The 55,791-nt window shown below is 69.1% G+C and carries 56 protein-coding genes, 1 tRNA gene and 4 pseudogenes; 26 read left to right on the top strand and 35 right to left on the bottom strand.

All coding sequences use genetic code 11. The features are described from left to right. Positions 1 to 7 precede the first annotated feature (7 nt). Together Dsi01nite_RS52305 and Dsi01nite_RS52300 are read right to left on the bottom strand one after the other, a co-directional pair. Positions 8 to 565 carry a hypothetical protein gene (locus Dsi01nite_RS52305; protein ID WP_203853995.1) on the bottom strand — a complete coding sequence of 186 codons (558 nt, stop codon included), beginning with the start codon at positions 563 to 565 and terminating at the stop codon, positions 8 to 10. A 16-nt stretch (positions 566 to 581) separates the two neighbouring features. Then, positions 582 to 725: a hypothetical protein gene (locus tag Dsi01nite_RS52300; RefSeq protein ID WP_203853994.1), complete on the bottom strand. Its 144-nt coding sequence runs from the start codon at positions 723 to 725 to the stop codon at positions 582 to 584. A 40-nt stretch (positions 726 to 765) separates the two neighbouring features. Between Dsi01nite_RS52300 and Dsi01nite_RS52295 the strand changes: the two genes are divergently transcribed. Beyond that, positions 766 to 951, top strand: a complete 186-nt coding sequence (locus Dsi01nite_RS52295; protein ID WP_203853993.1) for a hypothetical protein — start codon at positions 766 to 768, stop codon at positions 949 to 951. A 303-nt stretch (positions 952 to 1,254) separates the two neighbouring features. Here Dsi01nite_RS52295 and Dsi01nite_RS52290 read toward each other — a convergent pair whose 3' ends face one another. The 4 genes from Dsi01nite_RS52290 to Dsi01nite_RS52275 all read right to left on the bottom strand — a co-directional run bounded on the left by Dsi01nite_RS52290 (position 1,255) and on the right by Dsi01nite_RS52275 (position 4,248). Beyond that, entirely contained in the window at positions 1,255 to 2,175 is a 921-nt protein-coding gene (locus tag Dsi01nite_RS52290; protein WP_203853992.1) for a hypothetical protein, read from the bottom strand. Between the two features lie 294 nt (positions 2,176 to 2,469). Further along, the gene (locus Dsi01nite_RS52285) at positions 2,470 to 3,069 is read right to left on the bottom strand and encodes a GTP-binding protein (protein WP_239137085.1); all 600 of its coding nucleotides are present in this window, start codon (positions 3,067 to 3,069) and stop codon (positions 2,470 to 2,472) included. A 251-nt stretch (positions 3,070 to 3,320) separates the two neighbouring features. Continuing rightward, complete coding sequence (locus Dsi01nite_RS52280) at positions 3,321 to 3,902, bottom strand: RNA polymerase sigma factor (protein ID WP_203853991.1); 582 nt, start codon at positions 3,900 to 3,902, stop codon at positions 3,321 to 3,323. After that, positions 3,892 to 4,248 (bottom strand): hypothetical protein, encoded by a 357-nt coding sequence (locus Dsi01nite_RS52275; protein WP_203853990.1) that lies wholly within the window; start codon positions 4,246 to 4,248, stop codon positions 3,892 to 3,894. The genes Dsi01nite_RS52280 and Dsi01nite_RS52275 overlap by 11 nt, the downstream gene beginning before the upstream one ends. 519 nt (positions 4,249 to 4,767) lie before the next feature. On the opposite strand from Dsi01nite_RS52275, the gene Dsi01nite_RS52270 reads away from it, so the two are divergent. The 5 genes and pseudogenes from Dsi01nite_RS52270 to Dsi01nite_RS52255 all read left to right on the top strand — a co-directional run bounded on the left by Dsi01nite_RS52270 (position 4,768) and on the right by Dsi01nite_RS52255 (position 7,433). Then, positions 4,768 to 5,991, top strand: a complete 1,224-nt coding sequence (locus tag Dsi01nite_RS52270; RefSeq protein ID WP_373318959.1) for an MFS transporter — start codon at positions 4,768 to 4,770, stop codon at positions 5,989 to 5,991. After that, positions 5,969 to 6,091, top strand: a pseudogene (locus Dsi01nite_RS59095) (IS6 family transposase); the annotation flags it as partial. The gene Dsi01nite_RS52270 and the pseudogene Dsi01nite_RS59095, both read left to right, overlap by 23 nt. Continuing rightward, positions 6,031 to 6,174, top strand: a complete 144-nt coding sequence (locus Dsi01nite_RS52265) for a hypothetical protein (protein WP_203853988.1) — start codon at positions 6,031 to 6,033, stop codon at positions 6,172 to 6,174. The pseudogene Dsi01nite_RS59095 and the gene Dsi01nite_RS52265, both read left to right, overlap by 61 nt. Before the next feature lie 444 nt (positions 6,175 to 6,618). After that, positions 6,619 to 6,981, top strand: a complete 363-nt coding sequence (locus Dsi01nite_RS52260) for a PrsW family glutamic-type intramembrane protease (RefSeq protein WP_203853987.1) — start codon at positions 6,619 to 6,621, stop codon at positions 6,979 to 6,981. Continuing rightward, complete coding sequence (locus tag Dsi01nite_RS52255) at positions 6,981 to 7,433, top strand: SitI3 family protein (protein WP_203853986.1); 453 nt, start codon at positions 6,981 to 6,983, stop codon at positions 7,431 to 7,433. Before Dsi01nite_RS52260 ends, Dsi01nite_RS52255 begins: the two co-directional genes overlap by 1 nt. 338 nt (positions 7,434 to 7,771) lie before the next feature. Here the strand turns inward: Dsi01nite_RS52255 and Dsi01nite_RS52250 are convergent, their stop codons facing one another. Genes Dsi01nite_RS52250 through Dsi01nite_RS52240 form a run of 3 tightly spaced genes read right to left on the bottom strand, consistent with a single transcriptional unit; the run spans position 7,772 to position 8,871 of the window. After that, positions 7,772 to 8,161 carry an RHS repeat-associated core domain-containing protein gene (locus tag Dsi01nite_RS52250; RefSeq protein ID WP_239137073.1) on the bottom strand — a complete coding sequence of 130 codons (390 nt, stop codon included), beginning with the start codon at positions 8,159 to 8,161 and terminating at the stop codon, positions 7,772 to 7,774. Positions 8,162 to 8,204: 43 nt separating this feature from the next. Next, on the bottom strand, positions 8,205 to 8,528 hold the full coding sequence (locus tag Dsi01nite_RS52245) for a hypothetical protein (protein WP_203853985.1): 324 nt from the start codon (positions 8,526 to 8,528) through the stop codon (positions 8,205 to 8,207). Positions 8,529 to 8,553: 25 nt separating this feature from the next. Then, entirely contained in the window at positions 8,554 to 8,871 is a 318-nt protein-coding gene (locus Dsi01nite_RS52240) for a hypothetical protein (RefSeq protein WP_203853984.1), read from the bottom strand. A 115-nt stretch (positions 8,872 to 8,986) separates the two neighbouring features. On the opposite strand from Dsi01nite_RS52240, the pseudogene Dsi01nite_RS52235 reads away from it, so the two are divergent. The 3 genes and pseudogenes from Dsi01nite_RS52235 to Dsi01nite_RS52225 form a co-directional block, all read left to right on the top strand. Beyond that, a pseudogene (locus Dsi01nite_RS52235) lies at positions 8,987 to 9,559 on the top strand (IS6 family transposase); the annotation flags it as partial. A gap of 76 nt (positions 9,560 to 9,635) precedes the next feature. Further along, complete coding sequence (locus tag Dsi01nite_RS52230) at positions 9,636 to 10,238, top strand: RNA polymerase sigma factor (protein WP_203853982.1); 603 nt, start codon at positions 9,636 to 9,638, stop codon at positions 10,236 to 10,238. 2 nt (positions 10,239 to 10,240) lie between these two features. Then, on the top strand, positions 10,241 to 11,182 hold the full coding sequence (locus tag Dsi01nite_RS52225; protein WP_203853981.1) for a hypothetical protein: 942 nt from the start codon (positions 10,241 to 10,243) through the stop codon (positions 11,180 to 11,182). 468 nt (positions 11,183 to 11,650) lie between these two features. Here Dsi01nite_RS52225 and Dsi01nite_RS52220 read toward each other — a convergent pair whose 3' ends face one another. The 4 genes from Dsi01nite_RS52220 to Dsi01nite_RS52205 all read right to left on the bottom strand — a co-directional run bounded on the left by Dsi01nite_RS52220 (position 11,651) and on the right by Dsi01nite_RS52205 (position 14,359). Then, on the bottom strand, positions 11,651 to 12,466 hold the full coding sequence (locus Dsi01nite_RS52220) for a carbon-nitrogen hydrolase family protein (protein ID WP_203853980.1): 816 nt from the start codon (positions 12,464 to 12,466) through the stop codon (positions 11,651 to 11,653). 53 nt (positions 12,467 to 12,519) lie between these two features. Then, positions 12,520 to 12,993 (bottom strand): hypothetical protein, encoded by a 474-nt coding sequence (locus tag Dsi01nite_RS52215; RefSeq protein WP_203853979.1) that lies wholly within the window; start codon positions 12,991 to 12,993, stop codon positions 12,520 to 12,522. Between the two features lie 392 nt (positions 12,994 to 13,385). Next, entirely contained in the window at positions 13,386 to 13,691 is a 306-nt protein-coding gene (locus Dsi01nite_RS52210) for a hypothetical protein (protein WP_203853978.1), read from the bottom strand. A 266-nt stretch (positions 13,692 to 13,957) separates the two neighbouring features. Further along, positions 13,958 to 14,359: a hypothetical protein gene (locus Dsi01nite_RS52205; protein ID WP_203853977.1), complete on the bottom strand. Its 402-nt coding sequence runs from the start codon at positions 14,357 to 14,359 to the stop codon at positions 13,958 to 13,960. Between Dsi01nite_RS52205 and Dsi01nite_RS52200 the strand changes: the two genes are divergently transcribed. Continuing rightward, positions 14,359 to 15,462, top strand: coding sequence for a hypothetical protein (locus Dsi01nite_RS52200; protein ID WP_203853976.1), 1,104 nt, complete (start codon positions 14,359 to 14,361; stop codon positions 15,460 to 15,462). The two genes, Dsi01nite_RS52205 and Dsi01nite_RS52200, sit on opposite strands and share 1 nt — an antisense overlap. Before the next feature lie 555 nt (positions 15,463 to 16,017). Here the strand turns inward: Dsi01nite_RS52200 and Dsi01nite_RS52195 are convergent. Then, positions 16,018 to 16,155 (bottom strand): hypothetical protein, encoded by a 138-nt coding sequence (locus Dsi01nite_RS52195; protein WP_203853975.1) that lies wholly within the window; start codon positions 16,153 to 16,155, stop codon positions 16,018 to 16,020. Between the two features lie 118 nt (positions 16,156 to 16,273). Here Dsi01nite_RS52195 and Dsi01nite_RS52190 point away from each other — a divergent pair, with 118 nt between their 5' ends. Then, positions 16,274 to 16,516: a hypothetical protein gene (locus Dsi01nite_RS52190; RefSeq protein WP_203853974.1), complete on the top strand. Its 243-nt coding sequence runs from the start codon at positions 16,274 to 16,276 to the stop codon at positions 16,514 to 16,516. On the opposite strand, the gene Dsi01nite_RS58615 is transcribed toward Dsi01nite_RS52190, so the two are convergent. Next, positions 16,509 to 17,915 carry an IS6 family transposase gene (locus Dsi01nite_RS58615; RefSeq protein WP_275423504.1) on the bottom strand — a complete coding sequence of 469 codons (1,407 nt, stop codon included), beginning with the start codon at positions 17,913 to 17,915 and terminating at the stop codon, positions 16,509 to 16,511. The two genes, Dsi01nite_RS52190 and Dsi01nite_RS58615, sit on opposite strands and share 8 nt — an antisense overlap. Before the next feature lie 26 nt (positions 17,916 to 17,941). Next, entirely contained in the window at positions 17,942 to 18,214 is a 273-nt protein-coding gene (locus tag Dsi01nite_RS52180) for a hypothetical protein (RefSeq protein ID WP_203853973.1), read from the bottom strand. A 62-nt stretch (positions 18,215 to 18,276) separates the two neighbouring features. Here Dsi01nite_RS52180 and Dsi01nite_RS52175 point away from each other — a divergent pair. Then, positions 18,277 to 18,477 (top strand): annotated as a pseudogene (locus Dsi01nite_RS52175) (DDE-type integrase/transposase/recombinase); the annotation flags it as partial. A gap of 229 nt (positions 18,478 to 18,706) precedes the next feature. Here the strand turns inward: Dsi01nite_RS52175 and Dsi01nite_RS52170 are convergent. Together Dsi01nite_RS52170 and Dsi01nite_RS52165 are read right to left on the bottom strand one after the other, a co-directional pair. Next, positions 18,707 to 19,591: a WD40 repeat domain-containing protein gene (locus Dsi01nite_RS52170; protein ID WP_203853971.1), complete on the bottom strand. Its 885-nt coding sequence runs from the start codon at positions 19,589 to 19,591 to the stop codon at positions 18,707 to 18,709. Positions 19,592 to 19,712: 121 nt separating this feature from the next. After that, positions 19,713 to 27,485 (bottom strand): ricin-type beta-trefoil lectin domain protein, encoded by a 7,773-nt coding sequence (locus tag Dsi01nite_RS52165; RefSeq protein ID WP_203853970.1) that lies wholly within the window; start codon positions 27,483 to 27,485, stop codon positions 19,713 to 19,715. Positions 27,486 to 28,038: 553 nt separating this feature from the next. Here Dsi01nite_RS52165 and Dsi01nite_RS52160 point away from each other — a divergent pair. Further along, positions 28,039 to 28,335: a hypothetical protein gene (locus Dsi01nite_RS52160; protein ID WP_203853969.1), complete on the top strand. Its 297-nt coding sequence runs from the start codon at positions 28,039 to 28,041 to the stop codon at positions 28,333 to 28,335. A 492-nt stretch (positions 28,336 to 28,827) separates the two neighbouring features. Then, positions 28,828 to 29,434 (top strand): annotated as a pseudogene (locus tag Dsi01nite_RS52155) (IS30 family transposase); the annotation flags it as partial. Here Dsi01nite_RS52155 and Dsi01nite_RS59090 read toward each other — a convergent pair. From Dsi01nite_RS59090 to Dsi01nite_RS52135, 4 genes are all read right to left on the bottom strand, one after another. Continuing rightward, positions 29,399 to 29,521, bottom strand: coding sequence for an IS3 family transposase (locus Dsi01nite_RS59090; protein WP_203853968.1), 123 nt, complete (start codon positions 29,519 to 29,521; stop codon positions 29,399 to 29,401). The pseudogene Dsi01nite_RS52155 and the gene Dsi01nite_RS59090 sit on opposite strands and share 36 nt — an antisense overlap. A 450-nt stretch (positions 29,522 to 29,971) precedes the next feature. Next, the gene (locus Dsi01nite_RS52145) at positions 29,972 to 30,334 is read right to left on the bottom strand and encodes a tyrosine-type recombinase/integrase (protein WP_275423503.1); all 363 of its coding nucleotides are present in this window, start codon (positions 30,332 to 30,334) and stop codon (positions 29,972 to 29,974) included. A gap of 9 nt (positions 30,335 to 30,343) precedes the next feature. After that, the gene (locus Dsi01nite_RS52140) at positions 30,344 to 30,565 is read right to left on the bottom strand and encodes a hypothetical protein (RefSeq protein ID WP_203853966.1); all 222 of its coding nucleotides are present in this window, start codon (positions 30,563 to 30,565) and stop codon (positions 30,344 to 30,346) included. A gap of 46 nt (positions 30,566 to 30,611) precedes the next feature. After that, the gene (locus Dsi01nite_RS52135; protein WP_203853965.1) at positions 30,612 to 31,400 is read right to left on the bottom strand and encodes a hypothetical protein; all 789 of its coding nucleotides are present in this window, start codon (positions 31,398 to 31,400) and stop codon (positions 30,612 to 30,614) included. A 104-nt stretch (positions 31,401 to 31,504) separates the two neighbouring features. Between Dsi01nite_RS52135 and Dsi01nite_RS52130 the strand changes: the two genes are divergently transcribed. From Dsi01nite_RS52130 to Dsi01nite_RS52120, 3 genes are all read left to right on the top strand, one after another. Further along, positions 31,505 to 33,208: a serine/threonine protein kinase gene (locus tag Dsi01nite_RS52130; protein ID WP_203853964.1), complete on the top strand. Its 1,704-nt coding sequence runs from the start codon at positions 31,505 to 31,507 to the stop codon at positions 33,206 to 33,208. Between the two features lie 171 nt (positions 33,209 to 33,379). Beyond that, positions 33,380 to 33,706, top strand: a complete 327-nt coding sequence (locus tag Dsi01nite_RS52125; protein WP_203853963.1) for a hypothetical protein — start codon at positions 33,380 to 33,382, stop codon at positions 33,704 to 33,706. A 189-nt stretch (positions 33,707 to 33,895) separates the two neighbouring features. After that, on the top strand, positions 33,896 to 34,531 hold the full coding sequence (locus Dsi01nite_RS52120; protein WP_239137071.1) for an integrase: 636 nt from the start codon (positions 33,896 to 33,898) through the stop codon (positions 34,529 to 34,531). Here Dsi01nite_RS52120 and Dsi01nite_RS52115 read toward each other — a convergent pair. Together Dsi01nite_RS52115 and Dsi01nite_RS52110 are read right to left on the bottom strand one after the other, a co-directional pair. Next, a complete protein-coding gene (locus Dsi01nite_RS52115) occupies positions 34,473 to 35,900 on the bottom strand; it encodes a hypothetical protein (protein WP_203853962.1) in 1,428 nt (475 codons plus the stop codon). The genes Dsi01nite_RS52120 and Dsi01nite_RS52115 overlap by 59 nt on opposite strands. A 953-nt stretch (positions 35,901 to 36,853) precedes the next feature. Then, positions 36,854 to 36,927 (bottom strand) — tRNA-Pro (locus Dsi01nite_RS52110). 106 nt (positions 36,928 to 37,033) lie between these two features. Between Dsi01nite_RS52110 and Dsi01nite_RS52105 the strand changes: the two genes are divergently transcribed. After that, entirely contained in the window at positions 37,034 to 37,447 is a 414-nt protein-coding gene (locus Dsi01nite_RS52105; RefSeq protein WP_203853961.1) for a VOC family protein, read from the top strand. Positions 37,448 to 37,541: 94 nt separating this feature from the next. Next, on the top strand, positions 37,542 to 38,006 hold the full coding sequence (locus Dsi01nite_RS52100) for a response regulator transcription factor (RefSeq protein WP_203853960.1): 465 nt from the start codon (positions 37,542 to 37,544) through the stop codon (positions 38,004 to 38,006). A 465-nt stretch (positions 38,007 to 38,471) separates the two neighbouring features. On the opposite strand, the gene der is transcribed toward Dsi01nite_RS52100, so the two are convergent. The 3 genes from der to Dsi01nite_RS52085 all read right to left on the bottom strand — a co-directional run bounded on the left by der (position 38,472) and on the right by Dsi01nite_RS52085 (position 41,195). Continuing rightward, entirely contained in the window at positions 38,472 to 39,884 is a 1,413-nt protein-coding gene (der, locus tag Dsi01nite_RS52095) for a ribosome biogenesis GTPase Der (RefSeq protein ID WP_203853959.1), read from the bottom strand. A gap of 39 nt (positions 39,885 to 39,923) precedes the next feature. After that, complete coding sequence (gene cmk, locus Dsi01nite_RS52090; RefSeq protein WP_239137069.1) at positions 39,924 to 40,595, bottom strand: (d)CMP kinase; 672 nt, start codon at positions 40,593 to 40,595, stop codon at positions 39,924 to 39,926. Between the two features lie 75 nt (positions 40,596 to 40,670). Then, positions 40,671 to 41,195 (bottom strand): MarR family winged helix-turn-helix transcriptional regulator, encoded by a 525-nt coding sequence (locus Dsi01nite_RS52085; RefSeq protein ID WP_203853958.1) that lies wholly within the window; start codon positions 41,193 to 41,195, stop codon positions 40,671 to 40,673. Positions 41,196 to 41,287: 92 nt separating this feature from the next. Between Dsi01nite_RS52085 and Dsi01nite_RS52080 the strand changes: the two genes are divergently transcribed. After that, the gene (locus Dsi01nite_RS52080; RefSeq protein WP_203853957.1) at positions 41,288 to 41,848 is read left to right on the top strand and encodes an NADPH-dependent FMN reductase; all 561 of its coding nucleotides are present in this window, start codon (positions 41,288 to 41,290) and stop codon (positions 41,846 to 41,848) included. Between the two features lie 2 nt (positions 41,849 to 41,850). Here Dsi01nite_RS52080 and Dsi01nite_RS52075 read toward each other — a convergent pair whose 3' ends face one another. Continuing rightward, positions 41,851 to 42,828, bottom strand: a complete 978-nt coding sequence (locus Dsi01nite_RS52075) for a helix-turn-helix transcriptional regulator (RefSeq protein ID WP_203853956.1) — start codon at positions 42,826 to 42,828, stop codon at positions 41,851 to 41,853. Between the two features lie 63 nt (positions 42,829 to 42,891). On the opposite strand from Dsi01nite_RS52075, the gene Dsi01nite_RS52070 reads away from it, so the two are divergent. Beyond that, on the top strand, positions 42,892 to 43,827 hold the full coding sequence (locus Dsi01nite_RS52070) for an ATP-binding cassette domain-containing protein (RefSeq protein ID WP_203853955.1): 936 nt from the start codon (positions 42,892 to 42,894) through the stop codon (positions 43,825 to 43,827). Then, on the top strand, positions 43,824 to 44,594 hold the full coding sequence (locus tag Dsi01nite_RS52065; protein WP_203853954.1) for an ABC transporter permease: 771 nt from the start codon (positions 43,824 to 43,826) through the stop codon (positions 44,592 to 44,594). The genes Dsi01nite_RS52070 and Dsi01nite_RS52065 overlap by 4 nt, the downstream gene beginning before the upstream one ends. A gap of 3 nt (positions 44,595 to 44,597) precedes the next feature. Here the strand turns inward: Dsi01nite_RS52065 and Dsi01nite_RS52060 are convergent, their stop codons facing one another. The 4 genes from Dsi01nite_RS52060 to Dsi01nite_RS52045 form a co-directional block, all read right to left on the bottom strand. Beyond that, complete coding sequence (locus Dsi01nite_RS52060; protein ID WP_203853953.1) at positions 44,598 to 45,413, bottom strand: pseudouridine synthase; 816 nt, start codon at positions 45,411 to 45,413, stop codon at positions 44,598 to 44,600. After that, positions 45,400 to 46,224, bottom strand: a complete 825-nt coding sequence (gene scpB / locus Dsi01nite_RS58040; RefSeq protein ID WP_373318961.1) for an SMC-Scp complex subunit ScpB — start codon at positions 46,222 to 46,224, stop codon at positions 45,400 to 45,402. The genes Dsi01nite_RS52060 and scpB overlap by 14 nt, the downstream gene beginning before the upstream one ends. A gap of 548 nt (positions 46,225 to 46,772) precedes the next feature. Continuing rightward, positions 46,773 to 47,807, bottom strand: coding sequence for a segregation and condensation protein A (locus Dsi01nite_RS52050; protein WP_203853952.1), 1,035 nt, complete (start codon positions 47,805 to 47,807; stop codon positions 46,773 to 46,775). 19 nt (positions 47,808 to 47,826) lie between these two features. Then, the gene (locus tag Dsi01nite_RS52045; RefSeq protein WP_203853951.1) at positions 47,827 to 48,762 is read right to left on the bottom strand and encodes a ParA family protein; all 936 of its coding nucleotides are present in this window, start codon (positions 48,760 to 48,762) and stop codon (positions 47,827 to 47,829) included. Between the two features lie 169 nt (positions 48,763 to 48,931). Between Dsi01nite_RS52045 and Dsi01nite_RS52040 the strand changes: the two genes are divergently transcribed. The 3 genes from Dsi01nite_RS52040 to Dsi01nite_RS52030 all read left to right on the top strand — a co-directional run bounded on the left by Dsi01nite_RS52040 (position 48,932) and on the right by Dsi01nite_RS52030 (position 52,164). Then, a complete protein-coding gene (locus tag Dsi01nite_RS52040) occupies positions 48,932 to 50,200 on the top strand; it encodes a serine/threonine-protein kinase (RefSeq protein ID WP_239137067.1) in 1,269 nt (422 codons plus the stop codon). 103 nt (positions 50,201 to 50,303) lie between these two features. Then, positions 50,304 to 50,993 carry a SigE family RNA polymerase sigma factor gene (locus Dsi01nite_RS52035; protein ID WP_203853950.1) on the top strand — a complete coding sequence of 230 codons (690 nt, stop codon included), beginning with the start codon at positions 50,304 to 50,306 and terminating at the stop codon, positions 50,991 to 50,993. Then, the gene (locus Dsi01nite_RS52030) at positions 50,923 to 52,164 is read left to right on the top strand and encodes a hypothetical protein (protein WP_203853949.1); all 1,242 of its coding nucleotides are present in this window, start codon (positions 50,923 to 50,925) and stop codon (positions 52,162 to 52,164) included. The genes Dsi01nite_RS52035 and Dsi01nite_RS52030 overlap by 71 nt, the downstream gene beginning before the upstream one ends. A 372-nt stretch (positions 52,165 to 52,536) precedes the next feature. Here Dsi01nite_RS52030 and Dsi01nite_RS52025 read toward each other — a convergent pair whose 3' ends face one another. Continuing rightward, entirely contained in the window at positions 52,537 to 52,755 is a 219-nt protein-coding gene (locus tag Dsi01nite_RS52025) for a hypothetical protein (protein ID WP_203853948.1), read from the bottom strand. Positions 52,756 to 52,950: 195 nt separating this feature from the next. After that, on the bottom strand, positions 52,951 to 53,544 hold the full coding sequence (locus Dsi01nite_RS52020) for a TetR/AcrR family transcriptional regulator (protein ID WP_203853947.1): 594 nt from the start codon (positions 53,542 to 53,544) through the stop codon (positions 52,951 to 52,953). 60 nt (positions 53,545 to 53,604) lie between these two features. Here Dsi01nite_RS52020 and Dsi01nite_RS52015 point away from each other — a divergent pair, with 60 nt between their 5' ends. Beyond that, positions 53,605 to 54,765, top strand: coding sequence for an NAD(P)/FAD-dependent oxidoreductase (locus Dsi01nite_RS52015; protein ID WP_203853946.1), 1,161 nt, complete (start codon positions 53,605 to 53,607; stop codon positions 54,763 to 54,765). Here Dsi01nite_RS52015 and Dsi01nite_RS52010 read toward each other — a convergent pair. Beyond that, positions 54,747 to 55,727: a site-specific tyrosine recombinase XerD gene (locus Dsi01nite_RS52010; protein WP_373318960.1), complete on the bottom strand. Its 981-nt coding sequence runs from the start codon at positions 55,725 to 55,727 to the stop codon at positions 54,747 to 54,749. The genes Dsi01nite_RS52015 and Dsi01nite_RS52010 overlap by 19 nt on opposite strands. Positions 55,728 to 55,791: the final 64 nt, after the last annotated feature.

Below are 55,791 nucleotides of genomic sequence, written 5' to 3'. Positions count from 1 at the left end.
CGGTTCTCTAGGGGAAGGCGCTCTCCGCCGCGGCCCGGGTGTCCTGCCGGGCGCGCTCGACCCTCGCCACATCCACCGGCCCCCGGTATTCGTACTCGACGGATACGACCATCAGGTCACGACGGACCGCATAGCTGTAGTGGCCATCGACATTGCTCGTGGCGTTCGGCTCATTCCACTCGCACCACTGCGCTGACCCCTCGCCCGGACCCTGCACCGGCGCGGTCAACGGTGGCAACCGGCAAGTGTTGCCCAACAGGCCGACCGCGTCCTCATGTGCCTCGGCGGCGTTCTTGTCGAAGGCCTTGTAGACCTCGAAGCGCAGCTCCGCGAAGTCGCCGTCGGCGGAACTCTCCGTACGGTTGCTGAACTCGCAGGTGCCGGCGTTGCCCAGGTCATTGTGCCGACTCAGCTCCGAGACCTTCACCTCGCCGCCCGGCACAGCCGCATCCAGCTTCCCGACATCAAACAGGCTGCAGACGTCCCGGGTCCCCAGCACCGGCTCCTTCGGCGAACGTCCCACGAAGGAGCACCCGCCGAGCGCCAACGCCACGACGACCGTCACGACCGACCGCGTGGCGCTAGACAAACGGGCCCCCGCGCTTCGAGAAGGTGCAACTCACGAAGTCTCGATACGTTCCCTTGCCGTTCTCGCCGTGCACCACGAACTCCCGTGCCTTTCCGTACTCGTGCAGCTCGGCGAGCCGGCCCAGGTAGTAGGTCATCTCGACGCTGCGTTCAGTCCTGAATCTGTGCCGGCTACCCGTGGATGGCCTGTGGCCACCGGGACCGGCCACACACAAGATCGCCGTCACGCTCCTGGAGGATCCTCGCCTGGCCACCGACGGGTGGGACGCGGCGTTCGCGCACGCGGCCCTGCAGATCGAGCGGGCACTGACCAAGACCAAGATAAAGCAGACCGCCGCGGAGGGCACCCCGCCGCTGCTGTAGAGGGACCGGGCGCGTCCTGCTGGACCAGGCGCCACACCCGGAACTGCACCCCAGGCCGGATCTTCGTCTCTGGCGACAATCGCGACCACCCGCAGGGCCGCGTCGGCGCGCTGCACCAACACCGGCGCCCCGGCCGAGGCGCTGGAGGCAGCCACGACCGGGCTGCGGCAGGGCCTGCGGATCAACATCACGCAGGACGGCCAGGCCGCCTGTTCAACATCCCGCGGAAGCCGGCCTCGCCGCAGGCGCTCGTCCCAGCCGACTCCACCGACCGGATGGCCCAGACCGCTGGCACTGCACTGGTCAGGGAGCCTCGTCGACGACCGGGCCGACCCCCGCCGCCGGCATCGGCCAGCCCGGCGGAAGCACTGACCGCAGAACGTCGAACGCCCGTCGAGCGGCGGCATGGTCATAGTCGGCCAGCCGCGCAGTCGCCTGGGCCCAGATACCACCCGCGGGTAGCGCCACGACCTCATGGAACGCGCCGCTGGCCCGCAACCCGGCGGCGCCGCCGAGCCGCGCCGCCACCTCGCCAGGGATGACGGTGATCCAGGAGTATCCCTTGAGTCGTTCCCGCGGCGAAGTCCGCCGTATCGTGTCACGCGTCGCACTGTCGAGGCCGACCAGGGACCGCTCCAGCAGCGACTCATCGGTCTGCTGCTCGCCGACCTGGAGCGATACGCCACCGAAGGCCGGATCACTCGCCGCCGCGACCTCCCGCAGGAACCCGCATAACGCACGCTCGGCATCCACGGTGCCGACCAGAAACTCGGCCGATGCCGACAGCCCAAGCCAGACCCCGCCATCAATCCACGTCCGCACATGCAGGTCGGGAAACCCCGGCCCGCGCCCTCCGGGCATACGCTCCGCGCGTTCGACGACACCGGCCTGCAGATAGGCGGTCGCGCCCGGGTGCTGATCCAGACCGTCCAGGAACACGCTCAAGCTGTGTGGATGCATCAGCAGGGCGGTAGCCACCTCGTCGTCGAACTCACCGTCGAAGCGGACGAGTTCGCACCAAGGCATGCCGACCGGCGGATAGGTCTCCCAGATCCGCCCGGCCATGAGCGTGCTGGTGACGTCTTCACCGGCGCGAGGGCCGGCGTCCAGCCCGTCGTGCAGCCCAGCCGCCAACCTCGACCACGCCAACTCGAACCACATCCGAGTGACACGTCCGACGTCGGCTCGGGCATCCAGACACAGCATCACATGGATCCGGGCCATCGAAACATCTTCCACTGGTCGTCCCTCCGCTCAAGTCCGACCATCAAGCACATCGCCGAGGTCCCTGTTGGCGGCGGAGTTCGCGGATGGATTGTGGTGCCTACCTCTGGCCCGCTTGGCCGCGATTGCTGGCCTGCGACTTCTTCACCGTCGACACCCGACCCACTGTCCAAACAGGACTGAAATCTGCGTTTCGCCCAATCGATACCTCGCTGCTGAAATCAGCTCGCTGACCTTGTCCGGCACCACTTGGACGAGACGCTTGCCGCGTGCTGCGTCACTTTGCCGGTCGCCTCAGCCGTGCAGGGTCCCGACCCCTCTCCCCACGCGGCTGACCGTCATCACGCGCTCGACCAATGCAATCAGCACGTCCTTGACCGACCGGCGGTCCCGGGCGTCACACAGAACGACCGGCACGTCCAGGTCGAGATCCAAGGCCCGCCTGACCGCGTTGGCGCTGTGCTTCTGCACGCCGTCGAAGCAGTTGACCGCGACCAGGAACGGAGTGCCGCGCTGCTCGAAGTAGTCGATCGACGGGAAACAGTCGGTCAGCCGCCGAGTGTCGGCCAGAACCACCGCACCGAGCGCACCCATGACCAGTTCGTCCCACAGGAACCAGAATCGGTCCTGGCCGGGAGTACCGAAGAGGTAAAGGACAATGTCCTGGTTGATACTGATCCGACCGAAGTCCATCGCGACCGTGGTAGTTGTCTTGCCCTCGACGCCGTGGACGTCGTCGATGCCGAGCCCTGCACTGGTGAGCACCTCCTCCGTCTGCAGCGGACCGATCTCGCTCACCGCGGTGATCAGCGTGGTCTTGCCCACGCCGAATCCACCCGCGATCAGAATCTTCACCGCGAGTGGCACGTGACCGGATGCCGGACCGGACGGGATTCCCGTCGCCGCCGGGCCTGGAATGGGCTGAACGGCCCCGACGGGATCGACGGTCAACGAATGTCTGCCCTGGTCAACCCACCGCGTGAATCGGTCGAGACCACGCTCAATGTCGTATTGCTCGCCGGCCTGGGCCAGCCGACCGGGCATCTGACCGTACAGATCCGGCAGCGACGCCTGCTCACCCCGTTCGGCCGCACCTTCCCGAGGGGCACCAGGCTGCCCGGAGTCGACGTACTGCGAATCGTCCATCATTCTGCCCCCTCCCCGAACTCGTCGGCTTCAAGATCGGCGACGATCTCCCGCCCGCACCCGAGGTGCTGATTCAGCTGTTGCAGCCCGATCCGGTAGTGATCTCGCACAGTCGACTGCGTGATCCGTAGGTGCTCGGCGATCTCCGCGGTCTTCCACTCGTGAGCCCGGAGCCAGAAGACGTGCTGGCGAACTGCCGGCATCTGTCTGATCACTGCCCAACTGAGGTCGAGCATCGCGCTGGACAGCACTGCGCGGGTAGGCCCCGGGCCCTGCTGCCCGGGCCGTTTGAGCAACTCGAGCTCGAGCGGCGCCATGACGGTCTCCCGCTGACCACGCCGAAAGACGTCGATGATCTTGTGCTTGAGGGTGGTGTACAGCCATGCCCGCTGCGACCCGAGATCCCGGCCGCAGACCTTGTCCCGTGCGAGCCAGGCAGCCTGGAACACCTCTTGGACGAGGTCCTCGGCGGTGTCGCGGTCACCGCCGAGGCCAGCCAGCGCGGTTGCGAACAGCCCGGCGGCTGCGGCCCGGAACAATCCTGACAACTCCCGCAGTGCCAGCTCATCGTCACCGGTCATGGGTCGTAGGCCGTCCGCCTTTGACCGGCATGCTCGGCCCGGAGACGATCACGGCCTTGCGCTCCGGGACGTGCGCCCCAGGCACGGTGCCGTGACCGACCCAGATCCGCATCGCCGAACCGGCGACGCCCTCCTTGCCCTGGACGACCACGCTGCCTCCGGGGGCGTTGGCGAAGATGCGATCAAAGGTCACCCGGCGCTGCCACTCCACAAGCACTCGGTAGCCCGCACGCGCTGCCACGAGCGTCAGCGTCAACGCCGCCAGACACCAGGGCGACGCCGCATCCGGCAACATTCCCACGACCTTGTGCCAAAGCCCTACCAGCAGCGGTCCCTCGACGGTCATGCATATACATCGCCTACGCCGGAAAAAGCGTCGAGTCTCCGCAGCGCGTCAACGAGCGCCCGGGTCAGCCTACGGCCTATCTGGTCGGAAGCAGGCCCGCGACGTGGTGTCCATCGGCACCGACGGCGCGGCGCTGCTCGTGCGCGTGGTCAACGAACGCCTCCGGCCACCACCGAATCGGAATCGCGTGACCAGCCGACGTAGCAACGTGCAGCGGACCGGCAGGACGCACGACCAAGATCGCGACTGGTAAGTGGATCTTCGGTCCCTTCTCGCTAGGGGCAGGTCTTCGGACACGCCCTGACCTTGTCCGGGTTTGAACCCTGAATGACCGCACCGCGCATTACTCAAGGCTGTTCGTGCGGCTACTGGGTGTTGCACTCAGGCTGGCGAGTCTGTTGAATATTTTCGATCGTCCGCTGCCGACATCGACCGGCACGCCGGCGAGGTCGAGGGGGCGGCACGGCATGACCGAGGACACGTTCGCGATCAACACATTGTCCCGGTAGCTCCGGGACCATGACGGCATCAGCGGCGGCGCCTACCGGGGACACCACCCGCCGAGTGACGCCGCTGCTCTATTCCACTGGGATCTCGGTCACCGGTGACGGGGCGTTCCTCGCCGCCGGCCCGCTCCTGGCTGCCTCGCTCACTCGCGACCCGGTCGCGATCGCCGCAGTGACGGCGGTGTTCTACGCGCCATGGCTGGTATTCGGCCTTCCGGCCGGCGCGCTGGTCGACCGATGGCCCCGCCACACGGTCATGATCACCGCAGACCTCTTCCGGGCCGCGCTGCTCGCGCTCCTCACCGTCCTCGTGGCCGTCGGCCACGCCAGCATCCCGGCGCTGATCGCGCTGATCACGCTGGTGGGGATCGCGCACATCTTCTTCGACTCGGCGTCGCAGGCGAGCATTCCCGCGATCGTCGGCCGTGACAAGGACACCCTCGCGCACGTCAACGGTCGCTTCTGGGCCATCGACACGGTCGGACGACTGCTGCTCGGCCCACCACTCGGATCGCTGACGTTCGCCGTCAACCGACTGATCCCATTCGCGTTGGACGCCGTGTCGTTCCTGCTGTCGGCGCTGTTCGTGCGAAATCTCCCGCCCGCCGAGCCGGCCACAGGTCCGCACGAGCCGATCGGCGCGGCCATCAGGGCAGGCGTCCGGCATCTGCTCCACACGCGGGACCTGCGGCTGCTCGCGATCAGTCTGGGCGCCCACAACTTCGGCTACAACATGGCGCTCGCCACCTTCGTGCTGTACGTCACCGACGTCCTCGACGTCCCCGACGCGCTGTACGGCGTCCTGCTCGCCGCGAGCGCCCTCGGCGGCATCGTGGCCGGCTGGCGGGCCCGCCGGCTGACCCGCAACCTCACGTACCGCCAGGTCGTGGCGACCGTCCATGTCATGCAGGCGCTCAGCTGGGCGGGGATCGCGCTCAGTGGCAACGTCTGGATCGCCGCACTGATGTTCGTCACGATCGGTGCGGGCGGCTCACTGTCGAGCGTCGCGGTCGGTTCGGCACGGCAGTCGCTCACCCCGGACGGTCTCATCGGTCGGGTCGTCTCGGCGTTCCGGCTCGTCGGTGTCGGCGCAGGCGGTGTCGGCGCCCTGGCCGGCGGGGTCATCGCCGACCGGTTCGGTCTCACCACTCCGCTGCTGTGCACCGTCGGGCTGCAGCTGACGGCGGCGATGCTGACCTGGCCGTTCCGGCAAAGAAGAGCTGAGAGCGGGCGATGAGCAGCGGGGCGTTGAGACCGACCACGTGACCGTCTTCCGGTGGGTCCAACGCTTCACACCTCTGCTGGCAGACGCGGCCCGGTGGTGCCGGCACGCACCCGGCGCCACTACGAACTTGCCGTCGACGCCCCGCCCGCACTGCGGGTCGCCACGGCGTTCACCGAACTCGCCCAAGCGATCTGACCGACGGGACCCGACACGGGGGTTCAACGCGTCTTCCGATCCCACAACGCAACTGTGCCGTCGCACGGCGACGGCAGCGTAGCCGTACCTGATTTCGGCTATGCCCCGGGACGGCTCGGTGGATGTATCGGAAGTCGCAACGCAGGTCTGCCGGTCCCGGTCTGCGAGCCATTCAGGGTCAACCGAAACTGATCGAAGCCGGTAGATTGTCGGCGGCGGCGACACGGGGGTGGCTTTGATCGCGCAGGCAATGCGGTGGGCAGGCATGATCGGCGCGCTCGTGTGCGGCTATTTCGTGGCACGGGTAGCGGCCGCCGACTGGCTCGCCGGTGGAGACGTGATCTGGTCGTCGCCCTCCGGCTTGAGCTCCTACACGGATGAGCTGCCTCCCGGCGCCGGTGACCTCGTGCGGTTCTTCATGGTCACCGCGCCACCCCTGGACGGGTGCCGGTGCGGCTGTACCTCGCCGTGTTCGCGTTCGGTGCCATCATCGCCGTCAGCATGTGCGGCGACATCAACGAGCTCTTCGCCCGCTGGTCCCTGTCGTGGTACGACGTCCTCTCCGACGACAACCACGTCGAGGCCACCCTTGCCGTCCGTCCGCTGCGCGGCATCAACGCCGGCATCGTCGAGGAGCTCGTCAAGGGCGCCGGCGTCGCCATCGCCTGCCTGCTCGCCCGCCGCCACGGCCCGGTCGAAGCGCTCCGCCAGCAGTTCGCCGACTGGCCGATCGAGGGGCTCAAACAGGTCCTCGCAATCAAGGACGGCCAGATCATCCCGATCTGGAACTTCTGGGGAGAACAGTAATGGGCATCGAGTATCGACTCACCTTGTCCGTCCCGTCCCCGGTGACCGAGGTCGCCCGGCGTGCCGTCGGCGACCCGGGTGTGCCGCTGACTCCGTACGAGCATCTGCTGACCGCGGACCTGAACACCTCCCACGGCTACTCACTCTCGGTCGGCCCGGTCCTCGACGCCTACTTCGAGGCCGTCGGCGACGCCGGCCTGCAGTCATGGGAGGTCGCCAAAGGCGTCAGCATCACGTATGCGGTGACCAGCGACGCCACCTGGCGAGCGCGGGCCCAGCAGAACATCCTCATCAGCGTGGCCGGCGTCCTCGCCACCGGCCCCGAGGACGTCACACTGATCCACAACCACGACTACCTGATACTGACCCGCGTCGGCGGCGTCGTGCACAAGTTCCGCCGGGACACCTGGTGGGCCGGCGTGCCCCAGGCCGACGCAATAATCCCGGGCTGAGGCGGCGGTCAATTCCTCATCGGGGCATGGGGCCAAGGTAGTAGGCCAATGCCATGAACGCGGCCGGCGTAGGCCGATGTCAGGCAGCATCGGAATCCCGGCTGGGGAGTTGAGGCGACGCTGCTCCAGCTCGTCCAGGGGCTGCTCAGGCTCAACGACGTCCGGCACTCCGCTCGCGCAGCGGATGCGCGTTCGATCGGTTCGCTCTCGCTGCCTGATGTCTTCGCGCATGGTCTCACCGAGCTGGCGAAGTTCCTCCCGCCTGGTCTCTTCCTTCTGCGTGATCCTCGTGCGGAGGTATGCGGAGGTACCAGAAGATGGCTCCGCTGAAGCCGCCGCTACCGACGACGACCGGCACGATGTCTGGGCCTGCCCCGTTTTGGCGGACATCTGAGATCAGGAGCCTGTGGGCCAGTCGGGTCGCTGTACGTGGCCGGGTTGTTCCGGCCGTACTGGTACGCGTTGAACCGGCTCGGGTCGGTGGCCACGAACACCGGGTCCGGAGAGATGAACCGGCCGAGCTGCGGGTCGCACTCGCGAGCGCCGAGGTGGGTCAGGCCGGTCGTGGTGTCCTGGGTGCCGCCGACGAAGCCCTTGTCCGCGATCCACGTCGGGGCCGCGCCCCGCGGGCCGCCGAACGGGGTCGTCCGGCGCCGGGTGATCGCACCGCTCGACGCGTCGATCATCGCCGTCTCGGTGCCCTGGTGGTCGGCGGCGATCAGCTTCACACCGGCCGGGTCCCGGACGGCGATGTGCCCCGGTCACCGGGGGTCAGCCGGCCGGCCGGACCACCGCGAACCGTTCCTTCAGCAGCGGCCCGAGTTCGGCCACGATGCCGTAGCCGGGCTGCTGCGGGCCCGGCAGGTAGGGCAGGAACGCGGTGTTGACGAGAAACCCGTCCTCGACGTGCTCGAGCGCGAGCCGGTCCTCGAGGAACGCAAGGGTAAGCCGCCAGTCCGGCTCGTCCTCGTCGCCGAGGTAGGACGCGATCGTCGCCGGCGCGACGTCCAACATGAAGAACATATAGGACAGCAGCTGTCCCTCGTTCTCGATGTGGACCTCGAGATGCTCCCGGAAACCGGGGACGGCCGTCACGAACGCCTCGACGAAGTCTGCGTCGCTAACGATCGCACACCTCCAGCCCAGGATAGTGGCTCGCGTCGATGTAGTTGCCCGCCTGCGCGTGGTCGATGGCGTCGATCAGGCTGGTGGCGACCTGGATGTCACGCTCGGTCCGGACGATCTCGATCGTCGGACCGCTCTTGCGCAGCCTGCGCGGCTCGTCCTTCGTCAGGAAGTTGTGCAGCCCGACTCGCAAGTTGTTCGTGCTGGTGAGGTGGTTCTGCCCGTACGTGAACTCACCGGTGCGGAACTGTTTGTTCATGGCAGCCATCGCGGTGCCGTCGCCCTCGAGGATGTTGTCCGGGAGGCCCTTCATGTTGGCATGGTAGAGGGGTTCGTTGCATTGATCGATGCCCTGGTCAGGCAGGCTGGAACGGTGAAGCACTCGAACCGCCGGTGTCCAGTCCAGCCACCGCGGTCAGCGTTCGCCCGGGTTCCGGTTCCCACCAGACGTGATCATGGTCGCCGTCCGGCTCTACCTGCGCTACGACCTGTCGTACCGCGACGTCGAGGAACTGCTACTCGAGCGTGGTGTCGAGGCCGACCATGTCACCGTCTTCCGGTGGGTGCGGCGCTTTACGCCGCTGCTGGCCGACGCGGCCAGATTCGGCCGGCACGCGCCGGGCGACAGGTGGTTCACCGATGAGACTTATGTCAAGGTCAACGGTGTCTGGCGGTACGTGTACCGCGCCGTCGATCAGGATGGGCAGATCATCGACGTGCTCGTCTCCGCCCGCCGCGACGCCGCTGCGGCACGACGGTTTTTCCGCCGGGCGATGGCCATGTTGAAGGTGCGACCCACCGAGGTGATCACCGACGCGGCGTCGGTGTACCTGGCGGTGCTCGATGAGCTGGTTCCGTCGGCGTGGCACCACGTCGAACGCCACGCCAATAACCGGGTGGAAGCCGACCATAACCAGTTCAAGCACCGGCTCAGACCGATGCGCGGACTGCGGACCGACCGGACCGCGCAGACGATCATCGCCGGACACGCGTTCATGCAGTAGAGCGCGGTAGTGAGCTCGACCGTGGCACGGGGGCGGCAGGCAACAGTTTCGACTTCGCCGGCCATAGAGAAGTGTGACGACCATCGTGCAGGCTACCGACGCAGAGCTTTGGGCCAAGGCGTTGAACGGTGACCAGGCCGCGTTTAGCGTGCTCTTCGACCGGCATGCAAAGGCGGTGTACAACCACTGCTTTCGCGCCGCCGCCTCTTGGGTGATGGCGGAGGACGCGACGCAGTCGACGTTCCTGATCGCGTGGCGCAAGCGTGACCAGGTCCGGCTTGTCGACGGCTCTGTGCTGCCCTGGCTGCTGTCGACGGCAACCAACGCGGTACGCGACGAGCGCCGGTCGGCCAGGCGCTGGCTCGCCGCGCTGCTGCGGATGCCGCCAGATCGCGATGCCGCAGTCGAGGTGGCCGACCAGGTGGCGGAGCGGGTCGACGACATTCGGCGGGTGCGTACGGTGTTGCGGGCGGTTCGTCACCTGCCCCGCGCCGAACGCGAGGCCTTGATGCTGTGCGTCTGGTCATCGGTTTCCTATGCGGACGCGGCGAGGGTTCTCGGCATTGCCGAGAGTTCGGTACGGGCGAGAGTCAGTAAGGCACGAAGCCGGCTGGACCGGCTTCTTCGGCATGGCACCGTCGAAAAAGTGTCGGCGACCAACAACCCAGAGGAGTGAGGATGAGCAGCATCGACCTGCTCCCACCAGAACGGGATATTCCCGCGGATCGACACGCACGCATGCGAAGCCGGCTGCTCAGCGCCATCACAGAGCCAGGTGACCGCCGCCGTCCCATCAGACGTAGGCGACCGGTACGGATAGCGGCGGCCGGGTTGGCGATGGTTGCCTGCGCCGCCATCGTGTGGGTGGGCACCAGTGGACCATCCAAATCCAGCCAACCGTCCGCGGTGTACGCAATCGGTGATGGAGTGCTGTCGCCCGGCACACGGGATGCCGCCAGACATTGCCTCACATTGGCCAGCCAAGATGATGGCTTGGGGGCACTCGCCACGTGGCCGGCGAACGCTCCGCCCACCGTGCTCAACTACATTGAACAGCCGGGCCGCGGCGCTATCGTCATCTACCAGGCACAATCGAGTCTCATCTATTGCATCGTCGGGCCGGCTGTGAAGGAGGGTCCAGAACCGCAAGAGTTCATCACCGACGACGGCTCGCTGGGCATCGCACTCGGAGTCCGGGACGGTTCGCAATGGCTACCGGGGCCGATCTTGTTGGAAATCGCCAGGTCAACGGATCGGAACGGGGGCTACATAGACGCGGCTGGTCGGGTTAGCGAGCGCGTCGCCCGAGTCGTCCTCGACGACGGCGCTGGCCACCAGAGCACCGCGCGGCTCGCCGGGGGCACCTTCGTAGTGTTCAGCGACGGCCGGACCAACCCTGGTGCGGGCGTGCTCATCAGCTACGACTCCAGCGGAGCGGAAATCGACCGGCGACCGGCCAACGATCAGCCAGAGGGCCACTGCTACACCGACCCTGCGGGCAAGCTTGTCAATCCCACGTCGAACTACAGGTTCGAATTGGCCTACAGGTCGAACCAGGGCCGGTGCGATCCCGCAGAGCCCTGGTCCCGCCGCAACAGCACCGCGCCAACACCGCAATAGGCAAGCTTCGAGCTGGCGCGCAGAGAGGGCCAGTTGTGGAACGGCGAACGCCCTGGTGACGTGGAAGACCGGCGCCAGGGCGCTCCTCCACTGGCGCACACAGCTCGCGCAGTCGCGGCCCGAACCTCCGCGCAGGATCACTCGGCCGGGCAGACCCGGCCGAGAGCGCGCTCATGCCGCCTGACAATGCGCGCCGGCCGTCGGTGCCCTTCATGCTCAAGCCCAAGATCACCGATAGGCTTGACCCCCGCGTACCCCGCTCGTCGTTGCCCATCTTCGACAGCGCCCACGACGCACCCGAACGGTAAGTCCGGACGCCGAACGATCATCCGAAAAGTAGGTCCGGAATCCGAAGGGTTCGAGCGGACAGGACAGCAACGATGGCGAGCGCCCCATCGGATGAACCGCCGCAGTGGGAGCAAGTTGTAGCACTGGGTGCAATGCGCCTTCGACGAGGCGTCCTCGGAATCAGCAGTCGGTCGTCGAGGCGAGCCCTGGTTCGGACAGACCTTCTTTGTGATACTCCAGGGACACCACGTCCTGGCGGCGTTGTCCGAGGTACCAGTTTGCGGTCTCGTTCATGTCGAGGGTGCGCCGTAACAGGTCGGAGCGACCGGCCGGAAGTTCGCCGAGCACTTCGCCGCGTGGGGACACCACCATGCTCGGGCAGTGCTGATTTGGATGCGCGATGTTGGCGGATGCCAGGAAGCGCTGGTTCTCGGCGGCCCGGCTGATGAGGTGACTTCGCCAGACGCCCTCGGCTTCGTGGGTGTTCGCGGCGTTGGTGAGGTAGACGAACAGCTGAGCCCCGGCCGTGGCCAGGTATTGCCATTGTTCCGGGAAGCGGATCTCGCGGCAGAGCTGCATGCCTGCGGTGATGTTCCCGTCGGCGTGTGGGATGTCGATGGTCGGCAGGCGGTCGCCGGGGGTCAGTTGGCCACGCTCGTTCATCGCGAGGTTGATCTTCCGGTAGATCTGGTAGCGGCCGGTTGCGGGGAAGAACAGGCCAGCGTTGCACCACCCGCCATCGTCAGGTAGGAGCGATCCGCAGAAGATGTGTACCTGCTTCTGTGCGGCGAACTGCGCCGTATGTGCGACGGCGTGGTTCACCGTTGCGGGGTCCATTGCGTGCAGGTGTGCCAGGTCCTCGCCGTAGCCGGAGAGCATGCCTTCGGGAAGAACGACCACGTCGCCGGGGTGCGTCTCGCTGAGAACTTCGCGCACTGTGATCAGGTTGGCATCGATGTTCCAGGTGACGGGGACCTGGGCGATCAAGATGGACATCTGCACTCGACAATCTTGAAGGACAGTCGAACGGCCGCCCCCGCCGGGTCCAGTCACTGAGCTCGTGGCGGACGTTGTCGGCTGCTCAGGTCGGCGGCGTAGCTGGCCCAGTCGCCGGCGGAGATCTGTTGCCAGCGGACGGCGGAGTTGACGCTGATCCCGAGGGTTCGAGCGAGGATCACGGCGGGAATCTCGGTGGCAAGTTGGAACAGCGCGGTGCTGCGGGCCGGGTTCGGCTGGATACCGAGCTGGTTCAGTCGCAGCTTGAGCCGTTCGGCGCTGGTGGGCCGGCCGGGTTGTCCTCCGGGGAACAGCCAGCGTGATGGGGCGGCTGCGCCGATGGTGGCGTGGCCTTTGCGGGTGGCGACGACCTCGCGGGCCAGGTCGTCGACGGGGTGAGGCAGACGGATGGGTGTGCGGCCGAAGCTGATGCTGACGTCGTCGCCGGTGTCGGTGATCTGGTCGGTGGTCAGCAGAGCGATGGTCGACGAACGTTGGGCGTAGAGAAGCAGCAGGAGACCGGCCAAGCGGTCGTCGGCGTCGCTGGTGGCGTCCTGCAGTAGCTGCCGGGCGGTCGTCCATCGTTGATCGCCGTCGAGGGCGCTGACCGGGCCTTGCCAGCGTCGAGCCTTGAGGTAAGCGCTGGTGAGCTTGTTGGCGTGCGCCCAGCGGATGAAGGTGGCGGTCTCGTAGTGGTAGCTTCCGGCGGGGTCGTTCTGCCAGCGTTCGAGGTCGGGCTGCCCGAAGGTGTCCAGGGTGAGGTGGTGGGCGTCGAGCCAGTCGAGGAAGGCCTCTGCGGCGCGTCGGTGCAGGCGGATGCGCAGGACTTGTTGGCGGGTCGTGCGGCGGCCGTTGTTGCGGCTGCGGAGGCGGCGGAGCAGGTTCCAGATCAGGTAGCGGTGCAGGATTCTGCGGCGGTTCAGATCTTTTGCCGGGCGAGGAAGTAGGTGAGTGCCTGTTCGAGGCGGACGAGTTCCTCGTCGCGTTCGGGCAGGGCGCCGACAGCGACCAGGGTGAGGCGCAGGTGCTCGAGCGCCGGGCGTTTCGGCAGTTGGTCGAATGCTTCGTGAGTCAGCGGCATCCGCCCGGCGGCGAGATCCGCCAGGACCGAGGCGGCGGGTTGCTTGGTCAGCCACCGGTTGGCGGTGATGGAGTGTTCGGCGGTGGCGATGTCGTGGCGCAGGGCCAGCAGGCCGGCGGGTAGGTCGGCTCCGGCCGGGCCCATGATCTCGTCCAGGCGCCGGTTGATCCGGCACCGTTCACACCGTCCGGGCTTCGGATGGTCGGGGTCGCTGCAGGCGGGGCAGTCGAGCCAGGCCGGTGCCGGTGCGCAGTCGGCGCAGATCGGCTGGGTCAGGGTTCCTGCGGCGATCGGGGCAAGACGTGTGCAGCGTGAGCAGTTCGCCGTTCGGCGTTGGCAGGCCGGGCACCAGGGGCGGCCGGTCGTGTGGGAGATTCCGCAGGGTGTGGTGTCGCCGCAGAGGAAGCAGGTCAGCGTCGCAGTGCGTGGCAGGTCGGGCAGAGCGGTCCGTCGGCGAGGCGGCGGTTCACCTTGCGGCGTCGACCGCAGCCGAGGCAGGTCTCCAGGTTCGCGGGGTCGGTGATGAAGCAGTTGGCGCAGATCGGGCTGCCGCCCGGATCGCGGGTCACGGGTTCGCGGCGGGCGCTGCAGCGGGAGCATTCCTCGATGCGGGAGTGCGCGATGCAGGTGCGGCAGACCCGGACTCCATCCAGCGGCTTGTCGATGCGGACAACGCGGTGGCAGCCGGGACACGCGGGTAGAACGATGCCGGCGACGCCGGCGGCGTGCAGACGTTCGACGAACCTCGGAATCACCCGCAACAGCGCTCGATGCCCTTCACCGATGTTGCCGAATAGGTCAGGGGCCGACAATGGCCGGTGACGGGTTCAATCTGGTCACCGAGTCGGATGTCGTCGCATTGGCCGGCGCTGGGGCCAGGGCATACAGGACGCTGTTCGCGACCTACGTGCTTGGCCCGGATGTGTTCATCGTAGTGGTCGAGCCCGGCGACCGGCCGCACGGCACCGCCGTGCAGGATCGCGAACTCCTCAAACTCACGGGTCCGTTTCCGGACGAAGTCAACACTCTTCTTTACCACGACCTCACCCACCGCGGACACCGCAGCCCGGCCACACAGAACGGGCTGCACGGATTCGTGCGCGTTCACGAGGGTTGCGTGCCGCTGGGTCCCATGACCTGCAGCGGCGGCGGCTGGGACCCCGACGAGGAGCAGCTCATCGAGTACCGGCTCAGCCTGAAGCACGCGCTGCCATTCGATGCGCTCGACCAGGTACGGCCGCCGCGGCCCGCGCCGCCCACTGCAGCAACGGCGTGGCTGGACCTCTTACCGGACGACCCGGTCGCCGCAACCCACGAGTTCATCACCGGCTGGTACGCCGACGTGCCGCCGGTCGACAACCACGCGGAGCCGTCACAGCAGCCGATTCCCGCACCACTCGCCGCGTTCCACGCCACAGCGGCCGGCCGCGACGAGATCCTCGGCCGGCAGGACGCGCTGTACCCGCTCAGCACGTTGCGCGTGCGCGAGGACGGCTGGCTTACGTTCGGCGGCGAGAACCAGGGCGGTTTCACGCTTGCTGTCGACCCAACCGCGCCCGATCCGGCGGTGGCATATTGGCTCTGTACAGGCGAGTCGATCATCGACCCTCATCCCCTGAGCACATTCCTGCTGCTCTTCGCGCTGCGCGAAGCGTCGTTCACCGGCCCTTACCTCGCTACCGCCGGCCTTACCGCCGACGAGGCACAACAACTCACCCGAGGACTCCGACGCATACCGCTGCGAAACGGATGGTTCCCCTCGACCGATGTCGAATTCCATGTCGGCGGCGGCCTCGTCGTGCAGCTCTCCCCGCGCGATGACGCCACCTGTTACGCGTTCATCAGCGCCCGACACCGCGCACACCTTGAGCCGCTCCGCCACCTCGGCATCCGATGGCAAACATTTCACGGATGATCGTCGACCCTCCGCCCAACCTTGACGGCGGTCAAGGTGCGCTACGCGAGCGACACTTGACCGATCTGGTCCCCAGGACGCCAAAATGGGCCGATCCGAAAGTGGATCAGCCCTCTGACCTGCGTCGGGACGGCGGGATTCGAACCCACGACCCCTTGACCCCCAGGCTTACAACGGCTCCACTGTGGAGTGTCGGCTTGTGTCGGCCGGTGTTCCCACATCCAAGTGACCTCCTCATATTAACACTGCTGCGTGTTGGCCGGTGTTGCGTCATACTTCCGCGTCCGGTTGAAGTTGATCTCCGCTGTGAGCGCATTGTTAGCGCGCTCCAATCAAGTGCCGCTCCTGATACTGCGTCCATACCAACCTTGCGCGCGCAGAAGAGGTGCCCGACGGCTCTGCTGGTTCAGGCTGCGGTCAGCGCCCGGCGACCACGTCGAGGTGCAGGACTTCCGTTGCTTGCACGCGGCGAGGGTCCGTCTGGCCTGCTCGCCGAACGCCTGGACCGCTGGTCCGCGGCGAACACTATCAACCCGTCAGTCTGCGCCACTGCACTCACACAAACTGCCGGTACGACAGCGTCTCGAACACGGTCGCGTCCGAGACACTGCCTGGCACGGCCGACCGGACCAGGTCCGCGCCGATCATGACAAGCCGTTGCCGGTAATGCTCGATCCACGGTGCCAGCGACACCGCTGACACCACGGCCACTCTGAGGCCGCAGCGAGCAACGATCGCCGCAGATCCGACGCGTCTAGGACCAGCCCGGCGACTGACGCAGGCGCATTCGAGCCGTCAATCTTGACGGCTGTTGACAGGCGACGTCGAGGCCGAAATCGAGACCCTGCTTGGCGACGACCCGACGTGTGGGTCCGCGCGGTCGCGGTCAGGGCCCGCCGCACCCGACCTGTACGGCGACGACGACGCCTACCTGGCGCGGGCCGAGAAGGTGGCGTCGGATACCGCACCGGCCGTCGGTACGTGCATGACGGAACACGCCGACGTGGTCCGCCGGATGCTGCACGCCCGCGGCCGCATCCCACGGCTCAGCTGACCCGCTCTTCCAGGAACCCGACGAAGGCCCGGACCACATCGTCGACCTCGGTCAGCTCGACGGTGCCGTCCTGCTGTTCGAGGGCAAATCTCCCGGCCTGTTCGCCCAAGCCGACCTTGACGTATCGACCATCGGCTCTGGTGAGCACCGCGTATCGGTTGCCTGAGGACAGGTGCACCAGAACTCTGCGGACCAGGTCGGCGTCCGGGTCCCGGAACGGACGCCTGTGCTCGGAGGCCAGCTCGAAGGTCCACGACTCGCGAAACGGCGTGCGCAGCTGGTTCCACTGCGGGTCGTAGCAGTTCAAGCCATGTTCTTCCGCCAGCCGGGCGGCGAACTCCGACGTCTCCTCGCAGCGGCTCCACACCATCGCGAAGTAGATCAGCGGTCCTCGGGCCTCGTTGATGAGCGGCCCTGCCGCCCAGGGACTGTCCCATCTATCGCCGGTGCCGAGATCCGGGTATCTGTCCAGCAACGCGTCCACATATGCGGCGACTCGGGTCACCGGTGCAACGGGAATGTCCGACCCCATGTAGAGGTCGTACAGGCGGTTGAACTCGTCGCGTGCCGTGAAGTCGTTGGAGGGCGGGTCCCCTCCCAGACGGCAAGATCGTATGACACGCGTCAATCCTATGCAGCCGGCCCGGCGGCATCCGCGCCGTACCCGAAGTGCGCCGCGAAGGCCGCCGAGATCGGCCCCGCCTGCCAGCAGGTCATCGCCGGGCTGCTCGAGGTCAACGCCCTGTTCCGGCTCCGCGCCGCCCAAGGTGTCCTCGGCCTGGCCGACAAAACCACCCCGACACGGCTGGAAGCCGCCTGCAGCAGAGCGATCGCGGTCGGGGACCCGTCCTACCGCACCGTCAAAGGCATCCTCGCCGCCGGCGCCGAAACCGACCCGCCGCCACCCGGCACCGGCGACGGCGGCGCCGCCGCGCACCTGCACGGCCCTTCGCAGCTCGTCGAGGACGCCGGGGTAGACCGAGGCGGCGTCGTTGACCACCTCGGTGGGCGTCACCTTCAACACCGACAGGGCCCGGCGGAAGAACCGACGGGCCGCGTCGGCGTCCCGACGGGCCGAGACCAGCACGTCGATGACCTGGCCGTACTGGTCGACCGCGCGGTACACGTACCGCCAGAATCCGTTGACCTTGACGTAGGTCTCGTCGACGTGCCACCTGTCGCCTGGCGAATGCCGGCAGAACCGGGCGACGTCGGCGAACAGCGGCGTGAACCGCTGCACCCAGCGGAACACGGTGACGTAGTCGACCTCCATGCCGCGCTCGAGCAGCAACTCCTCAACGTCCCGATACGACAGGTTGAAGCGTAGATACCAGCGCACCGCGACGGCGATGATCTCCGGCGGGAACCGGAACCCGGCGAACGCCGATTTCGGAGGCAGCCAGGGATCAGATCGGGTCGATGACTTCACCGCTCAAGTCTGCCTCGATCTTGCCAACGCTCAATGCAACGTGCCGTCCAGCGTGGTCTGGGCAGCAGCCGCGACAACGCCGCCAACACCACCCGATCCGCGGGCTGCAGGTCGGGTCGGTGCACCTGCCGGCGCAGCACCGCCACCTGATGCCGTAACCCCAGCAGCTCGACATCCTTCGCACCACCGTCCCGGGCCAGCTGCGTCAACATCTGCAGAATCTGACGCAGGAGCAGGTACACCAGCGACGCACTCATGGCCTGGATCATCGTCGACCTCGTCCGGTCGACCTCGCACAAAACCGCACGTCACAGCCTTCGAACCAGATTTACGAGCCCCACAGGATCACAGTCAGCTCAAACAGCGGTTGAGACCGATGCGCGGCCTACGAACGGACAAGACAGCACAGGTCATCATCGCCGGCCACGCCTTCATGCAGAACCTGCGCCGCGGACACTACGAACTCGCCGTCGACGACCTGCCGGGTACAAGAGTCGCCGCTGCGTTTACCGAACTCGCCCGGGCGATCTGACCGCGGACCCGACACGGGGGCAACGCGTCTTCCGATCCCACAACGCAACGGCGCCACTCCCCCTTGCCGACAACCGGGCACACACTGAGGTGGCCGGGTGGCCGGGTGGCCAGCCGTTCGGCGATTGCCCTACCGGTGTGGGCGCGCCGACCTGCTGCGGCGCCCGGTGCGGGACACCTCAACGACCCTGTCCGTCAAACGAGTCAACCCCAGTTTCAGCACCACAGAATCAGGACACGGCGGCGAACCGAATCGTTGTCTCGTCGCTGCAGTAGGCGATGGTCTTGCCGTCGGGTGAGAACGCCGGGTCGCTGACGCGGCCTTTGGTGGCCACCGCGCGGGCCTCGCCGTCGGGCAGCCCGAACACCTGCATCCCGTCGTCCTCACCGTTGCGGACCAGCGCCACCCGCGCTCCGTCCGGCGCCACGGCGAGGCGCAGCACGCCGCTGAGGGTCGGACCGACCAGGCGGACGGCATCGCCGTCCAGGATGCCGGCCTGCCAGTCGTATCGGTCGGCCATCGACGAGCTCTGAAAACCGCTGCCGTGGGGCGCCGTTGTGACGACCATGACAACCGTGCGCCCGTCGCTGGTCGAGGCCGGCGACACAGCCTTGCCCGCCGCGCCGCAGGTCAAGCCGTCGTGCTCGCGCGCGCTGGCGTCGTACCCCTCCAACAGCCGCCACTCGCCGGTGAGCGCCGGCACCCGCACGTCGAGCCCATGCAGCGCCCCGCCGCCGAAACGGGCCACGGAGGCACAGTTGCCGCGCTGCTGGGCCACATACCCACGGGCGCCGCTCGCGTCCAGCGCCACGTCGCGGATGTCGTCCCCGGTCAGCAGCGGCGTCATCACCCGCGTCCGCAGGTCCACCACGTACAGCCGATCCTGCGACGTCAGGCACTCGAAGCCCACCGCCAACGCGGTGTCGCCGACCGCGCGCACGACACTCACGTACGCCGGGCTGCCCTCGCAGGGGTCGGCGAGGGCCTTAGCGTCCAGGAACGCCTCGGCCCGCCCGCCGGGCCGCATCCGCCACACCTGGCCAGGGCCGTCGTCAACATCACGCTTGAAATACACGTACCCGTCCGGCGACCAGGCCAGTTCCGAGACGTACACCGGCTCGACCACCAGCCCGCAGCCAGACGGCAGGACCGCGGCCCCCACAAACGCCGCCGCCGTCAGCAGGGCCCGCAGGAGCCGGCCCGCAGGCCGGCCCTCTGATCCGCGTGGCGCAGCACTATTCATGGCCGGTGTAGTTGAAGTCATCCAGCCTCGTCTGAACCATCCATGCGACCGTCTCGTAGAAGGCGTAGCGGTTGTCCCTCGCCCACTGCTCGCCCATGGTCGCCCGCATGTCCGCACCGAGTTGCGCTCCGACCTGATTGTTGTGCATGTCGACGGCTGAATCGTAAGTCCCCCACTCCATGCCGTCGATGTCGGTGTCCAACTCGTGCGCCGCTCCCAGGTGCATCGCCTGGTCGACCGAGAACCCGAAGTACCCCGTCAGCAGGGCCATCCACAGGCCATGGCGGAAGGCGTTGAGTTGCCCGGCATCCCAGCCCCTGTCTTTGGCTATCTTGTAAGCCAGGGCCTTGATCTCAAAGGCAGACTGCATCCCGTCGATACAGTCGGGTGACGTGTTGAACGCGCACCAGGCCGCCTGGTACGGCCCGAGCGCCGTTCCGCTCGGCCCGTCAAACGAGCAGTCCTTCTTGCACGTCTTGAGCTCGGCCGACGACATCGGCCTGTGCGAGAGTCCCGCGGCGATCCCGACGGGCTTCTCGTAGACCAGGGCGGCCTTGATCTTGCCCACGACGCTCGGTGTGGCCTTCTTGGCCGCGTTGCAGATCTTGCACACGTTGTCGTGGAGGGACTTGCTGATCTTCTTGATGTCCTTCTTCGGCGCGTTCGAGGTCGCGTTGCGGACCGTGTCGCAGATCCTGCACAGGCCGGTGGGGTCGGAGAACGTGGTGGGGTTGCTGCCGGCGTAGGCGTAGCCGCCGAGTTCCTGCGGGTCGTCGTGGCTGGTGAGCGGGTCCCGGCTGATGAACCGGCCGGTGGTGGGCTCATACTCGCGGGCGCCGAGATGGGTCAGGCCGGTGGAGGCGTCGACGATGCCGTTGACGAAGCCGCGCGGGTTGGGCCAGGTCACCGCGGCACCCCGCGGGTTGCCGAACGGGTCCAGCCGCCGGTGGGTGACGGCGAGCGTGGTGGCGTTGACCGTGAGCTTCGCGGAGCCGTGGTGGTCGCCGGCCAGCCAGGTCAGCCCGGCCGGCGTGCGGCTGGCCACGTCGCTGTAATACCGGGTGGCGGTGACGGTCCCGCCCTGCAGGCGCAGGTCGAAGCCGGGCAGGTAGACCGTGCCGCCCTGCGGGTCGGTGGCACCCAGCCGGTTGCCGTCGGCGTCGTAGACGTAGCTCGTGGTGCCGGCCGAGTCAACCACCGAGGACAGGTGGCCCTCGTTGTCCCAGGACAGCACCTGCGACGGCTGGCCGGTGACGCTGCGGCCGGTGAGGTTGCCGCCGTTGTCGTAGCTGTAGCTGTCCGTGCCCGTCGCAGCGCCGGTGACGGCGACCTGGCTGATGGTGTGCGGCCGGACGCTGCTGGGACCCGACGTCGGATAGGTGTACGTGCGGATGGTGTTGCCGCCCGAGGCGTGCTTCGTCTCGCCGGTGCGGTTGCCGTTGTTCAGCTGGTAGGAGTAGCTGCTCCAGTAGGCGTCGGTGCCGGCGACGATTCCCTGGGTGGGGGTCGCCTGGCAGGCGGCGGCGGTGGTCGTCCAGGCCTCGGTCAGCTGACGCAGCCCGTCGTACTTGAAGCACTGGTTGGCCACCAGCGTACCGGCGGCGCCGGTCTCCTTGATCGAGGTGACGTTGCCAGCGTCGTCGAAGCCGTACGCGTCGTTGAGCTGCACGTCCCAGAGGTTGGTGTTGGTCTGGTTGCGCGTCTCGACCTGGCTGGCGGTCTGCCGGCCGGTCGCCTCCTCGATGGTCGAGGTGCGCCGGACCTGCTTGGTGCCGGCGCCGAGGACCTGCTGGTAGACCGCCCCGAACCCGTAGTAGCTGGTGTCCGCGACGTACGTGGTCAGGCCGGTCACGCTGAGCGCACGGCCAGTGGTGTCGTACGTGTACGTCACCACCTCCTGCGCCAGATTGCCGGCGTTCGGGAACGTCTGGGTGGCCAGCGAACCGTCAGCGTTGTACGTCTTCGACGTCGTGTAGGAGCCCGTCGGCAGCGTCGAGGACAACGGCAGCGAGTTCGTGACGCTCAGCGTCCGGCCCTGCGCGTCGTAGCTGTCGACCGTGGTGCTGAACGTCAGGCCGCCGCTGGTGTACCGCGAGTAGCTGGCCAGCGCGCCGGGGTAGACCGTGTCGTACGTCCAGGCCGCCCGCATGAAGCCGCTGGTGATGCCGTCGTACACCGCCGTGCGGCGGTTGAGGTCGTCGTAGGTGTAGGCGAGCGTGATGGTGCGCCCGTCGGTGCTGCTCGTCTGGTTGCCGACCAGGTCGTATCCGTAGGACGTGCTGCCGGCGTCCGGGTCCGTCGCGGCGGTCGTGCGGCCGAGCCGGTCGTACGTGGTCGTCCAGACGTTGCCGGCCGGGTCGGTGGTCTTCGTGCGCCGGCCGAGCCGGTCGTACTCGTAGGCCGTGTCCTGCGACGCCCCGCTCAGCGAGCCGGCGGTGTACTGCCGCAGCTGCGTGACCTGGCCGCTCGCGTCCAGTGTCTGCCGCGTCGGGATGCCGCCGGCCGGCGGGACGACCGTGACGCTGTTGCCGTCGTAGGTGGTCGTCGTCTGCCACTTGAGCACGTCCGCAGCGTACCGCGCGGACACCGTGACCCGCTCGAGCGCGTCGTAGGTCAGGCGGGTCTGCTGCTGCACGGCGGTGTTGCTGAAGGCGGCCAGCGCCGAGCCGGGTGTGGTGCCCGAGTTGTAGAACGTCGTCTCCTGCCGTTTGAGGCCGCGGGCGTCGTAGGCGATGTCGGCCACGATCCGGCCGCCGACGGCCGTCGCGGCCGGTGACTGGGTCTGCCGCTGGCGCAGCTGCCCGTCCAGCAGTGCCGTACTGATGATCTGGTTGCCGTTCGGGCCGAGCTTCTTCGTCGTGATGACGTTCGGCTGGGTGTTGCTCGTGCTGTAGGTGTACTCGTAGTCCGGCGTCAGGTTGGTCGCGCGGCCCGCCTGCCACACCTTCGTCAGCCGGCCGAGCGCGTCGGGCAGCGCGGTCGCGGTCTGGTTGTTGGCGTCGAGGACCGACGTCGGCACACCGTGCCCGGGCTCCACGGTCGTCACCGTCGACTGTGACAAGGCGTTCGTCACCGTCGTCGCGGTGACCGGACCGCCGCTGCTGGGCGTGTACCGGGCCATCATCTTGCGTTCCAGGGCGTCGAACGTGTCCTGGATGCGGCCGTACGGGTCATAGGTCGTCCGGCTCTGCTTCGTCCAGGTCTTCGTCGTGCCGGTCACCGACGTCAGGGCGTTGACCTGGCTCGGCAGGCCGAAGGTCGGCGCGGCGCCGAGCGTGCTGCTGCCGTCGTACAACGTCTGGGTTCCGGCCAGGAAGTGGGCGTCGGTCGGACTGGAGACGCAGTCGGTGGTGACCGTCTGCGACTGGTACGCGACCATGTACACGCTCGGTGTCACGTTGCGGGCGTAGTCGATCTGGGAGCACGTGTCGTCGGAGACCGTAGCGGTGTCGCCGTAGTCATGCCCGGTGACCGGCAGGCCGTAGTCGTTGTCGTACGTGGTTTCCTTCCGCGTCCAGCGCCACGACGAGGTCGCCGCGATGGAGATGCCCTCGTCGGTGCGGGTCTCCCGGGTCAGGAAGGACCGGATGAACGCTCCGCTGGTGGTGTACGCCTGGCGGGAGCCGGTCTGGGTGATCGTGTAGTTGTGCACGGTGTAGCCGGTGATGGTGCCGTTGTCCATGGTGAACTCGGTGCGGGCGTTGCCGTTGAGGGCGGCTTTGTCGGGGGTGCGGCCGACCCATTGCTGGCTGAGGTTGCCGTTGCAGTCCCAGATGGACACGATGCTGTTGGGTCCGGCGGCGCCGCCGGAGTCCAAGCACCGGTTGGTGGACGGGTTCTTCAGACTGCCGTCGGTCTGTGCCTGCCAGATCTGTTTCGGTGCGGCGGTGCAGTCCCACAGGTAGGTGCCGGTGCCGTTCGCGGTGCCGCTGGCGTTGATGGTGAGGCACCGGCCCGACGTCGGGTTGCGCACCGTGCCGTTGGCTTCCAGCTGCCATACCTGGCTGTCCACGTTGTCGTTGGCGGTGCAGCCTCGGTTCACGATCGCCGTGCCGTTCACGGAGCCGCCGCCGGCCAGGTCGGCGCAGCGGTTGCCTTGCACGTTCTGCAACGCACCGGTGTTCGTCGGCATCCACAACTGGTTCGAATACCCATGACAGTCGTAGATATCCACCGACCCGTTCGGCAGCGTCGAGTAGTTGTTGATGTTCAGGCAGCGACCCGATGCCGGGTTCTTCAAGCTGCCGTCGGGCTGACGCAGCCACGCCTGGTTCGCCGCACCGGTGCACTGCCACAACTGCACATGCGTACCATTCGCGGTACCAGCACCGGTGATGTCCAGGCACTTACCGGACTGCGGGTTCTTCAACGCGTTGCTGCCGTCGATCTGCCGCTGCCACACCTGATTCCAGGCACCATTACACGGATATGACTGGATCGGCGCGCCGTTGGCCGTACCCGCGTTCGCGATGTCCAGACACAGCGCGTTGGCGTTGCTGCCGCCGGCAAGCGCGACTGGGATCGCCGACGCCGGCTGCAACGGCTCCAGGATGAACGCAGACCGCTGGTCGTACAGGACCTGGGTGCCGTCACCGGAACTCTTCGCGTCCCCGGACAGGCCCCGGTGATACGTCGTCTTGGTCACCGTCTGCTGCCCGGCGACGGCGCCGTGGGTGGTGGTCACGGTCGGGTAGCCGCGCCAGTCCGCCCACGACGTCTCCGAGACCTTGGCGATGTCGACGTCGTCGTGCGCCCACAACGCGGTGTCGCTGGACCCGTCGGTGGAGTAGGCGTAGGAGGTGACCTCGTTCGGCGACTCGCCGGTCAGGTCATACTCGGTCACTGACTTCACCACGTACTTGTTGAAGTACCCGAAGCCTGGCTCGGACGCCGGTCCCTTGTAGAACATCGGGAAACAGCGTGACGGGTTGCTGTCCGCGTTCATCTTCGGCGCGCCGTTGACGCAGTCCGGGTCGTCGTAGTCGATGAGGGTCTGCCCACCGACACCGTTGTTGACCTGGTTGACCCGCCAGTGGTTGAACGGCGCCATACCGAGGCTGTTCCCCCAGTCGGTACGGTTGGCCAGTCGCTCACCGCCGAACGTCACCTGCGGCTCCGCCTGGGTCGTCACCCCGTCAGCGGCGTAACCGGTGTGGGTCAGCCCGGACAGCCACAGGTTCGGCGCCGTGTCATCCCCCGCCGGGGAGATGACGTCGCCGGAGGTGAGCAACGTCTGGGCAAGGTCCCACCGGTCCACGCTGCGGTATCCGGACCCGGTGGACACCTGGGTCGTCACCCCCGTCAGCCGGTACCGGGTGAAATGCATCGGCGTCGACACGTTCGGGCACGTACTCACACTCACAGCGCAGTACAGATCGGTCGGGGTATCGGCATACCCACCGTTGCTGCCCGCGACAGGAGGCCACACACAGGAATTGGGTGCCCAGCACCGCTCGCTGTAGCCGAACGTGACCCGCATCGGCGCCGTCCCGGCGGCCTCCGAACCAGCACGGGTGCCGTACTCCACCCGCCGCACCGTCGCCGACAGGTCATACGAAAGCCCGGCCGGCCCGTACTTGCCGGACAGCTTGTCGTAGAAGTAGGTCATCGAGTTGCCGCGCGGGTCCACGACATAGTCGAGGTTCCACCGCCACGCCTGCCCGAAGCTGTATCCGTTGTTGCCGAACCCGTACAGCGTTCCGGTCTCCTTGCTGACCAGGTCCGCGCGGTGGTCGCCGTTCAGATCCGCGTACTGCACCGCAGCGTCGGCAACCGCACCCCAGCCCCAGCTGATGGCCGCCCGGTCGCTCCAGCAGACGGTGCCGTCACCGTAGTAGCCGCAGTTGTGGTACCGGTACAGCGTGCCGTCCTCCTTGCTGAGCAGCTCCGCGCGGCCGTCACCGTCCAAATCCGCCACATTGAACGCCGCGTCCGGAACCAAATCCCAACCCCAGCCAATGGCTGTCCTGGCACCCCAGCAGACGGTGCCGTCACCGTAGTAGCCGCAGTTGTGGACCCCGTACAGCGTGCCGTCCTCCTTGCTGATCAGCTCCGCGCGGCCGTCACCGTCCAAATCCGCCAGCTTGAACGCCGCGTTCGGCACCGCCCCCCAACCCCAGCCGATCGCGGTCTTGGCACCCCAGCAGACGGTGCCGTCGCTGTTGTAGCCGCAGTTACGGACCCCGTACAGGGTGCCGTTCTCCTTGGTGACCAGGTCCGCGCGGTGGTCGCCGTCCAGATCCCCGAACTTGAACGCCGCGTCGGCAACCGCACCCATACCCGGGCGGATGGCTACCCTGGCCCCCCAGCAGACGGTGCCGTCACCGTAGTAGCCGCAGTTGCGGACCCCGTACAGCGTCCCGTCCTCCTTGCTGATCAGCTCCGCACGGCCGTCACCGTCCAGATCCGCCAACTTGAACGCCGCGTCCGGCACCAAATCCCAACCCCAGCCGATCGCCGTCTTAGCGCCCCAGTCGACGGTGCCCTCACTGTTCAACACCGGCTCGGTCAGCACCGACGCGGTCCCCACATTGCCGGTGTCACCCGGGATCACGTCCCCGGCGTAGCGGTGCACCTTGCCGAAGAAGTACTGCGTCCCGTCCTGGGTGGTGACCTTCCAGTGCTCCCCGTTCACCGCGTTGTTGCGCGTCGCGCTCGTATCGAACACCCGCTCGATGCGCAGCTTGTCATCGCTGCTGGCATGCCACCCGTTGCCGTCCTGGATCAGCTTCACCGACCGGCCACCGAACACCAACGTCACCGCAGCAGCATTGACCCAGCACAGATCCGGAGTCGACCCGCCAGCATCAGCGCACGAGCGGTACGACCGCTCCACATAGCCGCCGCCGGAAAGCTCCCACCCCTCCCCCACCACCGACGACTGGCCGGTCTTCGCCGCCGTCTTCGCATCCACACTCCCCGACGAATACGCCAACGACACCGCCGGCTGCGGCCCACCCAGCGACGCCGGCACCTTCAACGGATAGTTGAGCGTGAAGTCCCCACCCGCACTACCCGACGCCCACGAATAGGACGGGGACAGGTCCGTCGCGGTCCAGTCCGCCGCCGACGACGTCCCCGACGAGCTGCTCGTCAACGCCATCACCGTCGAGGATCCCGCCGCGCTGCCCACCGAAACCTGCTGCGCTGTGACGGTCTGCGCTACCGGGTCGTTGGCCGAGGCGATCGGCGTCTGCACCTGGCAGGCCGGCACCGACGGTGTGCTCAGCGCACACTCCGGCAGCGACACCAGCCGCAGCCGCGACCCGTAGTCCGCGCCGTAGCCGGCGGCGAACTTGCCGTAGCCCACCGACAGTCCCACGTCGGCGCGGCCGGTCCCGCCATCCGCCCGGGACACCCGCAACAACACACCCCGCACACCAGCCGCCGCCGACGCCCGCTGATCAGCCACCGTCACCCGCACCGGCACCGACGCGCGCGCCGCCGACGCCGACAACTCCGCCCGGGTCCGCGGCGCAGCGTCCGCCAGCCCACCAGCCAACACCCGCACCGGCAACCCACCCGGCGCCACACCCACACCCGAACCGTCAACATCCGCCGAACCCGCCGACGGCCACACCACCGGCGGCAACGCCTTCACCGCCGCACCCGCAGACTCCGACTTCACCGGCGCCTTCACCGCAACCTTCGACACCGGCGTCGACTTGCCCGGCGCCGCCGCAGCCTTACCACCGCCCGACTGCGGCGCCGCGTACGCCGGAACCGCCACCAGGATCGAGGCCACCAGCGCGACCACCGTGCCCACCGTGCCCACCGCGAAACGGCCAGAGCGGACAGGACGCAGCCATACGCGTGCAGCGGACATCGATACTCCCCGTGTACGTGAAATGCCGAAATGCAAGCGCACGGTATGACCCCGACCCAGCCCAGCAATAGATGACGATAAGATCGATCACCCTGCGTCAAATTGGGGCGAGATCGACAAGTGCAGGTCGGACACTCCAAGGATCGCCACACTTGTGGTGCAGATCACTGCAACAATTACGCTTCGTGGCGGGTGAATTGCCGTCCGGTAATCGGTTGCCGATAGGGCGTGGCGGGCGACCGGCGCAGTCGCGGTCGGCGTGCGCCTGGTCGTGGCGGGCCGGGTGGGCGCTCCGGGCGCGGCTGCACTGCGCTCGGGCCTGCTGCAGCCGACACATTCCGATAGTGTCCGGGACGTCGGCGGCGGGGCGGTGGTTTCGGCCGCGGGGCGGCGTTATGCCGGCCGGTGCGGCTGTCGGGTTGCGCGACGGGCCGTACGCGGACGAGGGCGGGCCGAGCAGTGCCCGGTGGGTAGGAGGCGGGGCCGGGCGGCGATGAGGTGGTGGAGTCGCCTGGCCCGTTCGGTACTCGCCGCAGTGCTGCTGCTCGGGGCGTTGGGGCTGCCGCCGGCCGGGCTGATCATGGCGCAGTCGATGGTGGTCTGGGACTGGCCAGCGATGGCGGCGCAGCCACTGTCGGTGCCGCGGGCGGCCGTGGCCGGGATCGGGCTGGGGTGGCTGCTGTGGCTGACCCCGGCCTGGACGGTGCTGGGCGATCTGGTCGTCGCGGTGCGGTGCAGGCCGGGCCGGACCCGGTGCGGCGACTGCCGGTGCCGCTGCACACCGCGGTGACCGCGGTGGCCGGCGGCGTCGCGCTGGCGCTGGACACCCCGCGCGGCGGCACCCCACCAACCTCCACCGGCGGTCGACTCCCCGCGCCGGGTGGCGAGTCGGGGCTGTCGGTGCCTGGCGTGTGGCTGCCCTGGCCGTCGCGGCTGCGGCCTCAACCGCCATCGCGGCGGCGTGGGCGCGGCGTCACCGCTACGTCCCTCGGTCGCCGGCGAGCCGGCTGCTGACGTTAACCTGCCGCATTGGTGGCCAGTGCGGGCGGTGAACATCTACCGCGAACGGAACGCTAAACGGATGGCACCACGACACTTACAGCACTTGATTTTGCGTCAAGTGCGACGCCCACAAAAGGGACCAACCTGGCACTGGCTAGAGCATTATGCCCAGTTTAGACTAAATTAATGTTAGCGACGCCGTTAGCGCGCGCTAACAAGAACTGTCCAATGTGTACATCATGAACTTGAATATTCCCAGCTCACACTGTCGGGACGGCGGGATTCGATCTACCAGGCCCTGTTCGTTCAAGGGCGTGGAGCGTTGCAGCGTGAGCTGGTCGCGTGCCTGCGCACCGGCCGTGCGCTGCGCGTGCCACGCGCGCGGGCGAGGCAACGCCGCGACGGCATGGTCACCCCCGAGGTGATGATCAGCGAACGACCGGCCGAGGCTCACGGAAGGCTACGGCGTCGAGTCACGCGTGAAGAACGGCCCAGCGCTGGCCGGCCACGGCGCCGCAGCCGTCCGCGACGCGATCGCCGCGATCATCACCACCCTGCCCAAACAACTGCGCCGGACATTGACCTGGGACCGAGGCAATGAACTCGCCCAGCACATCCAATTGCGCATCGACACCGGCGTCCAGGTCTACTTCGCCGACCCGCACAGCCCATGGCAGCGCGGCACCAACGAGAACACCAACGGCCTGCTGCGCCAGTACTTCCCAAAAGGCACCGACCTCGCCCGCTGGAACCGTGACGACCTCGACGCCGTCGCCGCCAGCCTCAACAACCGTCCACGTAAGACACTCGGCTGGAAGACGCCCGCCGAAGCCCTCAACGAACAGCTACTATCACTCCAGAACACCGGTGTTGCGACGACTGGTTGAATCCGCCTCGGGCACCTCATGCCAGACCTTGCGGGCGCCGTAGACACCGTCGTTCTCCTGGTGGATCTGCTCGATTAGCGCGGTCAACTCGTTGTCACGGATCGACCGGGCGCAGGCGGGTCGGGTCTTGACAGCGTAGGTGCGATCTGTGCCGGCGTGTCTTCAAGCGCCTGCAGGACCGGCTGGGCACCGTGGTGTTCCTTCTGGGAGTCGACGAACTCGACCTTCTTCGCGACGGACGGTCCAGCTCCGCCGCAAAGAAGGATGCTGCGGACCTCAGCATCTGGTTCGGCCCGCTCCCCACAGAGCGGGCCGGCTCGTTGATCGGGGTGTTGTCGAACCAGGCCGCACAGCAACACGTCAGGCCACCACGTCGACCCGCAACACGCATCGAATGCCTGTTCGACAAGCCATGCCCCACGCGGGACGATGGACAGCGCGGCCCACGGATGCAACAACCTGGTCCGGAGGTAACGACGGGGCACCGTCCGCGCTGCATTTGCGGTCGTCGATCGGACCCGCGCGGGACGATCGTGTTCATGCTGCGTTCAGCACGCCGACGGCCGCGTCGAGGTCCGGCGTGATGAGCCCAGCGATGTCGTCCGCTGCCTGACGCCGGCGCCCGGCATTGGCTCGCGAGTAGTAGCGCATCAATGTCGCCGGGTCATGACCGAGACGCTCAGCCACCTCGGCAATGCCGTACCCGAGATCCAACAGATTCGAGGCGACCACATGCCGGATCTGATGCGGGCCAAGCGGACGAACGCCCGCAGAGACCGCGAGCTGGTTAAACCTGTTCGTGACGTTGTCCCGCCGCAACGGCTGACCCTGCCGACCGGTGAACATGTAACCGGATACCAGCGCCCTCCTCGCCCGCGGCCTGACACCGATTGTCGACACCGAACGCCTCTAGCGTCGGCGCTTGACCGCGGCGAGCGCGACGCCGGTCGCCGCGGTGGTGACGGCGCCTACCACGCCGATCGCCAGCGCGGCGACCTCGCGCAATTCCGGGACCACGCTCAGCACAGTCAGGACGGCCACGGCGAGGACGCTACGGTTGGCCGTCGCATGGACGTACCGGACAATGATGGAGGTCCGCTCGCGGTCCCGGGGGTGCTTGGTCGCCGTCATAGCACCAGCACAGCAGGGTTCCCGGGGTCGCACGAGATGACAATTGTCAGGTTGCGCGTAGGGCGCCGGAGGGGTGCTCGTCGAGGTCGGCGGCTCCGGGCAGGATGTAGCCAGCGCGGGCAAGTACGTAGATGTACTCCGGGTCCGTCAGGGCCGGTTCCCGGCGCAGGCCCAGCCCGGCGGCTCGCTTGCGTACCTGGTCCAGCCGCTGGTTGACGGCGGTGCGGGACCGGCCGAGCCGGCGCGCCGCCGCATCGACGGTGTCCGGCCGGGCGTTGTGGATCGGCGGCCAGGCCAGGACCTCGTGGAAGACCGCGTGAACGGCCTCCTGCTGCGAGGGTGTGAGCGGCGCAGGGAGTTCGGTGGTCGCAGTGACGCCGGTCGTATGCGGGCCGAGCGCCGTGTAAGCCTCGGTGTCGTCGAGCAGGACCCAGTGCTCGTGCGCGGCGGAACCCTTGACGAACAGCGCGACGCGCGGCCAGAGCACGGTCTCCGTGCGGGCGATCACCCGCGGGGGCTGCGCCCAGAGATGCAGCACGACACCGTTACGGTTACGTGGCTCGATGCGCCAGCCGTCGGCGCTGGGCGTAACGGTCGCCGCGATCCGGGAGATTTTGCCGTCCAGCGGGTCGGTCGCGATCGTGACCTCGCAGCTGCGCCCGATGTGAATCTCCCGCCCTTGCAGAACCGGCCGACGCATTCCCTGCCGCCACTGTCCCTCGAGCGATTCGAGCGTCCGTACGTAGTAGGGCAAAGTGCCTCCGGGGGACTTCGTTTGCGGAATCGGGCGATCGATAGGCCAGGAGATGCCGCCCGGCCGGACGATGTCGTCCACTCGCCGGAATCATATGGTGACCCTCTGCCAAGTGCCGCCGATTGCAGTCGAGGAGATCTGTGGACGACGATCGTCACTGGGTGGGACCAGCCGAGCAGCCGGACATGTACCAACTGAACACCGTGCTGGGGCAGGGCGGTGAGGGCTCGGTCTGGAAGGCGTCGGTTCCCCTCTCCGGTGAGGGGGTTTCCTGGGTCGCCATCAAGATTCTCCGCCCGACACCGAACGACGACCCGGAGCGGTGGATGCGCCACAGCCACCTGCTGCCCGCGCTTGACCATCCGGGCATCGTCCGGGTGATCCGGGTGTTCGTCGGGTACGGCCCGCACCGCCGTGGGCTGCACAGAACCACGCAGATCGACGACACGGTGCAGGGTGGCGGAGAAACACACGTCACGCCCCCCGCCCGCCCCGCGACGGGGGAGACGTTCCGGTACGTCGTCATGAGCCTCATCGAGGGCGAGACCCTGGGAGACTGGCTCGCCGAGCAGGCGAACGCCACCGCTTCTCAGCGGATCAGGGCCCTACGGACGGTCGCAGCCGCGCTCGACTACATGCATTCCGGCGAAAGCACCAACGTTCCAGTGGCGCACGGCGACGTCAAGCCTGAGAACATCGTCCGCCGCGCCGACGGCTCAACGGTGCTAGTCGACCTGGGCCTCGTGCGCCTCGCAGACGACACCGGGCAAGCCGGACGGACGCGGGCGTACGCGGCCCCGGAACTATTCGAGCGGGGTGCCATGGCCACGCCCGAATCCGATCGGTTCGCCTTCGTGGCGACCGTGGTGCACGCGCTCCTCGGGCAGGCCCCGCCGACCGTCGACCGGTTCGGGCCGGACCTGGCGGCGATCGAAGGGCTGCTGACCCGGGCGTCGACCACCGCTGCGCGCCCACAGCTCGCCCATACCCTCATGACCGCGCTGCGCTGCCCGCCGGAGCAGCGACCCAGGCCCCTCTCCCAGTGGCTGAGCACCCTGACCGACACGCTGTCGTCGACGACATCGGCCGACGGGTTCGCGGCCCCGCCGTACGACCGCGGCATCACGGTGCCGTTCACGCCATCGGCTCTGCCAGCGCCGCCGCGCGCCCGCGACCGCCCCAGGCTCATTCTGATCGGGGTGCTGGCGGCCGTCCTCGCGATCGCGACGGTGCTGTTCGTGGCCAAGCCGTTCAGCGGACGGGCCAACGATGCGGGCGCCGCACCCACCGCGGGGGCGCAGGGGTCCTCGCCGTCGAGGGCGTCCTCACCGCCGCCGAGCCCGACGCCGAGCCCGACGCCGAGCGCCGACCCCTCCGCCTCGACGACCGCCACCCCGACGGCCACCGGCACGTCGACGCCCGGCCCAACGCCGAGCGGTGAGGTCGTCGGCATGCTGATCGCCGGACCCACCGCGAACGACTCGGGCGTCATCGTCACCCGCAGCGAGAACTCCGTCCTCGGCATGAGCATCAACGCGCAGGACTTCTCGATCAACGGCGTGCCGGTCACCTACGGCTGGGTGGCCAGCTGCAAGCTCGGATGCAGCTCGACCCAGGAGTCCTATGTGGAGCTCAACCTGGGCCGTTCTTACACGAGGCTCGAGGCCACGTTTGGCATCTCCGACAAGAGCAGCGGCACGGGTCCGCTGACGATCCAGATCGCGGCGTTGGACAATAACCAAACAAAGATCATCTTCAAGCAGCAGTTCACCATCGGCGACGGAGGCAAGAAGACGGTGAACGTCACCGGGATCCTGCGCCTGAAGATCTCGTTCATCGGGACGCTGCGCTCGACCCGAGGCGCTCTCGGCGATCCGACGCTGTACTAACGACCTTTCATCGCTGGGGTTATGGCGGGTTGAAGTCCAGGCCGGTACCTGTGGTGAAGCCGGTGAGGAGGTCGGGACGGTACTTGTGCGGCTCGTAAATTCGGTTCGGAGGCTGTGACGTGCGGATTCGTCCGTGGCTCAGCTACCGGGGTAGCTGGGATGATCTAGGGCGTGGCAGCCTCGCTGGTGTACCTGCTCCTACGGCAGATCCTGCAGATGCTGACCCAGTTCGCCCGGGACGGCGGCGCGAAGGACATCGAACTGCTGGTGCGGCATCAGGTGGCGGTGCTGCGTCGGCAGGTGTACCGCCCCGACCTGCAGCCTGCGGATCGGGTGGTGCTGGCGGCATTGTCGCGGCTACTGCCCCCGACCGCAATGGGCGGCGTTCTTCGTCGCTCCGGCCACGCTGTTGCGCTGGTACCGGCAGTTGATCGCCCGGCACTGGACGTATCCACATGCGAGTCCCGGCCGGCCACCAGTCGATCGGGAGCTCCGTGAGCTGGTGCTGCGTCTGGCCGTGGAGAACTCGACCTGGGGTCATCGCCGCGTGCAGGTGAGCGGGCGCGTCTGGGGTACCGGATCGCGGCCAGCACGGTCTGGAAGATCCTGCACCGGGCCGGCGTCGACCCGGCACCACGTCGGACGGGACCGACCTGGCAGCAGTTCCTGACCGCGCAGGCCCACACGATGATGGCCTGCGATTTCTTCACCGTCGACACCGTGCTGCTGAAACGGATCTATGTACTGTTCTTCATCGAGCTGGCCACCCGCCAAGTCCACATCGTGGGTGTCACCGCGCACCCGACCGGCGCCTGGGTCACACAACAGGCCCGGAACCTGGTCATGGACCTCCAAGACGCTGGCACCACGGTGACGTATCTGATTCGGGACCGCGACAGCAAGTACACGGCCACCTTCGGCGCGGTCCTCAAGGACGAAGGCATCGCGATCACGAAGACGGGTGTCCGAGTACCATGCATGAACGCGATCATGGAACGCTGGGTCCGCTCATGCAGAACCGAACTCCTCGACCGGATCCTGATCGTGCATCAGGCCCACCTGCTGCACGCACTCCACGAGTACGAGGCGTTCTACAACCGACACCGGACCCACCGCACGCCGCAGCGCCCCTACGCCCGCTCCCCAACCGATCACCGAACCGGACCACCTGGACATCCGACGACGCGATCGACTCGGCGGCATCCTCCATCAGCACGAACATGCTGCCTGAGCTGCACGGACGAGGTTTTCGGCACGTACACGGTCAACCGAGCCAGAGCCGCAGAAGAGCAAGTCCGACCACTGCGGCCAGTAACAGGATGAGCGTTGCTTGCCGACTGAGTGGACGGTGCTGCCACGGCACATATTCGACACCAGTCTCAGGGTCTTGAATCGGCTTACCGACCTTCTCTCGCGCTCGCCGCATAAACGGCTCGAAAGCCCAGTCGGCGAATTTTTCCGACATGACGTTGACTACGACGACAGCGAGGGCGGCAAGCAAGATCAACAGCACGACGAAGTTCCATGTGGACACCCAACGGAGCAGAGCGAGGGAGCACAGGGTGACCGCCACGAACACGGCCACCAGGACGCCGCCGCTTGGGCCCTTGCGCTGGCCGGTCACCGGCGCAGGGACGCGGACGTCGGGTCGGATGGCCGTCGGGGCGGCGCCACCGTGGGTCACTTCTTGGTGCCAGGTCGGCGGCTGCTGCGGTACCGCCGCCACTGCCGCCGCGATCCGCTCGGCCAAGCCGGCGTCGTCGCGCGCGGCGCCCTGCAGCATCCGGCGGACCAGGCTGCTGTTGACCGGGTTCGCCGCGAACTCCACGAAGGCGTCGCTCTCCCCCAAGCCGCGCAGCGCGTCGGCTGCCACGTCGTAGAGGGCTCGGGCGGGCGCGTCCCCATCCGCGTCGGCCAGCCCCGGCAGCCGTGGAGCCAGCAGCTCGATCGCCTTACCGGCCAGCTCGGCCGGGTCCGTGCTGGGGCAGGGCTGGATGGTCGTGACATCGCCCAAGGCGGAGTGCGGGTGCAGGAACAGTACGACGTACTCGCCCTCGTCGTCCTCGCGGTCGCCGCGCTCGACGGCCGCGAGCTGCACCGCTTCAAGCGCCCCCGCCGTAGGGCGGCGCGCCACCACAACCGGCGCGACCAACGCCTCGAGGATGCTGCGCTTCGTGCCCGGACGCGCCTCGTCGAGGTACAGCGTGACGACATGCTGAATGTTTGTAATGCTCAGCCGGCCCTCGCGCTCGCCGCCGAACGCGCCCAGGCGCTTCTCCACGCCGACGGACTCGATCCGCTCCAGTGGGAACACCAGGGCGAGCAACTGGCCGGTGTCGCCGCCTACTTTGCCGACGGCGGTCTGCCCCTCGGTGATCACGGCGAGCAGCCGACGGTCGGTCAACAGCAGCTCGACGTGGCCCTGGAACAACGGCAGGACATTACCGGTCGTGCGGGCCGCGGCGCCGTCGAGCGGCCGCCCGTCCTCGCCGACCACGAACGAGCAGCCGCCGAACCCGGACCAGCGGCCCAGCTCCCGCTCTCCGCCCGCCGCCTGAGGTGAGCGCCCGACCAACTCGAAGTGCAGCGGCGAGTACCCCTGCGACTGCCCCTCCGCGGGCGCGACCAGCCGGGCGAACGCGGGCAAGAACTGTTCGCTGTGCTCGTGGATCACTTGGGCAAGACGGGCCATGGCAGCCAGCGTGAACTAGACATTGCTGGAATCGATTAGCCCATTCGGCCGGTTGGTCAGACCGTCCCGACATGTTGATCGACGGTGATAGTCACTCGGCGTCGTCGTCGTCGATGGCGACGTCGGCGACGGTCAGATCCTGGCGGTGTCCGGGCGAGACCGGTGAGGTCCAGATCGGTAGGCCGTCGGGTCGCGTGACCGCTTGGACGTTGCCGCCGACGTTTCGGTGTTTCCCGCGGGGTACCAGGCGCCGATGGTGTTGCCTTGACGTTGGTGGTGGTGCCAGCAGGTCGATGCCCTGGTTCCGGTGCGAGTGCCGCGGGCGCGCTGGTCGGCGCGCAGCAGTCCGGCGACGCGGCGGAGGGGGTTCGCGTGGCACGTCGAGCAGGGCACGACTGGCAATCACGTGGAGTGGAGTCCTACTGTAGAACGGCGCTTGTGGTGAGACCTCTTCACCAAGGACTCCAAGCCCCCGACCCACTGTCCAAACAGGACTGAAATCTGCGTGTCGCCCCAATCGATACCTCGCTGCTGAAATCAGCTCGCTGACCTTGCGCGCGAAGGGGAGGAGTTCGCTGGGTCTGCTGGCGTTCAGACTGCGGTCGGCAACCAACGATCGTCGAGATGCGTGACAGCCTCGATTGGTGCGATTAGATCGGCGAGGTCGTTGGCGGCGGCGTCCTGCGTTGACGCGGACATTGTTCGGCCGCAGTGGTTGGCCGGTGCGATCGGTGAACATCTACCGCAAACGGAACGCTAACGGATGGCACCCCGCAACACTGACAGCACTTGATTGTGCGTCAAGTGCGATGTGCGCAAAAGGGACGAACCTGGCGTTGACTAGGGCATTCTGCCCGGTTTGGCCGAATTATTGTTAGCGCCACCGTTAGCGCGCGCTAACAAGAACTGTCCAATGTGTACATCATGAGCCTGAATATTCCCAGCTCACAGTGTCGGGACGGCGGGATTCGAACCCACGACCCCTTGACCCCCAGTCAAGTGCGCTACCAAGCTGCGCTACGTCCCGTGCATCCGGACACCGTCCGGAGCAGCCGCTACAGACTAGCGCATCCCCTCACCGCGTCGCGCGGGAGTATCCCCCGTCCCGGCGGGACACGCTCTAGGGTGCGGGGATGCGACTTGATCTCGTGACGATCGTGGTGGAGGAGTACGACCCGGCGATCGCGTTCTTCACCGAAGTGCTGGGGTTCGAGCTGGTCGAGGACGAGCCCTCGACCACCACCGACGGGCAGCCGAAGCGGTGGGTCGTGGTGCGGCCGCCCGGCGGGGGCACCGGGCTGCTCATCGCGCGGGCCGACGGCGAGCAGCAGCGCGAGGCGATCGGCGAGCAGGTGAAGGGCCGGGTCGGATTCTTCCTGCAGGTCGAGGACTTCACGGCCACCTACGCGCGGATGACCGCGGCCGGCGTCGAGTTCGTGCGGCCGCCGCGCTCCGAGGTGTACGGCCAGGTCGCCGTCTTCAAGGACGTCGCCGGTAACCGGTGGGATCTGCTGGGACCGGTCAGCGGGCCCGCAAGCGCGGGGTGACCCGGGGCACACAACCGTCAGGCAACCGCGTGGCCGCTGAAGCGCAGCCGGGGAGGGTGAGTCTGGGAGACCTCAACACACAGGAGGCGTCCCAATGAGCATCGCCGTCGCCGGAAGCATCGCGTCAGAGGCGCAGACCGCCCGGATTCTCGTCGTCGACGACGACCCGGATCTGCGGGGGATGGTGGCGTACAAGCTGGTGAAGGCCGGCTTCGAGGTGATCGAGACGGACAACGGGCTGGCCGCGGTCGACGCGGCGGTGGCGTGCCTGCCCAATCTGGTGATCCTCGACATCATGATGCCGGGGCAGGACGGGCTGAGCGCGTGCGAGCAGCTGCGGAGCGACCCCGAGACCGCGCAGATCCCGGTGATGCTGCTGTCGGCGTTGTCGCAGCCGGACGTCGTGCGCAGCGGGGTGATGGCGGGGGCCGTGCACCACATGGTGAAGCCGTTCAGCCCGGATGCGTTGCTGCGCAGTGTGCAGTCGCTGCTGCGGGTGCACCCGACGCCCGTCGACCCGAACACCGGACACGACCTGGGTCGCAGCTACCAGTGGTGAGCTCCAGCGGACGGTGGTGCCGGACGCGTCGCGGTTCGAGGCGGACGTGCTCAAGGGCGTGTCCGGCACGACGTTCGGGCGGGAGTCGGCGACGGCGTGCTGCGCGACCACCTGCGGATGCACTGCCGCACGGCGGAGGCCTACGGCGCGCGCAGCACCTGGGCCGGTCAGGTCGTCGCAGCCGTTCCGCGACGCGACGCTGCTCGCCGGGTTCGAGATCGGTGAGTCCCAGACCTGTGCCGCTCGGCGCAGCCTGAGATCGACCATGCCCGAACACAGGCCAGAACCACAGGCCGAAGCCGCAGGAAAGCGAACCGGCAGCAGCCCGGGTGCGGCGCCGGTGCGGGCCTCAGGTCCGGCGCGCACCGGTCGAACTCGCGGGCATGGGACTCACCGTTTTCGCCGTGCTGGTCGTCGTGGCCGTCGCCACGGAAGCATTGCTGCCCCGCAGGTCGTCCCCGGCGGCTACTTCTTCCCGCGAGGGCTGTTCTTCTTGCGGGGCTTCACGGTGATGTGGATCGGGGTGCCGAGGAAGTCGAACTCCTCGCGGAGCTTGCGCTCGACGAACCGGACGTAGCCGGGGTCGAGCACGCCCGTGGTGAAGAGCACGAACTTCGGCGGTGACACCCCGGCCTGCGTGGCGAACAGCACGCGTGGGGCGCGGCCGCCGCGAATCGGGTGCGGGGTCTGCTGCACGAGGGCGGTGAGCCACTGGTTGAGCTGGCCGGTCGGGACCCGACGCTCCCAGTTCTCCAGGGCCTTGTTCAGCGCGGGGGCGAGCTTGTCGACGGCCCGGCCGGTCAGGGCGGACACGTTGACCTTGATCGACCACGGGATGCGGCGCAGCTCGCGCTCGATCTCCTTGCCGAGCTGGTGGCGCCGGTCCTCGTCGACGAGGTCCCATTTGTTGAACGCGACGACGAGCGCGCGGCCGGACTCGATGACCATCGTGATGATCCGCTGGTCCTGCTCGGAGATGACCTCGCTCGCGTCGAGGAGCACGATCGCCACCTCGGCCGCCTCGATCGCCGCGTTGGTGCGCAGGGAGGCGTAGTACTCGGTGCCGCTGGCGTGGGAGACGCGCTTGCGCAGGCCGGCGGTGTCGACGAGGTGCCAGGTCTCGCCGCCGAAGTCGACGAGGCTGTCGACGGGGTCGACGGTGGTGCCGGCGACGGAGTCGACGACCGCCCGCTCCTCCTTGGCCAGCTTGTTGAGCAGGCTGGACTTGCCGACGTTGGGCCGGCCGACGAGTGCGATGCGGCGCGGGCCGGCCTCGCGCGGAACGGCGGGTTTCGCCTCGGGCAGCGCGGCGAGGATCTTGTCGAGCAGGTCGCCGGCGCCGCGGCCGTGCAGGGCCGAGATCGGGAACGGCTCGCCGAGGCCGAGTCCCCAGAGGCTGGAGATCTCGCCCTCGATGCGGGCGTTGTCGACCTTGTTGGCGACCAGGATCACCGGGCGGCCGCTGCGGCGCAGCATCTTGACGGCGGCCTCGTCGTCGGCCGTCGGCGGGATCGTGGCGTCGACCACGAACAGCACCACGTCGGCGGTCTGGGTGGCGATCTCGGCCTGGGTGGCGATGGCCTTGGCCCGTTCCTTGGCGTCGGGCAGCCAGCCGCCGGTGTCCACGACGGTGAAGTGCCGCCCGGTCCACTCGGCGTCGTAGGCGACGCGGTCCCGGGTGACGCCGGCGACGTCCTCGACGACCGCCTGACGGCGGCCCAGGATGCGGTTGACGAGGGTCGACTTGCCGACGTTGGGCCGGCCGACGACGGCGACGATCGGCACACTCAGCTCGACGTCGTCGACGCCGAGGTCGACGTCCTCGGTACGGTCGACGTCAGCGTCGACGCGGGCACCTGCGGATGCCTCAGGGCTCACGGGGGTCCTTTGTTCACGGCCGGGGGGCCGGCGCTCGCCTTATGCGGTGACCTTGTCCAGCATCCGCTGGAGGCGCTCGACCACCTCGTCGATGCCGAGCGTGGTGGTGTCGAGCACAACGGCGTCGTCGGCTTGGCGAAGCGGATCCGCGGCGCGCGTCGAGTCAAGTCTGTCACGCCGGGCCAGGTCGGCTGCGGTCGCGGCCTGGTTGGCGGCGTTCTCGGTGCTCCGGCGCCGGGCGCGCTCGTCCGCGGAGGCGGTGAGATACACCTTCAGGTCGGCGTCCGGAGCGACGACGGTGCCGATGTCGCGGCCCTCGACCACGATCCGGGGCGCCTCGGCGATGAGCTCGCGCTGGAGGGCGACGAGCAGCGCCCGCACCCCGGGGACGGCCGACACGGCGGACACGGCCTGGGTGACCTCGGCGCCGCGGATCTCCCGGTCGACGCCGACGCCGTCGACGCTGATGTGCGGCTCGGCCGGGTCGGTCCCGATGGTGAGGGTGACGTTCGCCGCGACGGCGTGGATCTTCTCGGCATCGGTGAGGTCGACGTTGTCGCGCAGCACGGCCCAGGTCACCGCCCGGTACATGGCGCCGGTGTCCAGGTAGCGGGCATCGACGGCCTGTGCCACCCGGCGGGAGATCGTGGACTTGCCGGAGCCTGAGGGCCCATCGACGGCAACCACCAACTGGCCGCTAGTCCCTGACACGCCGACTCCTTCACCCCGATGACACCCCGATGACCAGTGCTGTTCGACAGTACTTGACCCGCCGATGGCCCTACCTCACGGGAGGACGTCGTCGCAGGATGATGGCACATCGCACGGTGGACACGGCACGCCCATGGTGCGGTCGGCCTCGCGCAGGTGACCCAGGACGGTGTCGTTGAGGTCGAGCAGCGCCTCGACCTGCTCGGGCCGCAGCGCGTCGAAGAACCAGCGCCGCACGTGCGCGACGTGCAGCGGGGCGGCGCCGGTGATCGCGTCCCAGCCGGCCTCGGTGAGCACGACGAACGCGCCGCGGGGGTCGTCCACGCAGGGCTCCCGGGCTACCAGGCCGCGGCTGGTCATACGGGTGATCTGGTGGGTGAGCCGGGTCTTCTCCCAGTCGGCGGCGACCCGCAGCTGGAAGACCCTCAGCCGGCCGCCGGGTGCCTCGGACAGGCTGACCAGCACCGCGTAGTCCGCGCTGGACAGGCCCGTCTCCTGCTGGAGCTGCCGGGCGATGCGGCTCCGGACCGCGGCGTTGACGGCGAGGAACCCGCGCCAGGCGCGCTGCTCCCGCTCGTCGAGCCAGGCCGGATCCGTCACACCACAACTCTACCGTCATGGGTGACACGTCACCGTCGGACTGAGCTACTGTGTCGGTGACACGTCACCCATGACGACGAAAAGGTTGTGCAATGACCAAGATCGGAATCATCCTCGGCAGCACCCGTCCCGGCCGGAACGGCGAGGCGGTGGCCAAGTGGGTCTACGACATCGCGAGCCGCCGCTCGGACGCGGAGTTCGAGCTGGTCGACCTGCTCGACTACAACCTGCCGCACCTGGATGAGGCCATCCCGGCGTCGCAGGGGATGTACGCCAACGAGCACACGAAGCAGTGGGCCGCGAAGATCGCCGAGCTGGACGGCTTCGTGTTCGTGACGCCGGAGTACAACCACTCCACCAGCGGCGCGCTGAAGAACGCGATCGACTTCGTCTACGGCGAGTGGAACAACAAGGCGGCCGGCTTCGTCAGCTACGGCGCCGCGGGCGGCACCCGCGCGGTCGAGCACCTGCGGCTGATCGCGGGCGAGCTGCAGATCGCCGACGTGCGCGCGCAGGTGGCGCTGTCGCTGTTCACCGACTTCGAAAACTTCTCGAGCTTCAAGCCGGGCCCGCAGCACGAGGGCAACCTCAACGTCGTGCTCGACCAGACGGTCAGCTGGACGAAGGCCCTCGAAACGGTCCGCAAGGGCTGACGTCAGGACGAAGGCGCGGCCGCCCGGGCGAACCGGGCGGCCAGCGCCGCCGTCGCCTCCCGCAGCTGCGGCGGCCCGATCACCTCGACCTCCACGTCGAACATCCCGAACCACGCCGCGAGCCCCGTCCACGACCACGACCCGGTGCTCACCCGGCACCGGTCCGGCGCCACGACCTCAACGACGGCCTGTCCCCGGGCCCACTGGGTGATCGCCGCCGCCGGCGCGTGCATGATCGCCTGCCCGCGGCACGGCAGCGGGTCGTGCCCCTCGAACCGCTCCGCCACGAACGCCGCCACGTCCGCCGCCGGCAGCGGCCGGGGCGTGAAGCGGGGCCCGTTCGGGGTGCGCAGCGTCATCCGGTCGACCCGGAACGTGCGCCAGTCCGAGCGGTCCAGGTCGTAGCCGATGAGGTACCACCGGCCGCCCCACGTCACCACGTGGCACGGCTCGGCCCGCCGCCGTTCCCCCGCGGCCCCGGCCGCGAGCTCGCGCACCCCGGCGTAGTCGAAGCGCAGCACCTCCCGCGCCCGCACCGCCTGGCCGATCGCCAGGAGCACCGAGGTGTCGACCCGGGACGGCTGCCAGCCGGTCTTCGTCACCCTGGTCACCTGCAACGCGTCGACCCGCTGGCGCAGCCGGGCCGGCATCACCTGCCGCACCGTCGCGAGGGCCCGCAGGGCCGCCTCCTCCACCCCCTCGACCGACATGGTGGCGGTCTGCAGCGCCACGGCCACCGCGACCGCCTGGTCGTCGTCGAACAGCAGCGGCGGCAGCTCCGAGCCGGCGTCGAGCCGGTACCCACCGTCCGGGCCGCGGGTCGCCTGCACCGGATACCCGAGGTCACGGAGCCGGTCCACGTCGCGCCGGACCGTGCGCGGGCTGACCTCGAGGCGTTCGGCGAGGGTCTGGCCCGGCCAGTCGCGGCGTGCCTGGAGCAACGACAGCAGGGCGAGCAGGCGGGCCGAGGTCTCCAACATGCGTCCAGTATCGCCCGCCGTTCAGGACAGAAGCTGTCCGCATCTCCTGGCAATGTCGGCAGCATGATTCAGACGAGAGCACTGACGAAGGACTTCGTCGTCAACCGGAAGACCACGGTGCACGCCGTGCGGGGCATCAGCCTGGACATCGCCCCCGGCGAGCTCGTCGCGGTGCTCGGCCCGAACGGCGCGGGCAAGACCACCACCCTGCGGATGCTCACCACGCTCATCGCACCGACCAGCGGCACCGCCACGGTCGCCGGGCACGACGTCACCACCGCTGCGGCCGAGGTCCGCCGGCGGATCGGATACGTCGGCCAGGGCAACGGCGCCGGCCACATCCACCGCGCCGGCGACGAGCTGCGCACCCAGGGCCGCATCTACGGCCTCGACCGCAGGGCCGCCGCGCGGCGCACGGACGAGCTCCTGGAGGCCCTCGACCTGACCGAGCAGCGCGACCGCAAGGTGTCCGACCTGTCCGGTGGGCAGCGGCGCCGCCTGGACGTGGCGATCGGTCTGGTGCACGCGCCGCGGCTGCTGTTCCTCGACGAGCCCTCCACGGGCCTGGACCCGCAGAACCGGGCGAACCTCTGGCAGCACATCCTGCGCATGCGCGAGGAGCACCGGATGACGATCGTGCTCACCACGCACTACCTCGACGAGGCCGACACCATGGCCGAACGGGTCGTGGTCGTCGACCACGGCGAGGTGATCGCCGACGACACCGCGCGGGCGCTGAAGGCGAAACTCGCCGGCGACCGGCTGATCCTGACCGGCGACCTGCCGCTGCTGGCCAAGGCGGCGGCCGCGCTCCCCAGCGCGCGCGACCTCACCGAGACCGCGGACACCGTCGAGGTTCGCGTCAGCGACGGCCCGGCGGCACTGCCGGAGCTCATCGCTTCCGTCCCGGGCGCTGTGCGTACCGCGGAAATCCAACGACCGACCCTCGACGACGTCTTCCTGTCCCTGACCGGCCGCAACCTCCGGGAGCACGCATGAGCACCTTGGCACTTCGTGATGTCGGCATCGTCGCGGCCCGCGAGCTGCGGCCGCTGCTGCGCTCGCCGTTCTCGCTGATCTTCGGCATGATCCAGCCCCTGGTGTTCCTGGCGCTGTTCGGGCCGCTGCTCGTCGGCTCGCTGCGCGGCCAGGACAACGGGCTCGGCAGCAACGTGTGGCAGTGGTTCGTGCCGGCGATCCTGGTGATGACGACCCTGTTCGGCACGTCGACCGTCGGGGCGAACCTGCTCGGCGAGTTCATCACCGGCGCGCACGAGCGGATGCTCGTCACTCCCCTGGCCCGGCACGCGCTGCTGGTCGGGCGGGCGCTGAAGGAGATGGTCCCCCTCGCCGGCCAGGCGGTCATCGTGGTGCTGGTCATGCTGCCGTTCGGGTTCGACCTGTACCCCACCGGCGCGTTGCTCGGCCTGGCCCTGCTGGCCGTGTTCGGGGTCGGCCTCGGCTCGCTCAGCTACGCCCTGGCCGTCGCGGTGCGCCGCAACGACTGGATGTTCTGGGTCGTGCAGCAGACGCTGCTGTTCCCGCTGATGATCCTGTCCGGCATGCTGCTGCCCCTGGAGACCGGGCCGGAGTGGATGCGGGTCGCCTCACACTTCAACCCCCTGGCCCACATGGTGACCGCCGAGCGTCTCCTGTTCGCGGGTACGGTCGACGACCGCGCCGTGCTCTGGGGCGCGATCGCCGCGGCTGCCACGGCGATCATCGGGCTGGCCGTCGGCATCCGGGCGATGCGCCGCAGCACCTGACGGTTACTCGCCCACCGCTTTGAACAGTGCGCCGATCTCCGCCTGGGACAGGTGCCGGGTCCTGCCCGGGCGGAGATCGCCGAGCCGGATCGGGCCGATCTGGGTGCGGATCAGCCGCTGCACCGGGAACCCGACCGCGTCGAACATCCGCCGCACGATGTGGTTGCGCCCCTCGTGCAGGACGACCTCGACGAGCGCCACCTTCCCGTACGCGGTGACGACCTTGAACGAGTCGACCTTCGCCGGGCCGTCCTCGAGGGTGATGCCGGCCTTCAGCTCGCGGCCCATCGCCCGCGGCACCGGCCCGGCGATCTCGACCTGATACGTCTTCGCCACCTCGTACGAGGGATGCATCAGCTTGTGCGCCAGCCCACCGTCGTTCATGAGCAGCAGCAGGCCCTCGCTCTCCAGGTCGAGGCGCCCGACGTGGAAGACCCGGGTGCTGATGTTGGGCACGTAGTCGGCGAGCGCCTCGCGGCCCTTGTCGTCGTCCATCGTGGACACCACCCCGGCCGGCTTGTTCAGCGCGAGGTACACCATCCGGGTGTCGGTGACCAGGCGCGACCCGTTGACGTGGATGACGTCCTGGGCGGCGTCGGCCTTGTCGCCGAGGGTGGCCTCCTTGCCGTTGACGGTGACCTTCCCCTCGTCGATCATCCGCTCGCAGTTGCGCCGCGACCCGAGGCCGGCGGCGGCCAGGATCTTCTGCAGCCGCTCCTCGTTGCGTGGCCGCACCGCGTCCGGCGGCGCGTCGAACGCGGAGCCCTCGAACTCGGCCGGGCTGGTGGACGGGCTGGTGGACGGGTCAACGCTGGGCATCGGCGATCTCATCAATGTCGTCGGGAAGGAACGGGGCGAGCGGCGGCAACTGATCCACGCTGTCCAGGCCGAGTTTCTCCAGGAACAACGACGTCGTCCGGTACAGGAATGCCCCGCTTTCGGGCTCACTGCCGGTCTCCTCGATCAGACCCCGCGTCACCAGCGTACGGACCACCCCGTCGCAGTTGACACCGCGGATGGCCGAGATGCGCGATCTGGTGACCGGCTGCTTGTACGCGACCACAGCGAGTGTTTCCAGGGCCGCCTGGGTCAGCCGGATCTGCTGCCCGTCGAGCACGAACTTCTCCACGTACGGGGCGAACTCCGCCCTCGTGTACAACCGCCACCCACCGGCCACCCGGCGCAGGTCGAAGCCGAGGCCGAGCTCGGTGTACTGCCGGGCGACGTCCTCCAGGACCCCACGGATGCGGTCGACGGGCTGGTCGAGCACCTGCGCGAGGGTGACCTCGGTCGCCGGCTCGTCGACGATGAGCAGGATCGCCTCGACGGCGCCGCGCAGCTCGGTGTCGGACATCTCCACGACGACCGGCGCCGCCTCGACGGGCACGGGGGCGGGAGCGGGCAGGTCGAACAGCGCCTCGCCACCAGCCGCGGCCGCGACCTCCGGCTCGGCAACCAGCGCAGGCTCGGGCTCGGACTCGGGCTCGGCAACCAGCGCGGGCTCGGGCTCGGCAACCGGCGCAGCCTCGACGACCGGCTCCGGCTCGGCCTCAACCTCAGCAACCGGTTCAACCTCGGCGACCGGCTCGGCCTCAACCTCAGCAACCGGCTCGACCTCGGCGACCGGCACGGGCTCGGCCTCAACCTCAACAACCAGTTCGACCTCGGCGACCAGCGCGGGCTCGGGCTCGGCAACCGGCTCAGCCTCGACGACCGGCTCCGGCTCGGCCTCAACCTCAGCAACCGGTTCAACCTCAGCAACCGGCTCGACCTCGGCGACCGGTTCGACCTCGGCAACCGGCTCGGGCTCGACCACCAGTGCGGCCTCGACGTCAGGCCCGGCCGCAACGATGAGCTCGGCTTCCGCGTCCGGCTCGGGTGCCGCCTCAGCAACCGGCCCGGGTTCCGGCTCGACGTCCGTGACCGGCTCGCCCTCGACCGGCTCGACCGGGGGCGAGTTGACCTTGGAGACTTTGTCCGCCCCTGGCGAGTCAAACTCTCCAAGGTCAACTTCAGCGGGTTCCCCGACCGACTCCTCGACCGGTTCCTCCGCAGACTCCTCGTCCGGTTCCCCGGCCGGCCCGTCGACCGGATCCGGGGCGGCGGGCTCGACACGCGCCCAGGGCGGGACCCAGCTCGCCGCCTGGTCGGCGAGCGACCTCGACTGCTCGTCCTGGCTCACTGGTCCACCTCGCTGTCCCGACCGGCTTCCACACTCACGTCCGGCTCATCCGATACGTCCGGCTCGTCATCGCGTACCCCATCCTCGGCCTCCGCCACATCGGCGTCGGGATCGGGCGGGGCGGCCGCGGTGTCCGGTGGGGCGGGCGAGCCTTCGTACTCCTCGACCTCGATCACCGCCGCCGCCACGTCGTCCGGGCCCGTCCAGCGCACGATGAGCTCCCCGAGCGCCTGGACCTGTTCGAAGGAGACCAGGTCCTCCCGGTACAGCTCCAGCAGCGCCAGGAACCGGGCAACCACCTCGAGGGTCGACTCGCAGTCGATGCACAGGGCGCTGAACGTGGCCTCGCGCTGCTCGATGAGCCGGTCACGGACGATGTTGGCGTGCTCGCGGACGCTGACGCGGACCATGTGGATGTGGGCGATCGACACCAGCGGCGGGTCCGCCTTGGGGGTGAACGCCCGCAGCGCCAGCTTCAGCAGCCGGGCCGGGCCGACGCCGAGCACCAGGTCGGGCAGGGCCTCGGCGTACTGCGGCTCGAGCGACACGGAGCGCGGGTAGCGGCGGGAGCCGATGGATTCGAGGCCGGCGATGTGCGCGGCCGCCTCCTTGAAGGCCTTGTACTGCAGGAGCCGCGCGAACAGCAGGTCGCGGGCCTCGAGCAGAGCCAGGTCCTCCTCGTTCTCGACGGTGGCGGACGGCAGCAGCCGGGCGGCCTTCAGGTCGAGCAGGGTGGCGGCGACGACCAGGAACTCCGATGCCTCGTCGAGGTCCCAGTCGTCGCCCATGGCGCGGATGTATGCGATGAAGTCGTCGGTGACGGTGTGCAACGCGACCTCGGTCACGTCGAGCTTGTGCTTGCCGATGAGCTGCAGCAGCAGGTCGAACGGGCCGGTGAAGTTGGCCAGCCGCACCTGAAATCCCGCGGGCGCGGCCGCGGCATCCACGGCGGGCGCGGCCGTGGCATCCACGGCGGGCGCCGACGCGGCGTCCACGGCGGCAGGGTCGGTCACCGGAAGACCGTAGCGCAAAGGGTCCGGAAAACCGCTACTACAACCGCCGTTCGGCCTGCTGGGCGATGACCTCGCGGGCGAGCTGCCGGTAGTTGCGGGCACCGGAGGACGACGGGTCGAGGGTGGTGATCGGCGCGCCGGCGACCGTCGACTCGGGGAACTTGACGGTCTTGGTGATGACGGTCTGGTACACCTTGTCGCCGAACGCCTCCACGACCCGCTGCAGCACCTGGCGGCAGTGGGTGGTGCGGCTGTCATACATGGTGGCGAGGATGCCCTCGAGCTCCAGGTCGAAGTTGAGCCGCTCGCGGACCTTGTCGATCGTGTCCAGCAGCAGGGCCACGCCACGAAGTGAGAAGAATTCACATTCGAGCGGGATCATGACGCCGTGCGCGACGGTCAGCGCGTTGATGGCGAGCAGACCCAGCGAGGGCTGGCAGTCGATCAGGATGTAGTCGTACTCCTTCAGGACCGGTCGCAGCACCCGGGCCAGGGCCATCTCCCGGGCGACCTCGGTGACCAGCTGGATCTCGGCCGCCGACAGGTCGATGTTGGCCGGCAGCAGGTGCAGGCCCGCGATGTCCGTCTTGATCCGGATGTCCTCGACGGTCACGTCGGAGTCCATCAGGATGTTGTAGATCGTCAGGTCGAGGTTGTGCGGGTTCACGCCGAGACCGACCGACAGGGCGCCCTGCGGGTCGAAGTCGACGAGCAGGACCCGCCGCCCGTACTCGGCGAGGGCCGCACCCAGGTTGATGGTCGACGTGGTCTTGCCCACGCCGCCCTTCTGGTTGGCCATCGCGATGATCCGCGCCGGGCCGTGCCGGTCCATCGGCATCGGCTCGGGGATCGGCTTGCGCATCGTGTAGGCGGTCGGATCCGCCGGCCCGAGCTCAGCGCCGAGGTCGAGCGATGCCTGCTCGGCGCGCATCTGCGTAGTCCAGGACTCCGCCTGGTCGCCCATGCCTGTCATCGAACCTCTTCGCCCCTCCCGGCGGCTCATCTCCACCCGGGGCCGATTCGTCGTCGGCGATCTGGGGAAGCGGGACGGCCGTTGCCCGACTCTACGTCACTGCAGGGTACATACCCCACTCCGCGCGCCCGGCGTGTCGCGAGTGCCGTCGTTGGGTACGGTCATCGTCGTGTTGGGACCAGGGGACGTGCTCGGCGACAGGTACCGCCTCGATGAGTTCGTCGCCAGCGGCGGCATGGGGCAGGTCTTCCGCGCCACCGACAAGACGCTCAACCGGACGGTCGCCGTGAAGGTGCTGCTGCCGGGCCTGACCAGTGACGCCGAGTTCGGCAGCCGGTTCCGGGCCGAGGCGCGGATCATGGCATCGATCGGGCACAAGGGCGTGGTCGGCGTCTACGACTACGGCGAGACCCCCGAAGGCACCATGTTCCTGGTCATGGCGTTCGTCGAGGGCCGGCCGCTCGGCGAGCGGATCACTCGGGAGGGTGGACTGTCGGCCGAGGAGACCATGGCGATCGTGGCGCAGGCGGCCGACGCGCTGCACGCCGCGCACAGCAACGGCATCATCCACCGCGACGTGAAGCCCAACAATCTCCTGGTCGGCGACAACGGGGCGGTGACGCTCGTCGACTTCGGCGTGGCCCGCTCCTCCAACGTGACCTCGGTCACCAAGGTGAACGCGGTGATCGGCACCGCCCTGTACATGTCGCCCGAGCAGGCGTCCGGCAAGCCGATCGCGCCGTCGACCGACATCTACGCGCTCGGCGCGGTCGCGTACCACTGCCTGACCGGCGGCCCGCCGTTCACCGGCAACTCACCCCTAGAAATCGCGATCAAGCACCTGCAGGACGACCCGCCGCCGCTGCCCGCGGACCTGCCGGGCAGCGTCCGCGCGCTGGTCGAGCGGGCGATGGAGAAGGACCCCGAGGACCGCTTCCCGACGGCCGCCGCCCTCGCCGCGGCCGCCCGCGCCGCCCAGGATCACACCCTTCAAGATCAAGAGCCGGGAGTGGTGCCGGCGCCGCCCCGCCGAGCCGCGGTGCCCCCGGCCAACCGGGCACCGTCGCCCTCCAGACCCGGATGGATCCCGGTCGCCGTCGGCGCGGCCCTGCTCGCCGTTGCCGGCGGCGTCATCATCGCCCTCATCGCGCTCACCGGCGACAACGGCAAGAAGGACACGCCCGGCGGCGGGCCGAGCGCCTCGCGGTCCGCCGCGCCGGCGACGTCGGGCCCGGTTCCGGGCGGCGGGGGCGCCACCCGTACCACATCCGCGCCGTCGAGCAGCGCGTCGACGTCCGCCTCGCCGAGCGCCGCGACCTCCAGCTCCGCGCCTCCCCCGGCGACGACCGAGCCGCCCGCCCCGACGACGCAGCCGCCGGTCGAACCGACCGGCGGCGCCTCGACACCCCCTGTCGCCACCTCGGCCTCCGCCGGGTAGCCGGTCGGCCACATCTCGCCACGCGGGTGATTTTTCGTCATACCCACGTGCAACCCTTCGTCCCGGGGCTTCGTCTACCCCGCGACGAAGGGAGCCCGAACGGGTGAACGAAGACGACGAAGCGCAGTTCCGGGAGTTCGTCGCCGCACGGTTCGACGGCCTGCGCTCGCTCGCCTACCTGACGTGCGGGGACTGGCACACGGCGGAGGACGCCGTCGCCTCGTCCCTGGCGAAGCTCTACGTGCACTGGAAGCGCGTCGACACGCCCCTCGCCTATGTGCGCAGGGCGGTCGTGCACGCCCTGGTCGACGAGAGCCGCCGGCCGTGGCGGCGCAAGGAGCGCTCGGCGGGCTACAGCCTGCCCGAGCTGCCCGGCCCCGACCACGCCGACCAGGTCGACGAGCGGATCCGCGTCCGCGCCGCACTCGCCCGGATGGCCCCCGGCCAGCGCGCCGTGCTGGTCCTGCGGTACTACGAGGGGCTGAGCGTTGAGGAGACCGCCGAGGTGCTCGGCCGGCAGCCGGGCACCGTCAAGAGCCAGACCGCCCGCGGGCTCACCGCCCTCCGCGCGCTGCTCGGCGCGGAACCGCGCGACGACGACGACCCCGGCGTCCCCGGCCTCTTCACCGGATCCGGCGCCCGGCCCGCTGCCGGCCCGGGCCCGGGCCGGCACGCCCGACCGGCGCACGGCGCTCACGAGATGGAGAACAGGAGGGAAGGGCATGGATCACGACCTGCACAGTCTGCTGGCGGCGGCCAGGGACGACGCACCGCCACCGCGACTCAGCATTGACGACATCACCGCCGCCGGTCGCCGGCTCGCGCGGCGCCGCCGCCGCACCACCCTGCTCGCCTCCGTCGCCGGCGGCGTCGCCGCGGTGATCACCGGCGCGACCGCGGCGGTCGTGCTGATCTCCCCGCCCACGCTCGCCCCGACCGTCGACCCCAACGGCAACCCCGGCCTCGCCGACGTGTCCCAGTCCCCGGCCCGCCGGGCGGACTTCACCCCGGCCGGCGCCTTCGAGACCAACTACACCGGCTACACGTCCGGCCGGTTCGTGGTGCGCGACCCGGACCTGGTCACCGCCGGCTACCAGCAGTCGACCATCGATGTGAGCGACCCCCGGCCGTCCACCTCACCGACCGGACGCCCCGCCGTCCCCACCGGCACCGCGGCCGCCCCCGGCGGCTCCGCGCCCGCCACCGCCCCCGGCGTCAAGCAGAGCAGCGCGGCCAGCGGTCGCGCCGCGCCCCGCGAAGGGCGCCTCGTCGTGTACAACGTCGACGCCTTCGACCCGACCCAGTTCACCGGCGGCGAGAAGCTCCAGGTCGCCGGGAAGACCGCCCTGCTGCGCTACGCCGGCTCGCTGGCCCCACCGTCCGCGACCGGCAAGGACGGCTGCTGCGTCACCCCGGCGGTGCCGACCATCGCCTGGCAGTACCTGCCCGGCGCCTGGGCGGCGATCTACTGGTCGTCGTTCGAGACCGCCCCGACCCGCGACGAGCTCATCGCCCTGGCCGAGGACCTGCCCGCCGGCGAGGTGCGCGCCTTCCCGGTCGGCGTCCGCCTGCGCAACACCCCGAAGAACTACCGGATGATCGCGGTCGGCACCCGCAAGTTCTCCTACGACACGACGAACCTGTCCGTCGTGTGGCTCTCGCCCAAAACCCTGGTGCCACCGTTCACCATGCCGGTCGACCTCGAGGAGCACCCGTCGATCGTGCTCACCCTCGGCGTCGCCGACCCGCGCACCCGCGACAAGATCGGCGCGTCGTCCTGCCAGCAGGGCAGCGGCACCTGCTCCGCCCTGCTCGGCGACGGCCAGTTCTACGTCCAGGTCGACACGTTCGGCCAGCAGGCGATCCCCTCGACCGAGCTGGCCCAGATCCTGAAGTCCATGACGGCGGAGCAACCCGACGACCCGACCAACTGGCCCCCGGCCACCGACACCTTCGCCTCCTGACCCCGGCTGTCCCCATGATCCGGAAGACCTCGCGTACCCAGGAGCGCACGAGGTCTTCCGGATCACGATGAAAGGGCATCCGATTCGGGGTTGCTCCGCTCCGGGCGGACCGTCCCGGCGATCGAAGTCGCGCGGTGGCCGTGCGGCCGGCCGGGGCTGCTCAACGCCCGCGTCGTGGATGGCCGGCACGCGACACTCGATCAACGGCGCGGCGACGTCAGATCACGCACGGACCGCGCCGGGGAAGTCACCGTCCAATCGGCGTGATCCGGAAGGCGGGCGGCCTGGAATCCGGACGTAGGTCCCGAGCCGCCGCGTAAAAACGTCGCGGGGCGGCCTCGTCAACGAGGGCGCCCCGCGACGGCGGGCGGGTTACTTGTGCCGGTTGTACATGCGGGGCTGCTTCGCCTTACCGCCCTTGCCGCCGGCGCCCTTGCCGCCGCCGTGCTGCTGCACGCCCGGGGGGAGGGCCCGGTTGGCCTGGGCACGGCGGATCGCCTCGAGGGGGTTCAGCGGGGGCGCCTCGGTCTCGGCCTCGGCGACCTGGGTCGACTCGTTGTCGGGCTGGTTGTCTGCGGTAGCGGCAGGCATGGCGTCTCCTTCGCGGATGAACTGTCGCGGATCTCGATGTCCGCGGATGGCGTGCGGATGGCCTCGCAGGAGCATGGACAGTCGTCAGCCGCGCAGAGAACGAAGCGGGAGTCCCACAACGGGGGCCGCGGGCAGACCCTCGCAGGAGGGTCGCGGCGGCACGCGCGGCGTCGATGGGCTCAGAAACGCATGCGCCTACGGTAACACGCCTCCCAGCGGCCCGGTGAGGTAGCGCTGCACCGTCGCCCCCACCTGCACGACCAGGACGTCGGGGGCGGCGGCGACGATCGGTGGCAGCATCAGGATCTGCCGGCACAGGGCCAGGCCGAGCATGGACGTGGCGACCAGCCCGGCCCGCAGCGCCGCCTCCGCGGGGTCGGCGGTGACGGCGAGGGCGACCGGGGCGACCTGCTCGCGGAAGATGCCGCGCAGCCGCTCGGCCACGGACTCGTCGGTGGCTGCGGAGCGCAGCAGCGTCAGCAGCGCGTCGTCGGCCGGGTCGCCCTCCCAGCGCCGGATGAAGTGCGCGACCAGGGTCTCGCCGAGCCGATCGCGCGGGACGCGGGCCACGTCGGGGATCCGCAGGTCGACGTCGACGGCGGCGGCGAAGAGCTGGGCCTTGTTGCCGTAGTACCGCATGACCATGGACGGGTCGATGCCGGCGTCGGCGGCGATCGCGCGGATCGTGGCCCGCTGGTAGCCGTCGGCGGCGAACCGGGCCCGCGCCGCCCGCAGGATCCCGGCGCGGGTGGCATCGGAACGGCGGGCGGGCGGCTGGACGTCATTCATGCCCACAACCATAGGCCAACAGCCGTTGACACTCTAGTCAACACGTGTTGGCATAGCTGGGTGTACGACGTCATCGTGGTCGGCGCGCGACCGGCCGGTGCTGCCACCGCCATGCTCCTCGCCCGGCGGGGGCTGCGGGTCCTCGCGGTCGACCGGGCCCGCTTCCCGAGCGACACCCTGTCCACCCATCAGATCCAGCCGGCCGGGGTCGCCCGCCTGCAGCGCTGGGGTCTCCTCGACACGCTGCTGGCCGCCGGCACCCCCGTCACCGACCGGGTCCGCTTCGACGTCGGCGGCACGGTCCTCGCGGGACGGTTCCCGGCGCGGGGGCTCCTGTGCAGCCCGCGCCGCACCGTCCTGGACAAGGTGCTCGTCGACGCCGCCCGCGAGGCCGGCGCCGACGTCGTCGAGGGGTTTCACGTCGGCGGGCTGATCCGGGACGGCGACCGGGTCGCGGGCATCCGCGGCCGCGACGGCACCGAGCACCGCGCCCCGGTCGTCGTCGGCGCCGATGGCAAGCACTCCCTGGTGGCGAAGGAGGTCGCCGCGCCGGTGCTGCGTGAGGTCGGGCCGCGGACCGTCGCCAGCTACTCCTACTGGGAGGGCCTCGACCAGCCCGTGGGCGAGCTCTACCACCGGCCGGGCCGGGCGGTCGCCGCGTTCCCGACGAACGACGGCCTGACGATGGTGTACGCGGCCGCCCCCGGCACCGAGTTCGGCACCTGGCGCACCGACCCCGAGCGGCACCTGCTGGACACCGTCGACGGCTTCGGCGACCTCGGCAAGCGGGTCCGCGACGGCCGGCGGGTCGAGCGCCTGCGCACCACCGTCGACCTGCCCAACGTCGTGCGCCGGGCGCACGGTCCGGGCTGGTTCCTGGCCGGCGACGCGGGCCTGGTCATGGACCCGGTGACGGCGCAGGGCATCGGCAACGCCCTGGCGGACGCGGAGCTCGTGGCGTCGACCATCGCGGACGGCGGCACCGGCGAGGAGTACCAACGGATCCGCGACGAAACACGGCTGCCGATCTTCGACCTGACCACCGGCCTCGCGGCCCTGCGGCCACCGGGGCGTTTCGACGCCCTGTTCCTGCGTGCCGTCGCCCGCCGTCAGGACAGCGTCGAGCAGTTCCTCGGCGTGTTCGCCGGCACGGTGCCGGTGCGGACCTTCCGCCGGCCCTCCAACGTGGCGCGGATCCTGGTTCAGCGGGCGCGCGGGTGAGCGGTGGCGTACACCTCGCGGAGCTTGTCGACGGTGACCAGGGTGTACACCTGCGTGGTGGTCACCGAGGCGTGCCCGAGCAGCTCCTGCACGACCCGGATGTCGGCGCCGCCGTCGAGCAGGTGCGTGGCGTAGGAGTGCCGCAGCGTGTGCGGTGACACCCCGTGCGGCCCGTCGACGGGCAGCCCCGCCCGGACCGCGGCCTTGCGCAGGATCGTCCACGCGCTCTGCCGGGACAGCGCGCCACCGCGGGCGTTGAGGAACACGGTCGGCACGCCGGTGCCGTTGGCGACGAGGGTCGGCCGGGCGCGCACCAGGTACACGTCGATCGCGGTCCGCGCGTAGCTGCCCATCGGCACCAGGCGGGTCTTGCCGCCCTTGCCGCGCAGCGTGACCAGGCCGTGGGTGCCGGTGAGGTCGAGGTCGTCGACGGCGATGCCGACGGCCTCGGAGATGCGGGCGCCGGTGCCGTACAGGAACTCCAGCAGCGCCTGGTCGCGCAGCCCGAGGGGGCCGGCGTCGGCGGCGGAGGCGAGCAGGCGCGACACCTGGTCCACGTCGAGGGCCTTCGGCAGCCGCTTCGGCAGCGACGGCGGTTTCACGTCCCGCGACGGGTCGGTCGGCGCGAGCCCTTCCAGGAGCAGGAACCGGTGCAGTCCCCGCACCGCGCTCGCGGCCCGGGCCGCCGAGGACGCCGACAGCGCCGGGTGCTCGCCGCCGTCCTGGAGGTCGCCGGCCCGCAGCGCCGCGACGTGCCCGGCGATGTCGCGCGCCCCGACGTCGGCGAGGTCGCCGATCCCACCGGCGGCCAGCCAGTCGACGTAACGGTCGAGGTCGCGGCGGTACGAGGCCAGGGTGTTCTCGGCGAGGGCCCGCTCGACCGTGAGGTGGTCCAGGTACACGTCGACGGCCTTGCGCAGCCCAGCGGCGTCCACGGGCACGGCGGCGGCCTTGCTCGGCACCACGGCATCCACGGGCACGTCGACGGCCTCGCTCAGCCCAGCGGCGTCCACGGGCACGTCGTCA

Origin of the sequence: Dactylosporangium siamense, assembly GCF_016862795.1 — a bacterium.
Lineage (GTDB): Bacteria > Actinomycetota > Actinomycetes > Mycobacteriales > Micromonosporaceae > Dactylosporangium > Dactylosporangium siamense.
This window is presented reverse-complemented; position numbering and strand designations above follow the sequence as displayed.

Coding starts and splice junctions, on each gene's coding strand:
- Dsi01nite_RS52300 (WP_203853994.1), bottom strand. CDS start 725: ATGACCTACTACCTGGGCCGGCTCGCCGAGCTGCACGAGTACGGAAAG.
- Dsi01nite_RS52290 (WP_203853992.1), bottom strand. CDS start 2,175: ATGGCCCGGATCCATGTGATGCTGTGTCTGGATGCCCGAGCCGACGTC.
- Dsi01nite_RS52280 (WP_203853991.1), bottom strand. CDS start 3,902: ATGACCGGTGACGATGAGCTGGCACTGCGGGAGTTGTCAGGATTGTTC.
- Dsi01nite_RS52275 (WP_203853990.1), bottom strand. CDS start 4,248: ATGACCGTCGAGGGACCGCTGCTGGTAGGGCTTTGGCACAAGGTCGTG.
- Dsi01nite_RS52270 (WP_373318959.1), top strand. CDS start 4,768: ATGACGGCATCAGCGGCGGCGCCTACCGGGGACACCACCCGCCGAGTG.
- Dsi01nite_RS52255 (WP_203853986.1), top strand. CDS start 6,981: ATGGGCATCGAGTATCGACTCACCTTGTCCGTCCCGTCCCCGGTGACC.
- Dsi01nite_RS52240 (WP_203853984.1), bottom strand. CDS start 8,871: ATGAAGGGCCTCCCGGACAACATCCTCGAGGGCGACGGCACCGCGATG.
- Dsi01nite_RS52225 (WP_203853981.1), top strand. CDS start 10,241: ATGAGCAGCATCGACCTGCTCCCACCAGAACGGGATATTCCCGCGGAT.
- Dsi01nite_RS52220 (WP_203853980.1), bottom strand. CDS start 12,466: ATGTCCATCTTGATCGCCCAGGTCCCCGTCACCTGGAACATCGATGCC.
- Dsi01nite_RS52210 (WP_203853978.1), bottom strand. CDS start 13,691: ATGGGCCCGGCCGGAGCCGACCTACCCGCCGGCCTGCTGGCCCTGCGC.
- Dsi01nite_RS52200 (WP_203853976.1), top strand. CDS start 14,359: ATGGCCGGTGACGGGTTCAATCTGGTCACCGAGTCGGATGTCGTCGCA.
- Dsi01nite_RS52180 (WP_203853973.1), bottom strand. CDS start 18,214: ATGATCCAGGCCATGAGTGCGTCGCTGGTGTACCTGCTCCTGCGTCAG.
- Dsi01nite_RS52160 (WP_203853969.1), top strand. CDS start 28,039: ATGAGGTGGTGGAGTCGCCTGGCCCGTTCGGTACTCGCCGCAGTGCTG.
- Dsi01nite_RS52140 (WP_203853966.1), bottom strand. CDS start 30,565: ATGACGGCGACCAAGCACCCCCGGGACCGCGAGCGGACCTCCATCATT.
- Dsi01nite_RS52130 (WP_203853964.1), top strand. CDS start 31,505: ATGTACCAACTGAACACCGTGCTGGGGCAGGGCGGTGAGGGCTCGGTC.
- Dsi01nite_RS52120 (WP_239137071.1), top strand. CDS start 33,896: ATGATGGCCTGCGATTTCTTCACCGTCGACACCGTGCTGCTGAAACGG.
- Dsi01nite_RS52115 (WP_203853962.1), bottom strand. CDS start 35,900: ATGGCCCGTCTTGCCCAAGTGATCCACGAGCACAGCGAACAGTTCTTG.
- Dsi01nite_RS52105 (WP_203853961.1), top strand. CDS start 37,034: ATGCGACTTGATCTCGTGACGATCGTGGTGGAGGAGTACGACCCGGCG.
- Dsi01nite_RS52100 (WP_203853960.1), top strand. CDS start 37,542: ATGAGCATCGCCGTCGCCGGAAGCATCGCGTCAGAGGCGCAGACCGCC.
- Dsi01nite_RS52080 (WP_203853957.1), top strand. CDS start 41,288: ATGACCAAGATCGGAATCATCCTCGGCAGCACCCGTCCCGGCCGGAAC.
- Dsi01nite_RS52075 (WP_203853956.1), bottom strand. CDS start 42,828: ATGTTGGAGACCTCGGCCCGCCTGCTCGCCCTGCTGTCGTTGCTCCAG.
- Dsi01nite_RS52070 (WP_203853955.1), top strand. CDS start 42,892: ATGATTCAGACGAGAGCACTGACGAAGGACTTCGTCGTCAACCGGAAG.
- Dsi01nite_RS52065 (WP_203853954.1), top strand. CDS start 43,824: ATGAGCACCTTGGCACTTCGTGATGTCGGCATCGTCGCGGCCCGCGAG.
- Dsi01nite_RS52060 (WP_203853953.1), bottom strand. CDS start 45,413: ATGCCCAGCGTTGACCCGTCCACCAGCCCGTCCACCAGCCCGGCCGAG.
- Dsi01nite_RS52045 (WP_203853951.1), bottom strand. CDS start 48,762: ATGACAGGCATGGGCGACCAGGCGGAGTCCTGGACTACGCAGATGCGC.
- Dsi01nite_RS52030 (WP_203853949.1), top strand. CDS start 50,923: ATGGATCACGACCTGCACAGTCTGCTGGCGGCGGCCAGGGACGACGCA.
- Dsi01nite_RS52025 (WP_203853948.1), bottom strand. CDS start 52,755: ATGCCTGCCGCTACCGCAGACAACCAGCCCGACAACGAGTCGACCCAG.
- Dsi01nite_RS52020 (WP_203853947.1), bottom strand. CDS start 53,544: ATGAATGACGTCCAGCCGCCCGCCCGCCGTTCCGATGCCACCCGCGCC.